Source organism: Kribbella sp. VKM Ac-2571 (assembly GCF_004362255.1).
Classification (GTDB): domain Bacteria; phylum Actinomycetota; class Actinomycetes; order Propionibacteriales; family Kribbellaceae; genus Kribbella; species Kribbella pratensis.
In genome coordinates this window covers 564058-618850 of sequence record NZ_SNWS01000002.1, presented here as the reverse complement: position 1 = coordinate 618850, position 54793 = coordinate 564058, and the positions used below count along the sequence as shown (strand labels likewise).

General features: G+C 68.0%; 62 protein-coding genes (2 of these 62 running past the window's edge). 35 read left to right on the top strand and 27 right to left on the bottom strand.

Annotation, left to right across the window (positions count from 1 at the left end; genetic code table 11):
- From EV651_RS07120 to EV651_RS07100, 5 genes are all read right to left on the bottom strand, one after another.
- A protein-coding gene (locus EV651_RS07120) for an ABC transporter ATP-binding protein (protein WP_133783218.1) crosses the window boundary here: on the bottom strand, positions 1 to 195 show its 5' portion. 849 nt of this gene lie to the left of the window's left edge; the window shows 195 of its 1044 coding nt (coding positions 1-195); it begins with the start codon at positions 193 to 195; the stop codon falls past the left edge of the window.
- Positions 196 to 211: 16 nt separating this feature from the next.
- Positions 212 to 1282: an ABC transporter ATP-binding protein gene (locus tag EV651_RS07115; protein WP_133783216.1), complete on the bottom strand. Its 1071-nt coding sequence runs from the start codon at positions 1280 to 1282 to the stop codon at positions 212 to 214.
- A gap of 14 nt (positions 1283 to 1296) precedes the next feature.
- Positions 1297 to 2301, bottom strand: a complete 1005-nt coding sequence (locus EV651_RS07110) for an ABC transporter permease (RefSeq protein ID WP_133783214.1) — start codon at positions 2299 to 2301, stop codon at positions 1297 to 1299.
- A gap of 5 nt (positions 2302 to 2306) precedes the next feature.
- Positions 2307 to 3353 carry an ABC transporter permease gene (locus EV651_RS07105; RefSeq protein WP_133783212.1) on the bottom strand — a complete coding sequence of 349 codons (1047 nt, stop codon included), beginning with the start codon at positions 3351 to 3353 and terminating at the stop codon, positions 2307 to 2309.
- 145 nt (positions 3354 to 3498) lie between these two features.
- The gene (locus tag EV651_RS07100) at positions 3499 to 3888 is read right to left on the bottom strand and encodes an NUDIX domain-containing protein (RefSeq protein WP_305000114.1); all 390 of its coding nucleotides are present in this window, start codon (positions 3886 to 3888) and stop codon (positions 3499 to 3501) included.
- Between the two features lie 66 nt (positions 3889 to 3954).
- Here EV651_RS07100 and EV651_RS07095 point away from each other — a divergent pair, with 66 nt between their 5' ends.
- The 10 genes from EV651_RS07095 (at position 3955) to EV651_RS07050 (ending at position 16291) form a co-directional block, all read left to right on the top strand.
- Positions 3955 to 4593, top strand: coding sequence for a hypothetical protein (locus EV651_RS07095; RefSeq protein WP_133783209.1), 639 nt, complete (start codon positions 3955 to 3957; stop codon positions 4591 to 4593).
- 96 nt (positions 4594 to 4689) lie between these two features.
- Positions 4690 to 4974 carry a hypothetical protein gene (locus tag EV651_RS07090; protein WP_133783207.1) on the top strand — a complete coding sequence of 95 codons (285 nt, stop codon included), beginning with the start codon at positions 4690 to 4692 and terminating at the stop codon, positions 4972 to 4974.
- Between the two features lie 79 nt (positions 4975 to 5053).
- A complete protein-coding gene (locus tag EV651_RS07085; RefSeq protein WP_133783205.1) occupies positions 5054 to 5854 on the top strand; it encodes a hypothetical protein in 801 nt (266 codons plus the stop codon).
- Positions 5855 to 5861: 7 nt separating this feature from the next.
- Positions 5862 to 7739, top strand: coding sequence for a fumarate reductase/succinate dehydrogenase flavoprotein subunit (locus tag EV651_RS07080; protein WP_133783203.1), 1878 nt, complete (start codon positions 5862 to 5864; stop codon positions 7737 to 7739).
- Between the two features lie 76 nt (positions 7740 to 7815).
- Positions 7816 to 8568 (top strand): succinate dehydrogenase/fumarate reductase iron-sulfur subunit, encoded by a 753-nt coding sequence (locus EV651_RS07075; RefSeq protein WP_133783201.1) that lies wholly within the window; start codon positions 7816 to 7818, stop codon positions 8566 to 8568.
- Positions 8569 to 8843: 275 nt separating this feature from the next.
- Positions 8844 to 10820, top strand: coding sequence for an AarF/ABC1/UbiB kinase family protein (locus EV651_RS07070; protein ID WP_133783199.1), 1977 nt, complete (start codon positions 8844 to 8846; stop codon positions 10818 to 10820).
- 34 nt (positions 10821 to 10854) lie between these two features.
- Entirely contained in the window at positions 10855 to 12261 is a 1407-nt protein-coding gene (locus EV651_RS07065; protein ID WP_133783197.1) for an MFS transporter, read from the top strand.
- Between the two features lie 113 nt (positions 12262 to 12374).
- Positions 12375 to 14855, top strand: a complete 2481-nt coding sequence (locus EV651_RS07060; protein WP_133783195.1) for a DUF4091 domain-containing protein — start codon at positions 12375 to 12377, stop codon at positions 14853 to 14855.
- Positions 14856 to 14859: 4 nt separating this feature from the next.
- On the top strand, positions 14860 to 15147 hold the full coding sequence (locus EV651_RS07055) for a 4a-hydroxytetrahydrobiopterin dehydratase (protein ID WP_133783193.1): 288 nt from the start codon (positions 14860 to 14862) through the stop codon (positions 15145 to 15147).
- Between the two features lie 76 nt (positions 15148 to 15223).
- Positions 15224 to 16291, top strand: coding sequence for an exo-alpha-sialidase (locus tag EV651_RS07050; protein WP_133783191.1), 1068 nt, complete (start codon positions 15224 to 15226; stop codon positions 16289 to 16291).
- A gap of 22 nt (positions 16292 to 16313) precedes the next feature.
- Here the strand turns inward: EV651_RS07050 and EV651_RS07045 are convergent, their stop codons facing one another.
- Positions 16314 to 16706 (bottom strand): DUF6401 family natural product biosynthesis protein, encoded by a 393-nt coding sequence (locus EV651_RS07045; RefSeq protein WP_133783189.1) that lies wholly within the window; start codon positions 16704 to 16706, stop codon positions 16314 to 16316.
- 101 nt (positions 16707 to 16807) lie between these two features.
- Between EV651_RS07045 and EV651_RS07040 the strand changes: the two genes are divergently transcribed.
- Complete coding sequence (locus EV651_RS07040; protein ID WP_133783187.1) at positions 16808 to 17632, top strand: acyltransferase domain-containing protein; 825 nt, start codon at positions 16808 to 16810, stop codon at positions 17630 to 17632.
- Here EV651_RS07040 and EV651_RS07035 read toward each other — a convergent pair.
- The 4 genes from EV651_RS07035 to EV651_RS07020 form a co-directional block, all read right to left on the bottom strand.
- Positions 17627 to 18799, bottom strand: a complete 1173-nt coding sequence (locus EV651_RS07035) for a hypothetical protein (RefSeq protein ID WP_133783185.1) — start codon at positions 18797 to 18799, stop codon at positions 17627 to 17629. The two genes, EV651_RS07040 and EV651_RS07035, sit on opposite strands and share 6 nt — an antisense overlap.
- Before the next feature lie 99 nt (positions 18800 to 18898).
- Positions 18899 to 19528, bottom strand: a complete 630-nt coding sequence (locus tag EV651_RS07030) for a DedA family protein (RefSeq protein WP_133783183.1) — start codon at positions 19526 to 19528, stop codon at positions 18899 to 18901.
- 96 nt (positions 19529 to 19624) lie between these two features.
- Positions 19625 to 20806, bottom strand: a complete 1182-nt coding sequence (locus EV651_RS07025) for a cytochrome P450 (protein WP_133783181.1) — start codon at positions 20804 to 20806, stop codon at positions 19625 to 19627.
- 9 nt (positions 20807 to 20815) lie between these two features.
- Positions 20816 to 23506 (bottom strand): AAA family ATPase, encoded by a 2691-nt coding sequence (locus EV651_RS07020; protein WP_133783179.1) that lies wholly within the window; start codon positions 23504 to 23506, stop codon positions 20816 to 20818.
- Positions 23507 to 23764: 258 nt separating this feature from the next.
- Here EV651_RS07020 and EV651_RS07015 point away from each other — a divergent pair, with 258 nt between their 5' ends.
- The 3 genes from EV651_RS07015 (at position 23765) to EV651_RS07005 (ending at position 25632) form a co-directional block, all read left to right on the top strand.
- Positions 23765 to 24823 carry a trans-aconitate 2-methyltransferase gene (locus EV651_RS07015; RefSeq protein ID WP_133783177.1) on the top strand — a complete coding sequence of 353 codons (1059 nt, stop codon included), beginning with the start codon at positions 23765 to 23767 and terminating at the stop codon, positions 24821 to 24823.
- A 33-nt stretch (positions 24824 to 24856) separates the two neighbouring features.
- Positions 24857 to 25174, top strand: coding sequence for a helix-turn-helix transcriptional regulator (locus EV651_RS07010; protein WP_133783175.1), 318 nt, complete (start codon positions 24857 to 24859; stop codon positions 25172 to 25174).
- A gap of 65 nt (positions 25175 to 25239) precedes the next feature.
- Positions 25240 to 25632, top strand: coding sequence for an SRPBCC domain-containing protein (locus tag EV651_RS07005; protein WP_238156709.1), 393 nt, complete (start codon positions 25240 to 25242; stop codon positions 25630 to 25632).
- An 85-nt stretch (positions 25633 to 25717) separates the two neighbouring features.
- Here EV651_RS07005 and EV651_RS41235 read toward each other — a convergent pair whose 3' ends face one another.
- On the bottom strand, positions 25718 to 25894 hold the full coding sequence (locus tag EV651_RS41235) for a DUF5302 domain-containing protein (RefSeq protein ID WP_157996243.1): 177 nt from the start codon (positions 25892 to 25894) through the stop codon (positions 25718 to 25720).
- A 144-nt stretch (positions 25895 to 26038) separates the two neighbouring features.
- Here EV651_RS41235 and EV651_RS07000 point away from each other — a divergent pair, with 144 nt between their 5' ends.
- The 3 genes from EV651_RS07000 (at position 26039) to EV651_RS06990 (ending at position 27919) form a co-directional block, all read left to right on the top strand.
- Positions 26039 to 26689 (top strand): LysE family translocator, encoded by a 651-nt coding sequence (locus tag EV651_RS07000; RefSeq protein ID WP_202870193.1) that lies wholly within the window; start codon positions 26039 to 26041, stop codon positions 26687 to 26689.
- Positions 26690 to 26723: 34 nt separating this feature from the next.
- Positions 26724 to 26906 carry a hypothetical protein gene (locus EV651_RS06995; RefSeq protein ID WP_133783173.1) on the top strand — a complete coding sequence of 61 codons (183 nt, stop codon included), beginning with the start codon at positions 26724 to 26726 and terminating at the stop codon, positions 26904 to 26906.
- Positions 26907 to 27031: 125 nt separating this feature from the next.
- Positions 27032 to 27919: an aminoglycoside phosphotransferase family protein gene (locus tag EV651_RS06990; RefSeq protein WP_133783378.1), complete on the top strand. Its 888-nt coding sequence runs from the start codon at positions 27032 to 27034 to the stop codon at positions 27917 to 27919.
- Here the strand turns inward: EV651_RS06990 and EV651_RS06985 are convergent.
- From EV651_RS06985 to EV651_RS06970, 4 genes are all read right to left on the bottom strand, one after another.
- Positions 27906 to 28631, bottom strand: coding sequence for a class I SAM-dependent methyltransferase (locus EV651_RS06985; protein WP_133783171.1), 726 nt, complete (start codon positions 28629 to 28631; stop codon positions 27906 to 27908). The two genes, EV651_RS06990 and EV651_RS06985, sit on opposite strands and share 14 nt — an antisense overlap.
- A gap of 148 nt (positions 28632 to 28779) precedes the next feature.
- The gene (locus tag EV651_RS06980) at positions 28780 to 29565 is read right to left on the bottom strand and encodes an ABC transporter permease (protein WP_238156708.1); all 786 of its coding nucleotides are present in this window, start codon (positions 29563 to 29565) and stop codon (positions 28780 to 28782) included.
- Positions 29562 to 30317: an ABC-2 family transporter protein gene (locus EV651_RS06975; protein WP_133783169.1), complete on the bottom strand. Its 756-nt coding sequence runs from the start codon at positions 30315 to 30317 to the stop codon at positions 29562 to 29564. Before EV651_RS06975 ends, EV651_RS06980 begins: the two co-directional genes overlap by 4 nt.
- Positions 30314 to 31282, bottom strand: a complete 969-nt coding sequence (locus tag EV651_RS06970; protein WP_238156707.1) for an ATP-binding cassette domain-containing protein — start codon at positions 31280 to 31282, stop codon at positions 30314 to 30316. Before EV651_RS06970 ends, EV651_RS06975 begins: the two co-directional genes overlap by 4 nt.
- Positions 31283 to 31344: 62 nt before the next feature.
- Between EV651_RS06970 and EV651_RS06965 the strand changes: the two genes are divergently transcribed.
- Positions 31345 to 32346, top strand: a complete 1002-nt coding sequence (locus tag EV651_RS06965) for a YafY family protein (protein WP_133783167.1) — start codon at positions 31345 to 31347, stop codon at positions 32344 to 32346.
- Here the strand turns inward: EV651_RS06965 and map are convergent.
- Positions 32324 to 33100, bottom strand: a complete 777-nt coding sequence (map, locus tag EV651_RS06960; RefSeq protein ID WP_133783165.1) for a type I methionyl aminopeptidase — start codon at positions 33098 to 33100, stop codon at positions 32324 to 32326. The genes EV651_RS06965 and map overlap by 23 nt on opposite strands.
- Positions 33101 to 33145: 45 nt before the next feature.
- Here map and EV651_RS06955 point away from each other — a divergent pair, with 45 nt between their 5' ends.
- A complete protein-coding gene (locus tag EV651_RS06955) occupies positions 33146 to 33412 on the top strand; it encodes a helix-turn-helix domain-containing protein (protein ID WP_133783163.1) in 267 nt (88 codons plus the stop codon).
- 35 nt (positions 33413 to 33447) lie between these two features.
- On the opposite strand, the gene EV651_RS06950 is transcribed toward EV651_RS06955, so the two are convergent.
- The 5 genes from EV651_RS06950 to EV651_RS06930 form a co-directional block, all read right to left on the bottom strand.
- Positions 33448 to 34686, bottom strand: coding sequence for a type II toxin-antitoxin system HipA family toxin (locus EV651_RS06950; RefSeq protein ID WP_133783161.1), 1239 nt, complete (start codon positions 34684 to 34686; stop codon positions 33448 to 33450).
- Positions 34683 to 34985: a helix-turn-helix domain-containing protein gene (locus EV651_RS06945; RefSeq protein WP_133783159.1), complete on the bottom strand. Its 303-nt coding sequence runs from the start codon at positions 34983 to 34985 to the stop codon at positions 34683 to 34685. The genes EV651_RS06950 and EV651_RS06945 overlap by 4 nt, the downstream gene beginning before the upstream one ends.
- A gap of 460 nt (positions 34986 to 35445) precedes the next feature.
- Positions 35446 to 36399, bottom strand: coding sequence for a DUF4209 domain-containing protein (locus tag EV651_RS06940; RefSeq protein ID WP_133783151.1), 954 nt, complete (start codon positions 36397 to 36399; stop codon positions 35446 to 35448).
- Positions 36400 to 36425: 26 nt separating this feature from the next.
- Positions 36426 to 37502: a redox-regulated ATPase YchF gene (ychF, locus tag EV651_RS06935; RefSeq protein WP_133783149.1), complete on the bottom strand. Its 1077-nt coding sequence runs from the start codon at positions 37500 to 37502 to the stop codon at positions 36426 to 36428.
- Between the two features lie 42 nt (positions 37503 to 37544).
- On the bottom strand, positions 37545 to 38066 hold the full coding sequence (locus EV651_RS06930; protein WP_133783147.1) for a GNAT family N-acetyltransferase: 522 nt from the start codon (positions 38064 to 38066) through the stop codon (positions 37545 to 37547).
- Positions 38067 to 38133: 67 nt separating this feature from the next.
- On the opposite strand from EV651_RS06930, the gene EV651_RS06925 reads away from it, so the two are divergent.
- From EV651_RS06925 to EV651_RS06890, 8 genes are all read left to right on the top strand, one after another.
- Positions 38134 to 39000, top strand: coding sequence for a DUF817 domain-containing protein (locus EV651_RS06925; RefSeq protein WP_238156706.1), 867 nt, complete (start codon positions 38134 to 38136; stop codon positions 38998 to 39000).
- A gap of 72 nt (positions 39001 to 39072) precedes the next feature.
- Positions 39073 to 39849 carry a polysaccharide deacetylase family protein gene (locus EV651_RS06920; RefSeq protein ID WP_133783145.1) on the top strand — a complete coding sequence of 259 codons (777 nt, stop codon included), beginning with the start codon at positions 39073 to 39075 and terminating at the stop codon, positions 39847 to 39849.
- Between the two features lie 23 nt (positions 39850 to 39872).
- Positions 39873 to 40844: a methyltransferase gene (locus EV651_RS06915; RefSeq protein WP_133783143.1), complete on the top strand. Its 972-nt coding sequence runs from the start codon at positions 39873 to 39875 to the stop codon at positions 40842 to 40844.
- Between the two features lie 101 nt (positions 40845 to 40945).
- Positions 40946 to 42115 (top strand): DNA recombination protein RmuC, encoded by a 1170-nt coding sequence (locus tag EV651_RS06910; RefSeq protein ID WP_133783141.1) that lies wholly within the window; start codon positions 40946 to 40948, stop codon positions 42113 to 42115.
- Positions 42116 to 42160: 45 nt separating this feature from the next.
- Positions 42161 to 42703, top strand: a complete 543-nt coding sequence (locus EV651_RS06905) for a DinB family protein (protein ID WP_133783139.1) — start codon at positions 42161 to 42163, stop codon at positions 42701 to 42703.
- Positions 42704 to 42798: 95 nt separating this feature from the next.
- Positions 42799 to 43992, top strand: coding sequence for a glycoside hydrolase family 64 protein (locus tag EV651_RS06900; protein ID WP_133783137.1), 1194 nt, complete (start codon positions 42799 to 42801; stop codon positions 43990 to 43992).
- 39 nt (positions 43993 to 44031) lie between these two features.
- Complete coding sequence (locus EV651_RS06895; RefSeq protein WP_202870191.1) at positions 44032 to 44382, top strand: helix-turn-helix transcriptional regulator; 351 nt, start codon at positions 44032 to 44034, stop codon at positions 44380 to 44382.
- Positions 44379 to 44828: an SRPBCC domain-containing protein gene (locus tag EV651_RS06890; protein ID WP_133783133.1), complete on the top strand. Its 450-nt coding sequence runs from the start codon at positions 44379 to 44381 to the stop codon at positions 44826 to 44828. Before EV651_RS06895 ends, EV651_RS06890 begins: the two co-directional genes overlap by 4 nt.
- An 84-nt stretch (positions 44829 to 44912) precedes the next feature.
- Here EV651_RS06890 and EV651_RS06885 read toward each other — a convergent pair whose 3' ends face one another.
- Positions 44913 to 45521, bottom strand: a complete 609-nt coding sequence (locus tag EV651_RS06885) for an NAD(P)-dependent oxidoreductase (RefSeq protein WP_133783131.1) — start codon at positions 45519 to 45521, stop codon at positions 44913 to 44915.
- Between the two features lie 77 nt (positions 45522 to 45598).
- Here EV651_RS06885 and EV651_RS06880 point away from each other — a divergent pair, with 77 nt between their 5' ends.
- From EV651_RS06880 to EV651_RS06870, 3 genes are all read left to right on the top strand, one after another.
- On the top strand, positions 45599 to 45961 hold the full coding sequence (locus tag EV651_RS06880) for a helix-turn-helix domain-containing protein (RefSeq protein WP_133783129.1): 363 nt from the start codon (positions 45599 to 45601) through the stop codon (positions 45959 to 45961).
- A gap of 81 nt (positions 45962 to 46042) precedes the next feature.
- A complete protein-coding gene (locus EV651_RS06875) occupies positions 46043 to 46561 on the top strand; it encodes a SigE family RNA polymerase sigma factor (RefSeq protein WP_131334628.1) in 519 nt (172 codons plus the stop codon).
- A 3-nt stretch (positions 46562 to 46564) separates the two neighbouring features.
- On the top strand, positions 46565 to 47386 hold the full coding sequence (locus EV651_RS06870; protein WP_133783127.1) for a hypothetical protein: 822 nt from the start codon (positions 46565 to 46567) through the stop codon (positions 47384 to 47386).
- Here EV651_RS06870 and EV651_RS06865 read toward each other — a convergent pair.
- Both EV651_RS06865 and EV651_RS06860 read right to left on the bottom strand, forming a co-directional pair.
- Positions 47379 to 48419: a 4-hydroxy-3-methylbut-2-enyl diphosphate reductase gene (locus tag EV651_RS06865; protein ID WP_133783370.1), complete on the bottom strand. Its 1041-nt coding sequence runs from the start codon at positions 48417 to 48419 to the stop codon at positions 47379 to 47381. The genes EV651_RS06870 and EV651_RS06865 overlap by 8 nt on opposite strands.
- Before the next feature lie 120 nt (positions 48420 to 48539).
- The gene (locus tag EV651_RS06860; protein ID WP_133783125.1) at positions 48540 to 48845 is read right to left on the bottom strand and encodes a hypothetical protein; all 306 of its coding nucleotides are present in this window, start codon (positions 48843 to 48845) and stop codon (positions 48540 to 48542) included.
- A 46-nt stretch (positions 48846 to 48891) separates the two neighbouring features.
- On the opposite strand from EV651_RS06860, the gene xseA reads away from it, so the two are divergent.
- The 3 genes from xseA to EV651_RS06845 are packed head-to-tail and all read left to right on the top strand — an operon-like array spanning position 48892 to position 50899.
- The gene (gene xseA / locus EV651_RS06855; protein WP_133783123.1) at positions 48892 to 50106 is read left to right on the top strand and encodes an exodeoxyribonuclease VII large subunit; all 1215 of its coding nucleotides are present in this window, start codon (positions 48892 to 48894) and stop codon (positions 50104 to 50106) included.
- A gap of 17 nt (positions 50107 to 50123) precedes the next feature.
- On the top strand, positions 50124 to 50318 hold the full coding sequence (locus EV651_RS06850) for an exodeoxyribonuclease VII small subunit (RefSeq protein WP_133783368.1): 195 nt from the start codon (positions 50124 to 50126) through the stop codon (positions 50316 to 50318).
- Positions 50319 to 50332: 14 nt separating this feature from the next.
- Positions 50333 to 50899 (top strand): GNAT family N-acetyltransferase, encoded by a 567-nt coding sequence (locus tag EV651_RS06845; RefSeq protein ID WP_133783121.1) that lies wholly within the window; start codon positions 50333 to 50335, stop codon positions 50897 to 50899.
- Positions 50900 to 51059: 160 nt separating this feature from the next.
- Here EV651_RS06845 and EV651_RS06840 read toward each other — a convergent pair whose 3' ends face one another.
- On the bottom strand, positions 51060 to 51686 hold the full coding sequence (locus EV651_RS06840; RefSeq protein ID WP_133783119.1) for a TetR/AcrR family transcriptional regulator: 627 nt from the start codon (positions 51684 to 51686) through the stop codon (positions 51060 to 51062).
- A gap of 43 nt (positions 51687 to 51729) precedes the next feature.
- Here EV651_RS06840 and EV651_RS06835 point away from each other — a divergent pair, with 43 nt between their 5' ends.
- Together EV651_RS06835 and EV651_RS06830 are read left to right on the top strand one after the other, a co-directional pair.
- Positions 51730 to 52323, top strand: a complete 594-nt coding sequence (locus tag EV651_RS06835) for a flavodoxin family protein (protein WP_133783117.1) — start codon at positions 51730 to 51732, stop codon at positions 52321 to 52323.
- On the top strand, positions 52323 to 52643 hold the full coding sequence (locus EV651_RS06830; protein ID WP_133783115.1) for a multidrug efflux SMR transporter: 321 nt from the start codon (positions 52323 to 52325) through the stop codon (positions 52641 to 52643). Before EV651_RS06835 ends, EV651_RS06830 begins: the two co-directional genes overlap by 1 nt.
- Here the strand turns inward: EV651_RS06830 and EV651_RS06825 are convergent.
- Together EV651_RS06825 and EV651_RS06820 are read right to left on the bottom strand one after the other, a co-directional pair.
- A complete protein-coding gene (locus EV651_RS06825; protein WP_133783113.1) occupies positions 52603 to 53793 on the bottom strand; it encodes a hypothetical protein in 1191 nt (396 codons plus the stop codon). The two genes, EV651_RS06830 and EV651_RS06825, sit on opposite strands and share 41 nt — an antisense overlap.
- Positions 53794 to 53857: 64 nt before the next feature.
- Positions 53858 to 54793, bottom strand: partial view of an alpha/beta hydrolase gene (locus EV651_RS06820; RefSeq protein ID WP_133783111.1) — the 3' portion only. 333 nt of this gene lie beyond the right edge of the window; the window shows 936 of its 1269 coding nt (coding positions 334-1269); its start codon lies beyond the right edge, outside the window; the stop codon is at positions 53858 to 53860.

Sequence of the window (54793 nt, the reverse complement as noted above, 5' to 3'; positions counted from 1 at the left end):
GACCACGCCGAGCGTCTCGCCGGCGTGGATGGTGAGGTCGACGCCGTCGACCGCCTTCACCGCACCGGTCTGCCGCTGGAGGATGATCCCCTGCGTCACCGGGAAATAGCGTTGCAGCCCGCGCGTCTCGAGCAGCAGTTCGCCGCGCTCGGGCTGCTTGCCGGCCGTCTGCTCGGCAGATGTCGTCGTACTCACCAGCACTCCCCCGCCATCAGAGGCTCGGCTTGATCTGCTCGGTGAACAGCTGCTTGCGCTGCTCCGACCTGATGTGGCACCGCACCCGATGCTGTTCCTGGTCGATCTGCAGCAGTTCCGGGAGCTCGGTGGAGCAGTTCGCTCCCTCGACATGGTCCTGGTAGTCGCAGCGCGGCTGGAACGGGCAGCCCTTGGGCAGGTTGATCAGCGACGGCGGAGTACCCCGGATCGACTTGAGCCGCCCGTCGCCGCTGCGGTTCACGCGCGGGATCGAGCCCAGCAAACCCCAGGTGTACGGCATCTCGGGCCGGTAGAAGATGTCCCGGACGCTGCCGGACTCGACCACGCGGCCGCCGTACATCACCACGACGTTCTCGGTCATCTTGGCAACCACACCGAGGTCGTGGGTGATCAGGATGATCGCGGAGTTGAACTCCTTCTGCAGATCCTTCATCAGGTCCAGGATCTGGGCCTGGACGGTGACGTCGAGTGCGGTGGTCGGCTCGTCGGCGATCAGCAGCGCGGGATCGCACATCAGCGCCATCGCGATCATCGCGCGCTGCCGCATACCGCCGGAGAACTGATGCGGGTAGTCGTAGAACCGCTTGTCCGGCGACGGAATGCCGACCCGGTCGAGCAGGTCGATGGCGCGCTTCTTCGCCACCGACTTCGGCGTGTCGTTGTGCACGAGGAAGGCCTCGGTGAGCTGGTCACCGACCCGGAAGAACGGGTGCATCGCCGACAACGGGTCCTGGAAGATCATCGCGACCTGCTGGCCGCGCAGCGCCCGCATCTCGGGCACCGACATCCCCACCAGTTCGGCGCCGTCCAGCCAGATCTCGCCGCTCACCCTGGCCTTGCTGCCCTTGTGCAGGCCCATGATGGCCAGGCTGGACACGCTCTTGCCGGAGCCGGACTCGCCGACGATGCCGAGCGTCTTGCCCCGCTCGAGGGTGAAGTTCAGGCCGTTGACGGCCTTCACCAGCCCGTCGTCGGTCGGGAAGTGCACCTGCAGGTCCTTGACCTCCAGGAACGGCTTTCCGGCGCGGGTTCCCGCCGGCGACGCACTGGTCACGGATTCGGTCATCTCACCTCACCTGATCAGGACAGCCGCACGCGCGGGTCGATGACGGCGTACAGGACGTCGACGACGATGTTCGCGAGCACCACGAAGATCGCCGCGAACAGCACCACGCCCATGATCGCGGGCAGGTCGTTGCTGAGCACGGAGTCGATGGAGAACTTGCCGAGGCCGGTGATGCTGAAGATCTGTTCGGTGATCACCGCGCCGCCGAGCAGGCCGCCGACGTCCAGGCCGAAGATGGTCACGATCGGGGTCAGCGCGGACCGCAGCCCGTGCTTGAAGACCACGGTCCGCTCGGTCAGGCCCTTGGCCCGGGCCGTCCGGATGTAGTCCTCGTTCATGGTGTCGATCATGTTGGCCCTGGTGATCCGGGTGTAGAGCGCCGCGAACACCAGCGCGAGCGTGATCCAGGGCAGGATGTAGAACTGCAGCCACTTCACCGGACCGACCGTGAACAAGGCGGCGTTCGCCGTGTCCGGGAACGGGACCCACTTCAGTTTGACGATGAACAGGAACAGCAGCAGGTAGCCGAACACGATCGTCGGGAAGGACACCCCGAACAAGGCCAGGCCGACGCTGAACTTGTCGATGAACTTGCCCTTGCGCAGCGCCGCTATCAGGCCGAGCATCACGCCCGACAACAGCCAGAGGACGGCGGCTCCGAGGGCCAGCCACAGTGTCGACGGGAACGCGTCCTTGATCGAGTTCCAGACCGGGATGCCGTTCTGGTACGACTCACCGAAGCAAGGCCACGGGCAGTTGCGCTCGTTGCCCTCGGATCCGATCGTCCGGCCGCCCGGGCTCACCAGGCCCTGCATGTACTGGCCGTACTGCACGACCAGCGGCTTGTCGAAGCCGTACGTCGCGTTGACCTGTGCGACTGTCTCCGCGTTGCAGTTCTTGCCGCAGATGAGCAACGCGGGGTTCGCCGGCGTGGCCCAGAACAGGAAGAACGTGATCGCGCTGATCACGATCAGGACGAACACCGCCTGGATCAGACGGCGGATGAGATAACGGCCCACCGGGGTCAGCTCCTTCCGGCGCGCGGATCGAGGGCGTCCCGGACCGAGTCGCCGAGCAGGTTGAACGCCAGCACGGTGATGAACAGCGCCATCCCCGGGAAGAACAGGTACAGCGGGTTGCCCTCGATCCAGTTCGACGCGTCGGAGATCATCCGGCCCCACGAGGAGGTCGGCTCCTTGATGCCGACACCCAGGAAGGACAGCGCCGCCTCGGCGGTGATGTTGGTCGGGAGCAGCAGGGTCGTGTACACCAGCAGCGTCGGCACCATGTTCGGCAGGATCTGCCGGAAGAGCACGTAGTTCGGGCCGGCGCCCAGTGATCTGGCGGCCTCCACGAACTCGCGCTCACGGAGCGAAAGTGTCTGACCACGGACGATGCGCGCCAGGTACGCCCAGCCGAAGAAGCCGAGGACGAACATCAGCACGCCCATGCGCAGCGTGTTGTTGTCAGGGATGCCGAACAGATCCTGGGCGCGCGAGGCGACCACCGGAGTCAGCGCCATCACGAACAGCAGCGACGGGAAGCTCAGCATGATGTCCATCAGCCGGCTGAGCAGCGTGTCGACCCAGCCGCCGAAGTACCCGGACACCATCCCGATCACCGTGCCGAGCACGACCGCGATGATGGTGCCGCCGAGCGCGACGAGCAGCGAGACCCGGGTGCCGTAGACCAGCCGGGAGAAGATGTCGCGGCCGTTCTGCGGCTCGATGCCGAGCCAGTGCTCGGAGCTCGTGCCGCTGCCCCACAACCCGCCGATCGGGATGCCGCCGTCGCGCGTGTTCAGCAACGGGTTCCCGTGCGCGTCGACCTTGTTGAACTGATCGGGCGGGAACCCGTTCAGCTTCACGATCAGCGGCGCGAACAGCGCCACCAGGATGATCAACAGGATCACGATCGCGCTGATGATCGCGATCTTGTCACGCCGCAGCCGTGTCCAGGCGATCTCGCCGGGCGAGCGGCCTTCGATCTCCTTCGCCTCGGCAGTCTCGACCAGAGCATCTGTCGGCAGCCCCTCATCGGGAGACTGCGTCTCCGATACCCCCAGCGTCATCGCCGTCACCCGTCCTTCATGGTGATGCACCCCGCACCTTTGACCCGAGCTCGCCGGGTTGCCGGGAACCCTACGTATCTCGCAGTGTGGACGCCATGGGAAGCCGACGCTAGTCACCGAATCGTGACCGGTGTGACTTCCGCCACTACCGGCGGGTTCGGAGCGCCCGGACGAAGGGACGATCGGCTACCAACCAGTCACTCTCGTCGAGGTCCTCCGGCGCGAACCACCGCAGCTCCGAGTGCTCACGCAGTACCGGGTCGCCCGCGACGATCACCGCCCGGTAGACGTGCAGCCGGTACGCAGCCGAGATGTCCACGCCGGGTCCCAGCGACTCGCCGACCTTGATCTCCAGCTCGAGCTCCTCGCGGATCTCCCGGACCGCGGCCTGCTCGTCGGTCTCCCCCGGCTCGACCTTGCCGCCCGGGAACTCCCAGCCGCCGTCCGGCCCCGGCCGGTACGCCGCCAGCACCAGGCCGTCCCGTACCACCGCGACACCCACCACGATCTGCTGCACTGCGTTGATTCCTCCCACCACCCCTCCGCCCCGGCCAGGGCGACTCTGCCAGAAACTGTCCGTCCCGTCAGACATCATCCCGGTATGCCGTTGCAGAACAGGGTTCTGCCCACCCAGGAGATCGTCGCCGACCCCGGCCGCGGCCTGCTGATGGGCAATCGCGGCAGCCTGCACGGCCCCGACCGCCGCCTCGGCACGACCCGCTGGCGGTCGAAGGCGTGGATCTGCTGTGTCCTCGACTGGAAAGGGATCCGCCGCGATCCGATGCCGCCCGGCCGCTGGACCGCACTGTTCTTCTTCGACGAAGCGGTCGCGCTCGCCGCCGGCCATCGGCCCTGTCATTACTGCCGCCGCAGGGATTTCCTGCTGTACGCCGGTGCGTGGGCGAGCGGCCGCGGCCTGTCCGAACGCCCACGGGCCGCCGAGCTGGACGCCGTACTGCACCATGAGCGCGTCGAGTCACGCACCAGGCGGCAGCGAACGACCGTCCAGGACTTCTCCGGACTGCCCGACGGCGCCATGGTGCGGTTCGACGGCAGACCCGCGCTGGTGCTCGATCAGCAGGTGCTGCCGTGGTCGTGGGAGGGGTACGGCGAGGCGCTGCGGCCGCCCGGTCTGCGCGAGGTCGAGGTCCTCACGCCGCCCGCGAATCTCGTTGTCCTACAGGCCGGATTCGCCCCATTACTCCACCCGTCGGCGCACTCGCAACTGAGGCAAGCCTAACTGGAAACACGCCGTACCGAGGGGTCTTCCGTTGGGCGCTCGGCAGGGGCAAAGTGTGCCCATACTGACAGCTACATAACCATCACTGGAGTCGGCATGGACAACACCGTGGCAGCCGTGCAGCGCGCTCTCGAGGTGTTGCACGCAGGAGTCGGCAAACTCAGCCAGGAGTACGGTGACACCCTCGGCATCCGCCGCCTGGTGTCCGATGTGGCCCGGCTGAGCGACGATCTCGCAGAGCTCGGCCCGCCCGACCCCAGGCACAGGCCCGGACCCGTTCCGGAGGAACTCGAGGAGATTCCCGACGTGGAATATGACGCGTCCATGTGGACCGACGCGGAACACGAAGGCTTCGGCGCGCCGGACAGGCACGCCCCGTGAACGAGCGAAGCGAGCGAACCATCAAATACAGCGCCCTGTGGACAGCAGAACCGCCCGCAGCGAAGCGAGGACGGTTCTGATGGCCACGGGAGTTAGTGCGCCGGGCCGCGCTCAAGTAGGCCTCAAGACTGCAAGAACGGATCGATGGTGGCTCGCGCCGTTGCGTATCGGCGTGATCCTGCTCTTCTTCGTCGTCTACGCGACGATCCGGATCTTCATGAACAAGTGGTACTGGGTCGACGCGTACCACTACCTCACGCCGCTGTACTCGCCCTGTCTGACCAGCAGCTGTGTCGAGGGTTCCAGCCATCTCGGCACCTGGTTCGGGAACTTCCCGCGCTTCCTGCCGTTCAGCCTGATCACGTTCGTGGTCCTGGCCGGCTTCCGCGGCACCTGCTACTACTACCGCAAGGCGGGGTACCGGTCGCTGTTCTTCGCGCCGGCCGCCTGCGCGGTCCCCGAGCCGCACAAGAACTACACCGGTGAGCGGAAGTTCCCGCTGATCGCGCTGAACCTGCACCGATACTTCTTCTACGGCGCCCTGGTCTTCGGTGTGCTGAACATCTACGACGGCGTCCAGGCCTTCCACGGTGACGGCGGCGGCTTCGGGATCGGTCTCGGCACGGTGATCATCTGGATCAACCTGGTGATGCTGTGGCTGTACACGCTGTCCTGCCACGCCTGCCGGCACATCGTCGGCGGCCGCCTGAAGAACTTCTCCAAGCACCCGATGCGCTACCGGTACTGGACCTTCGTGTCCAAGCTGAACCCGAAGCACGGCACCTTCGCGATGACGTCGCTGTTCACCGTGATCCTGACCGACTTCTACATCATGGCGGTCTCCGCCGGGTGGTTCTCCGACCTGCGCATCATCAATTGAGGATTTCATGACTGAGCTGGAACGACACTCCTACGACGTCGTCGTGATCGGGGCCGGCGGCGCCGGCCTGCGCGCGGCGATCGAGGCCCGTGAGCAGGGCAAGAAGACCGCGATCATCTGCAAGTCGCTGTTCGGCAAGGCGCACACGGTGATGGCCGAGGGCGGCTGCGCGGCCGCGATGGGCAACGCGAACTCCAACGACAACTGGCAGGTCCACTACCGCGACACGATGCGCGGCGGGAAGTTCCTGAACAACTGGCGGATGGCCGAACTGCACGCGCAGGAGGCCCCCGACCGGGTGTGGGAGCTGGAGACGTACGGCGCGCTCTTCGACCGAACGCCCGACGGCCGGATCAGCCAGCGCAACTTCGGCGGTCACACCTACCCGCGGCTCGCGCACGTCGGCGACCGCACCGGCCTGGAGCTGATCCGCACCCTGCAGCAGAAGATCGTCTCGCTGCAGCAGGAGGACTTCGAGGCCACCGGCGACTACGAGGCGAACCTCAAGGTGTACGCCGAGTGCACGATCACCGAGTTGATGAAGGACGGGGACGCGATCTCCGGCGCCTTCGGGTACTGGCGTGAGTCCGGGCGGTTCATCCTGTTCGACGCGCCGGCCGTCGTACTGGCGACCGGTGGCGTCGGCAAGTCCTTCAAGGTTACCTCGAACTCCTGGGAGTACACCGGTGACGGGCACGCGCTGGCGATGCGGGCCGGCGCGACGCTGATCAACATGGAGTTCATCCAGTTCCACCCGACCGGCATGGTCTGGCCGCCGTCGGTGAAGGGCATCCTGGTCACGGAGTCGGTCCGCGGCGACGGCGGCGTACTGAAGAACTCCGAGGGCAAGCGGTTCATGTTCGAGTACGTGCCGGACGTGTTCCGGGCGCAGTACGCCGAGACCGAGGACGAGGCGGACCGCTGGTACAAGGACCCGGACAACAACCGGCGCCCACCGGAGCTGCTGCCCCGCGACGAGGTCGCCCGCGCGATCAACTCCGAGGTGAAGGCCGGCCGCGGTACGCCGCACGGCGGCGTCTTCCTGGACGTGTCCTCTCGGCTCCCGGCCGAGGAGATCACCCGGCGGCTGCCGTCGATGCACCACCAGTTCAAGGAGCTGGCCGACGTCGACATCACCGCGGAGCCGATGGAGGTCGGTCCGACCTGCCATTACGTGATGGGCGGCGTCGAGGTCGACCCGGACACCGCGTCGTCCGTCGTACCGGGCCTGTTCGCCGCGGGTGAGGTTGCCGGCGGCATGCACGGCTCGAACCGGCTCGGCGGCAACTCGCTGTCCGACCTGCTGGTCTTCGGGCGGCGGGCCGGGATGGGGGCCGCGATGTACGTCGACGGGCTGCAGGAGCGCCCGAAGATCGACGAGGCCGACGTCGACGCGGCGGCCGCGGACGCGCTGGCGCCGTTCGAGCTCGAGGGCGGCGAGAACCCGTACACGATCCACCAGGAACTGCAGCAGTCGATGAACGACCTGGTCGGCATCATCCGCAAGGAAGAAGAGATGGAGCAGGCGCTCGGCCGCCTGTCCGAGTTCCGCAGCCGGATCGCGAAGATGACGGTGGAGGGTCACCGGCAGTTCAACCCGGGCTGGCACCTCGCGCTCGACCTGCGCAACATGCTGACCGTGTCGGAGTGCGTGGCCGGGGCGGCGCTGATGCGGCAGGAGTCGCGTGGCGGGCACACGCGCGACGACTTCCCAGGGATGAACCCCGAGTGGCGCAAGAAGCTGCTGGTGTGCGCGCTGGACGCCGACGGCGTCGTCAACGTCACCGAGAAGGAGCAGATCCCGATGCGCGAGGACCTGCTGGAGCTGTTCGAGCTCGACGAGCTGAAGAAGTACCTGACAGACGAGGAGCTGCCGGCCACATGACCGAGCGAAGCGAGGGCATCAAACAGCACAGCGTGTTTCGTGCCTCATCGGCGCCCGGAGCGAAGCGAGGACGTCGATGAGTTACAAGGGCAAATTCCGCGTCTGGCGCGGGGACTCCGAGGGCGGGGAGCTCAAGGACTACGAGGTCGAGGTGAACGAGGGCGAGGTCGTCCTCGACGTCATCCACCGGCTGCAGGCCACCCAGACCCCCGACATGGCGGTCCGGTGGAACTGCAAGGCCGGCAAGTGCGGCTCGTGCAGCGCCGAGATCAACGGCATGCCGAAGCTGATGTGCATGTGCCGGATGAACACGTTCGCCGAGGACGAGGTCGTCACGGTCACGCCGATGCGCACCTTCCCGGTGATCCGGGACCTGGTCACGGACGTCTCGTTCAACTACCAGAAGGCGCGCGAGGTGCCGGCCTTCAAGCCGCCGGCGGACCTGAAGCCGGGCGAGTACCGGATGCAGCAGCAGGACGTGGAGCGCTCGCAGGAGTTCCGCAAGTGCATCGAGTGCTTCCTGTGCCAGGACACCTGCCACGTGATCCGTGACCACGAGGAGAACAAGGAGTCGTTCTCCGGTCCGCGGTTCCTGATGCGGATCGCCGAGCTGGACATGCACCCGCTCGACGCCGCCGACCGGCAGCACGCCGCGCAGGAGCAGCACGGTCTGGGCTTCTGCAACATCACCAAGTGCTGCACCGAGGTGTGCCCCGAGCACATCAAGATCACCGACAACGCGCTGATCCCGATGAAGGAACGCGTCGTCGACCGCAAGTACGACCCGCTGGTCTGGCTCGGCAACAAGATCCGCCGCCGCCCCGCCTGACCGCGGTACGACGAGCCCGCGGACCGCAGTACGACAGGCCCGCACTCGCAGCATCCCGAGCCCCCTGGCCCCACCCGGTGCCAGGGGGCTCGCGCATGTCACCCCGCCCCGCCTTTTCGGGGTTGACCCACCAGATGCTGGGTTGGCACCTCGTATTGCGGGCGCGAACCCAGCCTCTCGTGGGTGGACCCACCAAAAATGGGGAGGCGGTTTCGGGGGTGGGTCACTCGCGTGGGTGAGTCGGGTGGGGGTGTTGGGCGCTTAGGGTGCCGGACATGGACGTTGTGGTGCTGCGGCTGGTGAATCTGGTCCTTTTCATGATGGTTTTCGTGCCGATCTCGCAGCGGTTGCTCGGGGTGCGGTTCGGGCTCGGGCGCCTCGCGGTCGGGGCGTTGATCACGCTGAGCATCTCCGGGCCGCTGGCGATCGCGATGATCGGTACGCCGCCGTGGACCGGATCGAACGGCGCCGCGATCGCGTTCATGGCGCTGATCGCGCTCTGCTCGATGCTCGCCGGCCTGGTGTTCCTGGTCCTGGCCGAGGCGCTGGTGCCTACCGGGTCGTTGCCGCGGGCCCGTGATCTGCGGCGGGACCTGAGCGGGCGGATCGCGCGCACCCGGCGGTACCTGCAGATCCTGCGGATCGCGATCAAGCACGGGCTCGGCCCGTACCTGCGCGGCCGCCGCCGTCCCGGCCGGGAGAACGTCGCGGGCCAGGCCGAGCTGGCCAGGTCCCTGCGGCTCGCCCTCGACGAGGCCGGTGTCACGTTCGTCAAGCTCGGCCAGGTGCTGTCCACGCGCAGCGACGTCATCCCCCAGTCGGTCGCCACCGAGCTCAGCCGTCTCCAGGATCAGGTCACGCCGGCGCCCTGGCCACAGATCGAGGAGATCCTCACCGAAGAACTCGGCGCCCCGCCGTCCGAGCTGTACGCCGCCTTCGACACCGAACCGCTCGCCGCGGCCTCGGTCGCCCAGGTCTACACCGCCCGCCTCACCAACGGCACGGACGTGGTGGTGAAGGTTCAGCGGCCTGGGATCGCCGGGCTTGTCGACCGGGACCTCGACATCGTCCGGAGGCTCGCCAGGCTGCTGGACCGCAACACCGACTGGGGGCGCTCGATGGGAGTGCGGGCGCTCGCCGACGGGTTCGCGGACGCGATGCGCGAGGAGCTCGATTTCACCGTCGAGGCGGGGAACATGACCACGGTGGCCGCCGGCAAGTCCGTTGCTGCCAGCAATGACCTCGTCGTACCGCGGCTGTATCCGGAGCGCTGCACCCGCCGCGTCCTCACCATGGAACGGCTCGACGGCATCGGCCTCGGCAATGCCGTCGAGGCGATCGCCGACCGCGGCCTCGACCCGGTCCGCCTCGGCCGCGCGCTGTTCGAGTGCCTGCTCGGCCAGGTGGCGATCGACGGCGTCTTCCACGCCGACCCGCACCCGGGCAACTTCCTGCTGCTGACCGACGGCCGGATCGGCATGCTCGACCTCGGCTCGGTCGGCCGCCTCGACCCCGCGACCCGCGAGGCCCTGCAACGCTTCCTGCTCGCCGTCGACCACGGCGACCCGGTGTCGGCCACCGATGCCCTGCTGGAGATCGTCTACCGCCCGGACGTCATCGACGAACGCGCACTGGAGCGCTCCGTCGGCCAGTTCATGACCAGACACCTCGCGGCCGGCGTGACGCTCGGCCCGGCGATGTTCAACGACCTGTTCAAGATCATCACGTCGCACGAGCTCGGCGTACCGCCCGAGGTCGCCGCCGTGTTCCGCGCGCTCGCCACGATCGAAGGCACCATCTCCCGGATCTCCCCCAGCTTCGACCTGGTCGCGGCGTCCCGCCAGTTCGCCGGCGCGCACGTGACCGACCGGCTCGCGCCCGAGGCACTCCGCCGTACGGCGACCGAGGAACTCGCCACGCTGCTCCCGATGTTGCGCCGCCTGCCGCGCCGGATCGACCGGATCGCGGCCGCGGCGGAGAGCGGTCGGCTCGGCGTGAACGTCCGCCTGTTCGCCGACGAACGCGACCGCCGGCACTTCACCGGACTGCTCCACCAGGCGCTGCTAGCAGTGCTAGGTGCGACCGCGGGCATCATGGCGGTCCTGCTGCTCGGTACGCCGGGCGGCCCGAAGGTCACCGACTCGATGACGTTGTTCCAGCTGTTCGGCTACAACCTGCTGGTGATCTGCGCAGTGCTCGTGCTCCGCGTCCTGGTCCTGATCTTCCGACTACCGGGAACCCGCTCGCCTTGACTTCAACTTAACTTGAACTTCGACGATAGCGGGCATGACCATCACTGAGGCCCGCCCCAAGCTGTTCACCGGACAGCATCTGCCACTGGTGCTCGGCGTGATCGGCCTCGTCACGCTCGGCGCGTTCGAGAATCGCGCGGTCGGTACGGCGTTGCCCACGATGGTGCGTGAGTTCGACGCGCTCGGCAGCTTCGGGCTCGCGAACGCGGCGCCGACCGCGAGCTACCTGATCTCGCTCGCGATCGCCGGCCTCTGGTCGGACCGCCGCGGGCCGATCCCCACCCTGCGTGCGGGCGCGATCTCGTTCACCCTCGCCCAGCTCCTGGTCGGTACGGCCACCGCGATGCCGATGGTGATCGCGGGACGGCTGCTGAGCGGTCTGGCCGAAGGCCTGCTCGACGTCTCGTTGATGGTGCTCGTCGCCCGCGCGCTGCCTGCCGTACTGCGGCCGCGGATGTTCTCGTTGTTCGCCGCGATGTGGATCCTGCCTTCGGTTCTCGGACCGGTGCTGACCGGCGTAGTGACGGAGCAGTTCGGGTGGCGCTGGGTCTTCCTCGGCGCGCTGGTCCTGCTGATCCCGAGCTGGCTGCTACTCCGCCCGGCGATGCGCCAATCGGCCGATGCCCCTGCGCCGGAGCGCACTGCCGAGGACGCGACCGAGCTGGCGGCATCGCGTGCCGCACTCCCCTGGGCCCTAGCGGCATCCGTCGCGTTGTTCTCGATGACTGTGGCCGGTGACCACCTCGAGGCGCATCCGGTGCTCGGCGGTACGACGGTCCTCGTCGCGCTCGTGGTGCTCGGGCTGGCCGCCGTCCGGGTGATGCCGGCGGGCACGTTCACCGCGCGGCGCGGCTTCCCCGCGGTGGTCGCCGTCCGCGCGCTGGGTGGGGCCGCGTTCGGCGGGGTCAGCGCCTACCTTCCGCTGCTGCTGACGCTGCAGCACGACTTCAGTCCGTCGCGCGCGGGGGTGACGTTGTCGATCACCGGGGTGTGCTGGGCGTTCGGATCGTGGTTGCAGGGCCGTGAGCACAGGATCGAGCGGGTCACCGTACTGCGGACCGGGCTGGCCCTGATGACCGTCGGCATCCTGGTGACCTCGCTGCTCGCGTGGACCGGGGCGACGACCTGGATCGGCTTCGCCGGCTGGGGAGTCGCGGGCATCGGCATGGGACTCAGCTCGTCCAGCCTGTCGGTGCTGACCCTCGACCTGTCCGACCAGAGCAACACCGGCCGCAACAGCAGTGCTGGTCAGATGGCAGCGACGATCAGCATCGCGACCGCACTGGCCGTCAGCGGCACACTGCTCGCCTTCAACGCCGACGACCCCCGGCCCTGGGTCTTCGGCACGATTGTCACCGCCGGCGCCGCCCTCGCCCTCCTCGGCTTCCTCGGCGCCGGCCGCGTCCGTCGCTCCCGGTCATCACCGTCAGCTCCGCGATGATCGAAGCTGCGTACAGCTGCAGCCAATCGGTCATTTTCCAGCACTCGACACCTTGACGCGCTCATCCTCCAGCTTTACGGTGAGGACCGTAATTCCGGCGAGAGGGGCAGCTCGTGAGGAAGACCGGTTCGTTGCTCGTAGCAATCACTGTGCTTGCGAGTCTGATTCAGGCGGGCACGGCCCAGGCCGCCGCGCCCGCCGGCGTGTTCCAGGACTTCGAGTCCGACACCGACCTGCAAGGCGCGACCGTCACCCTGCCGCAGATCGACAGGATCGAGCGCACCGCCGACCCGACGCACGGCAGCTCCGGCCTGAAGTTCACCGTTGGGCCGTCCAACACTCCGGGAGCCAGTGCGTCGTCCGGCATCAACCTGTACGCCGGAACGCCGAGCCTCCCGGTGCCGGACTGGTCCGGCCACATCGTGCTGGGCTTCGACTTCTTCACCGAGCAGGACTACACGACCGTCGGCCGGATCACCGTCCGGGACCAGTCGAACAAGGCGTGGGGCATGGACTATCCCATCCGGGCCCGTGACTGGACGCCGATCACGCTGCGGATGAGCACGATCGCGGCCGCCGGTGTCGACATCACCCGGATCGCCTACATCGGCTTCTCGATACCGCGATCCACGACGCCCGTCATCGGTCACTACGACGCCTTCCGGCTCGTCGACAGCTACCCGTACGACCAAACGCCGTACGGCGACATGGCGGCCGCCCAGCTACTGCGGCTGGTCGACTTCAACGGCGTACTGACGAGGCTTGCGGATCAGATCAAGGAACTCGACCGGTCGTTAGGGCATGAGGCAGCGGACGAGCGACTCAAGGCTCAGGTGCGGGTTGCGGAGGCGCAGTGCGCGGACCTGCGCGCGAAGCTCGCCGGGGGTCCGATGACGTATGCGCAGTACCAGCCGTTCAACGCGGGCGTCACCGCCTTGCAGCGGACCGTGCCGCGATTGTCGAACACCATCCAGGCACGGGCGCACGACCGCGGCGCCGACTTCGGTGTGGAGTCCGCCGACTCGATGGCGCTGGTGTACCCGAAGGACCTGCCGTTCACCTCGACCGGTACGGCGCCGACGGTGTCGCTGACCCGTGGTGAGTACGAGAACGTTCAGGCCGTCGTACTGCCGTTCGCCGAGCCGCTGACCGGCGTACAGGCCCGAGTGACGTCCGTATCCGGCAAGGGCGCAGTGCAGGCCGCTGTCGCTCCGGTCGGTTCGCTGAACGTGACGCCGACGAACGTGTACCACCGACCCACGTACGCCGGTTGGACGCCCGACCCGATCCGTGACGATCTGACGTCGGTCGCCGTACCCGCGGACACGTTCCAGCCGTACTGGATCCGCCTGAAAGCAGCAGCAACAGCCGCACCTGGCACGTACCACGTGACAGTCGCGTTCTCCGCGGCCGGCAAGCGGACCCGCACCATGACCGTGGCCGCCAAGGTCTGGCCCGTGACGGTGCCCGACGCACCGAAGCTCAACACCACGTTCCAGTTCACGCCCGCGATCGTGAACGACCTCTACGGGATCACCGACCCGGCGGCGCAGGAGGCTGCCAAGCACCAGTACTGGTCCTTCCTGCACGACTACAAGATCGAGCCGGACCAGCTCTACACCTGTGCGTGCATCCCCTCGAACGCGAACCCGGTGATCGTTCCGACCCCGGTCGAGGACGTGCTCTACATCCGGGACCACTACGGACTGCGTGACTTCAACGCGTTCTACCTGTGGGCCGGTCTGCTCAACCCGTCCAAGCCGGAGACCTGGCAGGCACAGATCGACACGTGGATCGCCCAGTTGCGGACCGCGATGGACAGCTACCGCGCGGCCGGTGTCGACAAATATGCATATGTGTACGGCTTCGACGAGGCGAACGGCCCGCTGCTGCAGGCGGCGAAGCAGACCTTCGCCGCGGTGAAGCAGGCGTTCCCGGACCTGCCGATCCTCACGACGTTGCGAGACAACTCGATGGGCGTCGACACCGGACTGGCCGGCCTCGTCGACATCTGGGCGCCGCAGCAGGACCTGTACGACCAGGCGGTCGCCGAGCGAACCCGTGCCCGCGGCGACCAGGCCTGGTGGTACCCGGACATCGCCACCGGCTCGCCGTTGCCGAACTGGTTCAACGGCTACCCGCCGATCGACGCCCGGACGTTGGTCGGACCAATGTCCTACAAGGCCGGCGTGGAAGGCGTTCTGTACTACGCGACCAACCGCTGGCTCCGCTCCGACCACACCAACCAGCTGCTGGTGAACGACGGCATCCTGTCCGCGTGGAAGGCAGCGACGTTCAACGGTACGGCGGGTGACGGGTCGATGTTCTACCCGGGACCGAACGGGCCGATGGCGTCGATCCGGCTGGAGAACTTCCGCGACGGAATGGAGGACTACAACCTCCTGTGGCAGTTGCAACACGACGTACAGAGCAAACCGGACCTCCCTGCCCAGCTGAAGGCCCACGCCGCCGAACTGCTCACAGCGGACGCCGTGGTGACCAACCAGCGCACGTTCACCGAGGACCCGGCGCGCTACCGCGCCTGGCGCACCGACGTCATCGCCACCCTGACCACCATCGGGGGTCTAGAGTGAGCGCATGGCTGAGCTCTTGACGGACGACCAGATCGATCTCGCGTTGCGCGACCACCTCCCGGAGTGGAAGGTCGTGGACAACGAACTGGTCCGAAGCGTCAAGAGGGACGCGTTCCTGGACGGCATCCGCCTGGTGGCGACCGTCGCGCAGCTGGCGGAGTCGATGAACCACCACCCGGACATCGACATCCGCTACACCACGATCACGTTCCGGGTCAGCAGCCACGACGCCGGCGGGATCACCGACGACGACCTCGTCCTCGCGCGGCACATCGACACCGCTGCAGGCTGACCGCTTTCCGTCATGGCGCTTGTCGGCCACGGCAAGCGCTGGTGGCCGTGCGGTCAAAGCCCTTAAACCTAAGGGCATGACCCCACGCCGCTTCGCCCTCGCGACCGCGACCGTCGCCCTGCTCAGCGTTCTCCCCACACCTGCCGTCGCAACCCCGGACCCGTCCTGGAACCGCCCACACTGCGGCAAGGTGTACGGCGACGGATCGGTGACGTTCACCGAGACCGACGGCCAGGTTCTCGCGGGTACGACGGGCACACTGCGCGCCGTCACCTACGCGAAGGTCGCCGCGCTGCAGGAACCGAACACCCTCATCGGCATCGGCCAGCAGACGATCCAGCGCTCGAATGACGCCGGCTGCAGCTGGCAGCTGCTCGACAAGACACCGGACGACCTGAGCACGTACGACATACAGCCGGGTCCGGGCGACTCGGCGTATGTCTACAGCGTCAACGACCAGCCCATCCATCGCGTGCACGGTTCGCAGGTCACCACGGTCCTCGGGCCGGTCGCCGGCGGCGGTCTGGCGGCGTTGGACGCGCGACCTGGACGACTGCGGGCCGTCGCGGGCGACGGGCAGCTCTACGACTCCGTCGACGACGGCACGAGCTGGCAGCGCGTCGGCGTACCGGCGGCTCCTGATCTCTTCCTGTACGACGCCGTGGTGGATCCGCGGAACCCGGATCACGTGGTGGCCGGCGTGATGTCGGACGGCGTGTACGTGACGTTCGACGGCGGGCGGACGTGGACCCGGTCGCGGCCGGTCGAGCGGGTGAACGCGTTCAGCCTGGCGATGTCGCCGGCCGACCCGTCGAAGGTCTGGATGGAGGGGTACGACCGGGACCGGTCGACCCGGTTCATCTGGGAGTCGACCGACGGCGGGCAGAAGTTCGGCGAGGTGCTGGACCAGAGCCGGGCCGACCTGATCAACGGCAACAAGATGTGGGCCTCACCGGTCGACGCGGACCTGCTCTACTTCAGCTACGGCACGTCCTTCATGAACTTCGGCGCCGACCTCTACCGCTTCGTCCCCTCCACCGGCGCCCTCACCAAGAACCACAACACCTTCGACGGCATCCCGTCCCTCGCCTTCAACCCCGCCAACCCGAAGATCCTCTACCTGGGCCTCGCCGAAGAACGGTGACGCAAGCCGTACCAGCCCCGGGTCACAGACGTGATCCGGGGCCCGGGTCGGGCAGGCCGCCGCCGACCCGAACCGGCGTGGCCAGCCCGGCCACCGCGGCGAGTCTCAGCGCGGTCCAGTCGGCGCGCGTCCAGTCGACCTGCTCCGGCAGTGACCACCCGGCGTCGGCCGCTTCGTCCAGGACGCCGTCGGCGTACCCGGCCAGCAGCACCACCCCGGCAACCACGCCGGCCCCGGTGACGCCGAACGCGAGGATGTCGCGAACCGCGGCCGCATGTTGGTCGATCTGCGCCCCGACGGCCGGGATCGCCAGCCCCGCCGTCAGCCCCGCCGTCGCCAAGGTGTCCGCCAACTTCGACAGCTTCTCCCGTGCCGCACTCTCGCTGCGCGGGGACCGCCCCCTGAACCAATGCACGCAGCTACGCTAACCGACGGCCGCCGACGCACATCACCCTGTCCACGAAACCGTCCGGACTCGTAAGTCTCTGGCTCGCGGGGATCGGTTACCGTTGATGAGTGACGAGTGTCGAGGAATATCGCCTGCTGGGGTTCGCCGATGTCGACCGGGAGGCGGCCGAGGCGTTCGTGCCGGACCAGGCAGTGGTGAAGGAGCTCGCGGACCAGATCCGCGGTGCGATCGGCAAGCTCGGCAAGGAGCCGGAGTTCCGGATGCCGGAGGACCCGCGGAACTCGATCCAGGCGTTCCTCGACACGGTCCCGGACATCCGCCGGTTCCACACGGAGCGCGGGATCCCGGACGACATCAGCTGGGCGACGCTCGCCGACCTCGGGCAGCAGATCAAGGTGAACCGGCGTACCCACGGCGACTACGGCCTCGAGACGCACTGGTGGATGACGATCCACTGGACCGGCCAGATCTACGCGCTCGGCCGGTTGCAGTACCTGCTGCACCAGGTCCCGGAGGACAAGCCGGTCCCCGGCACCGAGCCCGGTGAGTGGATCATCGGCGTCCACATCCCGGAGACCGGCCCGTTGACGCCGGAGCTGGTCGACGACAGCCTCCAGCAGGCCCGCGAGTTCTTCCCGCGGTACTTCCCGGAGTACTCCGTGCGGACGGCGAACCTGTGGTCCTGGTTGCTCGATCCTTACCTGCTCGACAACCTGCCGCAGGACTCGAACATGGTGAAGTTCGGCCGCCGATTCACGCCGTACGGGACGCCGAACGACAGCCAGGACAGCGCGATCTTCTTCACGTTCCGCACCCACGGCACCGACCACCTCGACGAGCTCCCGCAGGACACCCGTCTGCAGCGGCTCGTCGTCGGCCGGATCAAGGACGGCGGCACCTGGCAGAGCGCGTACGGCTACCTCGAGCTATGACGGGCGGTTCTGACCGCTAGGTACGCCGTACTTCGCGAGCCAGCTGGCCAACTCCATGTTGGACACGCACCGTACGTCGGGCTGCTTGCACGTCTCCGTCACGAAGGCGGTCAGCGCGTCGGAGTACACGCTGTTGTTCCAGCGGTTGAAGTGGTTGCCGAGGAACAGCGGCGGGTTGCCGCTCGCGCGCGACTTCGCGAGCGCCTGCCGGTAGGTCGCGAGAACCTGGGCCTTCAGCGCGGGCGCTTGGGCGATCGGCGCCTTGCGCGCCTGGGTCTGCGCGAACCACAGGTTGTAGTCCATCGTCAGCGTCTTCTTGGCGGTGCCGGCCAGCGTCACCGATTCGAGCGGGAAGTTCCACAGGCCGTCGGCCTTCTTCGGCCAGGCGATGTACCCGGGCGCGGAGGCGTCGTACAGCATGCCGCGCTGCGCCATCGCGAGCCGGTACGCGGGGCGGTTGCCCTCGAGGCACGGTGTCCGCATGCCCTTCACGGTGGCCGGGTCGAACGGCGGCTCGACGGCTCTGCCCGCCGCCAGTGCCGGGCCGGTCCGCACCATCCGGTCGAACGCGCCCAGTTCGGCGGTCCACTGCGCGGTCGTCCAGCGGCCGATGCCGGTCGGGCCGCAGAAGTGCCCGTTCGCGTGGGTGCCGATCTCGTGACCCTCGGCGATCGCCGCCCGCAGGACCTTCGTCCGGGCGAGGATGTTGGCCGTGTCGCCCCAGCCGATGTCGGAGGCGCCGGGTTTCTTGTACGGCGGTTTGTAGTCGGTACGCCGGTCGCCCGGGTAGAGGTACGGGCCGGAGAGGAAGAACGTCATCCTCGCGTTGACCTGCTTCGCGACGGCACGCCAGTGGGCCCACAGCGCGAGATCGCCCGCGCCGTCGAAGGACACGACGACGAACAGCGGTGGTTTGCCGTTGGGCAGCCGTCCCGGGAAAGACCGCAGTACCGGAGCTGCCGCCGGAAGTTTCCCCGGAGGCGGTGTCGATGGCTTCGTCGGAGGAGGCGTCGAAGGTGTTGGCGGCTTCGGGGTTTGCGCCGGGGTGCTGGGTTCAGGCGTCGGCTTACCGGTCGATTTGGGAGGGGCGGCGGGGCTCGGAGCGCCTTCCAGCGGTACGTCGGCACATCCGGCCAGGACCGCCGCGAAGACCACCGCAACGGCCACGAGGTTCGCCCCAGGCCTCACCACAGGTCTACTGACGCACGAACGCCCGCAAAGGTTGGCGCGAGACACGCGCTCGCGCGGAAACCCGGGCGGGGATCGTTAAGCGGCCGTGACCTTCGCCGTGCGCCGCTTCACGACGATCCGCCGGGACGTCTCGACGACGAGACCGATCACTGCGGCGAGGCTCAGGCTGAACGCGAGGCCTTTCAGTTGGTCGTGCGCGAACGCGTCACCGCCGAGGTACCCGAGCAGAGCGACGTACGTGTAGGCCACCGTCACACCGGCGAAGGTGAAGACGATGAACTTCTTGAACGAGTACCGCGTCGCGCCCGCCGTCAGCGTCGCGACCATCCGGGCGCCCGGGATGTAGCGGACCGTCATCAGGATCAGCCCACCGCGGGAGTGCAGCGCGGCCGAGACCTTCTCGTAGAGCCGCTGACGGCGCTCCTGGCGCTTCATCCACCGGTGCAGTGCCGGGCCGGAGCCGCGGCCCAGGAAGTAGCAGACGGACTCGCCGATGACCGAGCCGGCCATCGCGGCCGTGATGACGAGCAGCAGGTTCTGGTGACCGGCGGCCGCGGCCATGCCGGCGGTGATCACCATGCCCTCGCTGGGCACCACCGGGAACACCGCGTCGATCGCCGCGGCGGCGAACAGGATGAGCAGCAGCCAATGCGAGGCCATCGCAATGCCGAGCAGGTGTCGCGCGACCTCCATCAACTCCGTCACCCCGAAAGGATGTCATCCATTGTCAAGCGAGCCGCAATCCCAGCGATGTCGTTCAGGCGTGTTCACCCGATGTTCAGCCGATGCGACCGGTTGAGGTCAGAGCAGCACGGGCAGTTCGCGGATCGCGTTCATCAGCAGGCTCGGATGCCGCGGCGGATCCTGCTCGGGTACGGCGAGCCGCAGCCGCGGGAACCGCTCGAACAGCAGGCCGAGCGCGATCCGGCCCTCGAGCCGCGCGAGCGGGGCGCCGAGGCAGTGGTGGATGCCGTGCCCGAACGCGAGGTGCGCGGTGTCGGTGCGGGTGATGTCCAGCTCGTCCGCGCGTTCGACCTTCCGTACGTCGCGGTTCGCCGGGAGCAGCGCGAACACGATCACCTCGCCGGCCTCGATCCGGCGCCCGGCGATGTCGATCGGCGCGCGGGCGACGTACGGGATCGCGGCCTGCAGCGGACCGTCGTACCGAAGGATCTCCTCGACGGCGGTGGGCAGCCGCTCCGGCTCGTTCCTCAGCAGCTCGAGCTGGTCGGGGTGCCTGAGCAGAGCGTGTACTCCGTTGGTGATCAAGCTGACCGTCGTCTCGTGGCCGGCCGCGAGCAGCAGGAAGACCATCGAGGTGAGCTCGTCCTCGCTGAGGCGGTCGCTGCCGTCGCGCGTGGCGATCAGGGCGGACAGCAGGTCGTCGGTCGGCGCCTGCTGCTTCTGCAGGATCAGCTCATGGACGAACGCGAGCATCGCGGTCGTTGCCTCGATGTACTCGTCTGCGGTGTACACGGCGGCGTTGACGAATACCGACGACCAGCGGCGGAAGTCGTCCCGCCGTACCGCCGGGATGCCGATCAGCTCGCAGATCACCGTGATCGGGAGCGGGTAGCTGTAGGCGTTCACGAGGTCGACCGGCTCGTCCGCGCTGGCCATCTCGTCGAGCAGGCCCGTGGCGATCTCCCGGATCCGCGGCTCGAGCGCATCGATCCGGCGGCGGGTGAACGCGGCCGCGACGAGTTTGCGCAGCCGGGTGTGGTCCGGCGGGTTCGCACCCAGCATGTGCTGTTCGGTGCGCGCGATCAGGTCGTCCATGACGCTGTCGCGGTGCGGCCCGTCCATCGGCGAGCGGACCACGTCGGGATGGGCGAGCAGCTCGCGCGTCTCGGCGTACCCGGTGACGAGCTGGACGGGTACGCCGGTGAACAGCGTGAGGCGCTGCACCGGGCCCGTGGATGCGAGGTCTTCGAAGCCCCAATGCCGAGCGATTCCGCTGACCTCCGTGAACGGCTGCCTCATGCGGCCAGCCTACGTTCCGAGGTGCTCGGCCAGTTCGGTGCGCGAATGGATGCCGAGCTTCACGTAGACCTTGCGGAGGTGGTACTCGACGGTCTTCGGGCTCAGGAACAGCCGCGCTGCGGCCTCGCGGATGCTGTTCCCGTCCGCGAGCAGTACGGCGATCTGCCGCTCCTGTGGCGTCAGGTCGTCCGCAGTACTCGGCACACGACGCCGTGCGGTCTCACCGGTCGCCTTGAGCTCCGCTGCCGCCTGGTCCGCCCACCCGAGTGCGCCCAGCGTGTCGAAACCCTCCACGGCGAGCCGCAACTGCGTACGCGCATCCACACGCCGCCGTGCCCGTCGCAACCAAGCGCCGTACGCCAGCCGAGTCCGGGCAAGCTCAAACGCGTCCAGCGTCTCCTCGTGCCAGCCAAGCGCCAGAGCGAAGTCCGACTCGCTCTCACCGGCGACACCCCGCGCGCGTGCTGCTCGCGCCAGCGACCACGGCTGGCCTTTCGCCTCTGCCAATGCCGAGTGTTCGCTGACTACGCGCTTCGCATCGCCCGACCGCCCCAACCGCAGGTAGACCTCGACCAGCTCCGGTGCCGGCGACAGGTCCGGATCCTTCAGCCCGTACTCAGCCAGTACGCCGACCAACCGCTCGTACTGCGGTAGCGCTGCCGCCGGATCGCCACGTCCCAGCTCGAGGTCTCCCAGCGCGAACAGCGACCACACCGTGCCGAGGCGGATCTCATGCTCCGCACAGATCCGCAGAGACTCGACAGCAAGCTCCTGGCACTCCGGTCTGCCCTGGTGGGACATCAGCCAGGCCAGTCCGGCAAGGTTCATCGCCAGTTCAGTCGTTTGACCGGTTTCCCGCGACAGCCGGATCCCCTCGTCGTACGACGTCTCCGCATCGGGCCACCGATCGGTTGTCGCGTCGTCGCGGGCCAGCACGAACAAGAGGCCCGGCAGCGTCCCGAGAGCGACCTGCTCGCGTCTCTCGAGCATGGCCTGCTGTAGCAGGGCCCGGCCGGTACCTGTCTCCCTGAGGAACAACGCGGCCAGCACCATCCACACCTGGCGGCGGCGGTCCCGGTCCAGCTCGTCGGAAGGTGCCAGCGCGATCGCTGCACGGATCTGGTCCGTCCCACCGTTCCCGGCGAGCACCTTGGCGACGCCGCTCGCCAGCATGCCGATGATGCGCGGGCCAGGCCGATCGACTGCCGGCAGCAGGCTGTCGAGGTCGTACGCCACCTCCAGCGCGCCCGCGGCGTCGCACAGCCGGAAACAGGCCGCGACCGCATCCGCGAGCAGACCAGTGGCGATGGCCGGGTCCGTGGACTCCGCCGCGGCCGCGACCAGGATGTCGCGGGCGCGCCGCGGCGACCCGCACTTCACCTCGATGTCGCCACGAATCTCCTGCGCGCGGATCCGCACCGGCAACGGCGGCTGCAGGGTCAGCGCATCATCCAGCAAGGCCTCTGCCCGCTCCGCCAGTCCCGCCGACCACGCCGCCTCACCCGCGGCGACCAATCTGACCGCACGGTCCGGCAGACCCTGGCTAAGCCGCCCAGCACGCTCGTACGCCGTTGCTGCGACGGCATGTGCTCCACGAGCAGCCGCATGCTCCGCTGCAAGCACCAATCCGGCTGCCACCTCGTCGTCAGCGCCCAGGACTGCCTCTGACAGGTGCCACGCCCGCCGGTCCCGGTCCGGTGTGGCCAGAGCCACCGCGCGATGCGCCGTACGACGTGCTGCCGGGTCAGCACTCGTGTAGATCGCTGAGCGGACCAGCGGATGTCGCCACTGGACCTCATTGTCACGAATGGCGATCAGACCGGCTGCCTCGCCCTCCTCCAGCGCAGCGACGTCCACGCCGAGCTCAGCGCACACTCGAGACACCGCTCCGAGGTCACCGTCTAAGGCCGCTACAAGCAGTGCGGTGCGTGCGTCGGAGCTCAGCCGGTTTGCCCTGCTGGCAAAGGCTTCTGCGAGCATCGCGGGGACTGGGAACGGTACGCCTGGTGGCATCCGGTGCAAGCGGGCTGGATCATCAGCGAGCTCCAGCAGCGCCAGCGGGTTACCTGCCACGGTCTGGTGCAGCTGCTCGACCAGATCGTTCGGCAGATGCTGCACGACCTGCCGTGCGGCCTCCAGCGTGATGCCCTCCAGTTGCAGTCGGGGCAGGTCGGCCTCGAACGGATGCGGTTCGTCGACACGCGCCGCAATCAGCATGACGATCGGGTCGGCCACCAGGCGCCGGGCCGCGAACAACAGCGCCTCTGCGGACGGACGGTCCAGCAGGTGCGCGTCGTCGATGATCACTGCGAGCGGCGTGTTCTCGGCGTACCGGCAGATCAGGCTGAGTGTTGCGGCGCCGACCGCGAAGCGGTCCGCCGGGCCGGCAACCTCGGGTCCCGATCCGAGCGCGAGGGCCGATGCGAGCGCTGTCCGTTGCGGTCCGGGGATACGGTCGAGGCCGGCGAGGACAGGTCGCAGCAGTTGGAGCAGGGCCGCGAACGGCAGCTCCCGTTCGGCGTCGGTACCGCGTGCTCTCAGAACCTGGAGTCCGCCGGCCAGGGCAGCGGCCTCGTCCAGCAGCGTCGTCTTGCCGATGCCAGGCTCGCCGGTGATGAGCAGCACGCCTGCGGCTCCGACCCGCGCCCCCGCGATCAGTTGCTCGATCACCTGGCGCTCCGCCTCCCGCCCGATGAGCATGTCTCGCAGTGTGCACGGGTCCTGTCTGGTAATCCAGCGCCGTAGCGAGGAGGTGCTCGGTGCGGTGCATCGGCGTGCGGGGGCGAAGGTCTCGATGCGGAGCATCGTGGCCTTTGCACCCGTGCGGCGAGGTGCCGTGCCGAGTGCCCCGCAGTAGGCGATGGATTACCAGACAGGACCCTAGGTGGCCCACCTGATGCGATGGTGCGGCTCCTCTTCCTAGGTTCGCCGTACCACATCGCAAGGGGGAGAAAGCGAATGACTGTTGCAATCGACAGCGACAAACTGATGGGCTTCGTCTTCAAGGCGGTCGACGAGGTGGGGGCGACGCTCAATGCGGCACTGGTCGTGATGGGCGACCGGCTCGGCTTCTACCAGGCGCTTGCCGACCACGGCCCGAGCACGCCGGCCGAGCTCGCCGAGCGGACCAGCACCGATCAGCACTACACACGGGAGTGGCTGAACGCGCAGGCCGCGGGCGGATTCGTCGAGTACGACGCGAGTACCGGGCGCTACACGTTGCCGCCCGAGCAGACCGTGGCGATGACCGATCCGAACAGCCCGGCGTACCTGCCCGGCTTCTTCCAGATCGCGCTCGGCACGGTGCAGCACACCACCGAGACGATCGAGGCCGCGCGGAGCGGTGCCGGGGTCGGGTGGCACGAGCACACGTCCGACGTGCACGTCGGGTGCGAGCGGTTCTTCCGGCCGTCGTACAACGCGAACCTGCTGTCCAGCTGGCTGCCCGCGCTGGACGGCGTGGTGGCCAAACTGGAGCGCGGCGCGAAGGTGGCCGACATCGGCTGCGGGCACGGCGCGTCCACGATCCTGATGGCCGAGGCGTTCCCGAAGTCCCGGTTCACCGGCTGGGACTACCACCAGGCATCGATCGAGACCGCCCGGCAGCGGGCCGCGGGCCTCGGCGAGCGGGTGACCTTCGAGGTCGCGGCGGCCAACCAGTTCAGCGGGTCCGGGTACGACCTGGTGACAACCTTCGACGCCCTGCACGACATGGGTGATCCGGTCGGCGCGGCCCGGCACATACGCGAAGCGCTCGCTCCCGACGGCACCTGGCTGCTCGTCGAGCCGATGGCCGGCGACCACGTCGAGGACAACCTCAACCCGGTCGGACGCGCGTACTACGGCTTCTCAACCCTGCTGTGCACGCCGGCCTCGTTGTCCCAGCCGGTGGGTCTCGCTCTTGGTACCCAGGCCGGTCCGGCTCGGATCCAGGACGTCACCACGGCGGCCGGGTTCAGCAGGTTCCGCACGGTCGCGCAGACGCCGTTCAACCTGGTGTTCGAGGTCCGCCCTTGACACAACAGTTCACCAACTGGTGAAGTATCGCGTGTGCTGACAACGGTCTTCGGAGCGCTCGCGGACCCGACTCGGCTGGCTGTTGTGGGCCGGCTGAGTCGGGGCGACGCGACGATGGGCGAGTTGGCCGAGCCGCACCGGATCACGCCACCGGCGATGACCAAGCACGTCACGGTGCTGGTCGACGCCGGTCTCGTGAGCCGGCGGCGGGTCGGCCGCACCGTCGTGTGCTCGCTCCGGCCGGAGGCGTTCTCCGAGGTGGAGCAGTGGCTCGGCGACCTCACGACGTACTGGAACAGCACCGTGGACCGGTTGGAAGAGCTCCTGCGAGGGGACGGCGATGGACACTGAGATCCGGATCGAAAGGGTGCTCCCGGCAACGATCGGTCGCGTGTACGACGCCTGGACTGTGTTGAATGCCGCGACTCCGTCGCGGCGGGGCCGATCTACTGGCCCAGTGGTACTGCCCGAACCCCGAGCTCGAGCTGAAGGTGCAGGCCGACGTGCGCACCGGTGGTTCCTATGTCGTGGAGATGGGGCCGCACGTGGTCCGCGGCACGTACCTGGAAGTCGACCCGCCGCACCGCCTCGTGTTCAGCTGGAAATGGGACGGCACCGAGGACGCGCCGACGCGGGTCGAGGTCGAGCTGACCGAGACGCTCGACGGCACCCGGATGCTGCTCAGCCACACCGGCTTCGCGAACCCCGAGGACGCCGCGAACCACCGGATGGGCTGGGATCCGGTGGTGCTCCGCCTGGTCGAGCTGCTCAACGCACGCCGGCCCGACCCCGCAGCCGACCGAGGCTGACGGCGGCCCCAAACAGTTCGGGCAAAGGTCGAGCCCCGGGCGGTAACCCGGGGCTCATGCGGATGGATGGACAGTTTGGCGGAACTCAGCTGCCGGACTTGCGCCGGAACTGGCGCTTCTGCTTGTCGTTGTGCGCGTCGCCGACGCCCTGCCCCCGCACTCCGGATCCCGGATGCGAGTGCTTCCCGGCGTTCTTCTTCTCGAGCGCTTCCCGAAACTTCTTCTGCAGATCGTCCGCCGGCTCGCTGGACTTGTCGCTCATACCGTCTCCTTCAAACCGTAGGCGTACGCACCCACGCTAACCGAGGGTGAGTGTTACCGGCGAATGGATTCCAGCTCGCGGGAATCCCCGCGGCGGATCAGGCGGCGCTGTTAGGTTCGGAGTACGTCGAGGGAGGGACACGGAATGCTGGTCAGCAACGAGGCACTACTCGGGATTGCTCTGGTCGAACTGGGCCTCGTGATCGTGCCGGGACCGAACATGATCTACCTGATCTCCCGCTCGATCGCCCAGGGCCGCCGTGCGGGCCTGATCTCGCTGGCCGGCGTCGGGCTCGGCTTCCTCACCTACTTGCTCGCGGCAAGCGCCGGCCTCGCGACCCTGTTCGCGCTGGTCCCCGAGATCTACGTCGCACTGAAGCTGGCCGGCGCGGCGTACCTGCTCTGGCTCGCCTGGAACGCGTTCCGACCCGGTGGTACGTCGGTCTTCGCCACCCAGGAGCTCGAGCCGGACCGCCCGCGCAAACTGTTCGGCATGGGCCTGCTCACCTGCCTGCTGAACCCGAAGATCGCGATCCTCTACATCTCGCTGCTCCCCCAGTTCCTGGACCCGTCCCGCGGTCACCTCGGCCTGCAGAGCCTGATCCTCGGTCTGGGCCAACTCACGGTGGGCGTGGCCATGAACGCCGTCTTCGTGATCACCGCCGGCTCGGTCGCCGTGTTCCTCGCCCGCCGCCCGACCTGGATGCGCATCCACCGCTACCTCACCGGCACCGCCCTGGCAGTCTTCGCCATCCGCCTCGCCACCGACCGCGCCCGCCCACTCGCAACCCACTGAGAACTGTCCGACCCGCCGACTAGCGTCGTCCGGGATGAACGACTTCGTTGCCGCGTCCCTCGATCGGCTCGTCACCGCCTGGACCACCGCGCCCGTCGCCACCCTCGTCCGCGACCGCGGCCTGCCCGCGATCACCCGCGAGTACCTGCTCGACACGTTCGACTGGCAACGCGCCGAGGACGCCCCGACGGGCAGGCCGAGTCCGGGACGGTGCTGAAGGGCAAGGTCCGCTTCCGGCTGGGCAAGCCCGACCGCGGGATCGGCTCAGCACGGGTAGCCCCTGCAGTGCTCGTCTAAATCGTGTGCGGGCGCCCTGAACACTCCCGGATACTTCTGGGCGTGATGCATGAGGGGCAACTGGATGTGACGGTCGAGCTGGTCGAAGGGCTCGTCAAGGAGCAGTTCCCGGAGTGGAGCGGGCTCGCTGTCCGCGCCGTACCGTCGCACGGAACTGTCAACGCCCTGTTCCGGATCGGCGATGGACTGGTCGCCCGGTTCCCGATTCTGCCGGGTGATGCGGCGACGGTGCAGCAGGAGCTCGGGGACGAGGCGGATGCCGCACGACGGTTGCACACAATGTCGCCGTACCCGACTCCGCAGCCGATCGCGATCGGTGCGCCGGCCTCGGGTTATCCGCTGCCGTGGGCTGTGCAGACCTGGGTGGACGGGACGATCGCGTACGACGCCGACGTCGCCGGGTCGACCGGCTTCGCCGAGGATCTCGCGCGGTTCGTGCTGGCGCTGCGAGCGCAGCCGACCGAGGGGCGGGTGTTCACGGGCTCGTGGCGCGGCGGGGTGCTGACGTCGCAGGACGAGTACGTCGCGGACGGCCTGGAGCGCAGCCGCGGGATGATCGACGTGGACGAGCTCGCCCGGTTGTGGGCCGACCTGCGGACGACGCCGCGTACCGAACCGGACGCCTGGACGCATCGCGACCTGATGCCGGGCAACCTCCTCGCGAAGGACGGCCGCCTCGCCGGCATCATCGACGTCGGCACCTTCACGGTCTCGGACCCCGCGATGGATCTGCAGCCGGCGTGGAACCTCCTAGACCCCACCGCCCGCGAGGCGTTCCGCACCGCGCTCGGCAGCGACGACGCGGAGTGGCGTCGCGGCATGGGCTGGTCGTTCGCCCAGGCCATCGGCTGCCTGTGGTACTACGTCGAAACCAACCCGGTCATGTCCCGCACCGCGCACCACACCCTGACCGCACTGCTCACGTCGCCCTAGCGACGAATACCCATTCCTTCCCGGGCCGATCCGGAGCTTCCCGTACGTCGTCGACCACGAACCCGGCCGCGACGAGCGACTCCTCGACCTCGTCCCGCTCGCGGAACCGCAGGGTGGACTGCGAGGTGAGTACGGCGCCGTCCGACGAGAACACGTACGTGCCCTGGAAGGAAACGAACGGCAGCTCCACCGAGAGCAGATCGCTCCACGCCTCCACCGTCTCACCGCCCGTAACCTGCCGCACCTGATGGGTGCGCTCGCGGGTCCACTCCTCCCACTGGCGCCGCGCCGGATCCCGCGTCTCGAACACGAACCGGCCTTGTGGTTCCAATGCGGCATGCACCCCACGCAACGTCGCCGACCACTCCTCGTCCGTCAGGAACACCTGCGCCACGTTCCCCGTCATCAGCGCAAGGTCCACCCGCAACGGCGGCAACGTCGTCGCATCCCCGTGGATCCACCGCACCCGATCCGCAAACTCCTTGCCTCGAGCAACCTCCAGGGAAGCCTCCGCCGGATCCACCCCGACGACGTCCACTCCGCCCTTGGCGAGCAGACAGGCCAACTCGCCCGTCCCGCACCCCACATCCAGCACCTTGGTGGCGCCGAACTCCTTCACGATCGCCACGTAGTGCTCCAGATCGCCCCGATCCGGATCCAGCGCGTCATAAACCGCAGCCAACCGAGATTCCCCGAACAAGGCATCAACCATGCCCGCGACCGTAACCCGCTGCCCTCGGTCCAGCCACTGTTTTTGGCGCTAAGAACAGGACGTACATGTCTACGTATAGCGGTCCGCACGCCTGCCCGGACGGTGGATCGCCCTCAAATAAGGAACACCTCCTGTCCTTAGCGCACACTCACGAGGTCGCGCCGGTGTAGCGCCGCAACCCGGCCCGCCAAGCTAGCGCTGCTAGCGTCGCCGCGCCGGCTGCTGCTGTGACGCCGGCGAGTAGTACGCCGAGTTGAGGGCCGCGGAGGAGTGCGGTTGACGGGACGCTGGCGATGAGCGCCATCGGGAAGACGTACGTGAGGAGGATGCGGAGCGGGCGGGCGAAGACATCCGTCGGGTAGCGGCCGAGTTGCCAGGCCGAGTGGTAGAAGACGTCCAACTGCAGCTTCGGCGCCCAGAACGCCAAGCACGCCAGCAGCACACTCAACGCCCACGTCACCACCGTCCCCGCGACAACCAGCACCAACCAACTCAGCACGCCAGCGGCACCGGGCGACCGATCAGCGACCCCGATCCCCCAGGCCAGCACGCCGACCCCGAGGGCAACCTGGATCAGCTGCAGCGGCGACGACAACGACAAGCTGGACAGGAACAAGCTCGGAGCCGGCTGCAACAGGTAGCCGTCCAGCTTCCCCTGGCGGATCCCGGTCTCGGGGAACCACGACAGGTTCGGATCGATGAACGTCGTCCGCAGCCCGGTGATCAGCTGATACGTGCCGATCAGGACCAGGAACTCCGCCTTCGACCAGCCCGCCAATGTGTCGGCCCGGGTGAACACGATCAGCACGGCCGCGATCGCCGTACCCAGACCGGTGAACGCGAGCAGTACGTCGAAGACCAGGTTGACGCGGAAGGCCACGCTCCGGCGCAGAGACATCGAGAAGCCTGCCGCCAACAGACGAAGGAGCTTCACGAGCCCACCGCCGTGTACCGACGGACGCCGGCTCTCCACAGGACCACGACCACGCCGACCAGCACGACAACCCACACCAACTGATAACCGAGCGCTCCACCGCCACGCGTCCCGGCGGCGATCTCGGCCGGCAGACCGCTCATCCCGTAGAACGGCAGCACCTCCGCAACCCGGCGCAACCCGTCGGGCAGCAAGCCGATCGGCGCCGCCGTACCGCCGAACAGAAACACCAGCTGGCTACCGAATCCCACCACCGCATGCACCCGATCCGTCCAGAACGCCGTCAGCGACAACAGAAATGTCCACAGGAAAACGAGCACGGCGGCGAGCACGAGGTACGGCGTGCTCCGCGCCACCGCCCACCAGTCGAACCCGACCTGCAACGCGATCCCGGTGAGCAGCACGATCGGTGCCCCGAGCAACGTCAACCAGGCGCGGATCGCGAGATTCATGCCGATCACGCCGACCACCACCGGCTGCGGGCGGAGCAACTCGTGGCTGAGCGTCCCGTTGTAGATCCGTTCGGAAAACGTGTGCTGCTCGAACGACTCGGTCATCAGCGTCACCAGGATGACCGCGACGTAGTACCGCGCGATCGCCGGATCGTCCGGATAGACCGCGGACCACACGAACAACCCGATCAGCGGCGCGACCACGGCCTGCACCACGAGCGTGAGCAGGAACCACCACGCCCCGGACCATTCCAGCACCTCCTGACGGAGCCGGAATCCGAGCAGTACGGCGGTTCTCATCGCAGCCCCTCGCGGTACGCCTGGTCGATGACCTTCTCCAACGGCGGCTCCTCCACCGCAAGGTCCACGACCTCCAACGCCTGCAGCAAGCGGCCCGTCATACCCGCGACCTCGTCCCGCGGCACCCTCAGCACCCACTGCCCGTCCGGCTTGTCGACCACCTCACCGAACGGCGAAGGATCGCCTTGCGTGGAGATCCGGATCAGTTTGTACGGCGACAACCGTGCGGACAGCTCCGCGAGCGGACCGTCGTACTGGACCTTGCCCTTGTCGATCAGGATCAGGCGCGGACAGAGGGACTCGACGTCGGCCATGTAGTGGCTGGTCAGGAGTACGGTCGCGCCGGTCTGCTCGACGTACTCCCGCACGAACTGGCGGATCTGGCTCGCGGCGGTGACGTCGAGACCGATCGTCGGCTCGTCGAGGAACAGCACCTCGGGGCGGTAGATCAGCGCCATCGCGAGCCCGACCCGCATCCGCTCGCCGAGGCTGAGAGCGCGGAGTTGGCGCTCGAACAGCGGGTCGAGCTCGAGGAGCGCTTCGAGGTCGGCCAGGGTACGGCGGAAGGTGGCGCGGGGGACGTCGTACAGCAGGCGCTGGTACTCGAGGGAGTCCATCACGGTCAGCTCCTGCGAACCGCCGACCGGTTGGCTTCCCCGCACGAACGCGATCCGTTTGAGGAAGGCGGAGCGACGTTGCCACGGGACCGCGTCGAGGACCTGGACCGCGCCGCTGGTGGGGTGCAGGATCCCGGAGAGGATCTTCATCGTCGTGGTCTTGCCGGCGCCGTTCGGGCCGATGAACCCCGCGACCTCGCCCGGGGCGATCGTGAACGACACCTCGTCGAGGGCCTGGACCGTCTTGTACTCCCGGCGTACCAGCGAACCGAACGCCGCCCGCAACCCGCCTTTGCGGACCGGAGCCTTGTAGGACATCGAGAGGTTTTCCACCTCAACTGCACTCATGGTGGCGACCATCCCAGGAAAAGACGCCAGCTTCTGGCTTGTTTTCCTGGGATAGTCGGAGGATGCGCGCCGAACGGCTTCTCCGACTGCTGCTGCACCTGCAGACCCGCGGTCAGTCGACGGTCGCGCAACTGTCCGCTGCGCTGGACGTGTCACCGCGCACGATCCAGCGCGACCTGGATGCACTGAGCCTTGCCGGCGTCCCGGTGTACTCGATCCGCGGGCGGGCCGGCGGGTGGACACTGCTGCCGGACTACCGCAGCCGGCTGACCGGGCTGACGCCGTCGGAGGTCATGTCGGTGTTCGTCGGCGCGACGGCCCACGTACTCGCCGACCTCGGCCTCGACGCCTCCAGCGAACTCGCTGTCACCAAGCTGATCGCATCACTTCCCGAAGGCACTCGACGCGAAGCCGAGTACGCCCGCCAACGCCTCCTGATCGACCACGCCGGCTGGGACGACCGCCGTGAAACCCCACGCTGGCTCGACCTCTGCCGCCAAGCGCTCTGGGAAGAACGCCGCCTCGAAATCACGTACGGCGAGACCACCGAAGGAGATCGCACCGGGCCTGACGGCGACGACGGCCGGCGGCGTGGGCCGTTCGCGATCTCACCTCTGGGACTGGTCGCCAAGGCGCGGACCTGGTACCTGGTCGCCGCCCGCACCGACGGCCGCCTCCGCACCTATCGCCTGTCCCGCCTGACCTCGGCCGAACTCACCAACGACGTCTTCACCAGACCCGCCGACTTCGACCTGGCCGCGTACTGGGCCCAGTCCCAGCGCGAGTTCCAGGCCTCGCGTCCGTCGTACCCGATCGTCCTGAAGGTCCGCGACCACGCCGTCCGCCGCTTCCGCCCAACCGCCCCGATGCTCCCCGCGGACAACGACTGGTGGATCATCCACACCGACCTCGAGAACCGCTACGAAGCCCAAGCCGCCGTCCTCGCCCAAGCCGGCGCCGCCCAGGTCATCGCCCCACCCGAACTGATCACTCTGGTCCACGACGCCGCCCAGGAAGTCGCCGCAGCGCACCAGGCCGATGTCAGAGCGACGAAGGAAGGGTGAGGATTTCGGGGCCGTTCTCGGTGATGGCGATGGTGTGTTCGGTGTGGGCGGTGCGGCAGCCGGTGATGCTGCGGAGGGTCCAGCCGTCGTCGTCGGTGACGAGTTCGGCGGTGTCCTGCATGACCCACGGCTCGAGGGCCAGAAGCAGGCCGGGGCGGAGCTTGTAGCCGCGGCCGGGGCGGCCCGTGTTCGAGACGTGCGGGTCCTGGTGCATCGTCGAACCGATGCCGTGACCGCCGAACTCGGTGTTGATCGGGTACCCGGCCGCGCTGAGCACGGTCCCGATCGCCCGCGAGATGTCGCCGATCCGGGCCCCGGGAACGGCGGCCGCGATCCCTTCGGCCAGTGCGCGTTCGGTCGCGCTGATCATCGCGACGTCCTCGGGCGCCTTGGACTCGCCCACGATGAAGCTGATCGCCGCGTCCGCCGCGATCCCTCCCAGGGAGACTGCGAGATCGAGCGTCAGCAGGTCCCCGTCGGCGAGCTGGTAGTCGGACGGCTTCCCGTGCAGTACGGCGTCGTTGACCGCCGTACAGATGTAGTGACCGAACGGCCCACGCCCGAACGACGCCTCGTAGTCGACGTAACAGGACTGCGCACCGGCCTCGGCGATCAGCGCCTTCGTCCACTGGTCGATGTCCAGCAGATTCGTGCCGACCGCGGTCCGGCTCTTCAGCGTCTGCAGGATCCCGCCCACCAGCGCTCCGGTCTCCTTCGCTTGAGCCAGCTGCCGGGCGTCCAAGATCTCGATCATGCAATAACTATACCGGCCAAACTATCCCGGTACTATCATCGGTACATGGTCAGGCTGCCGCTCACCCCCGCCGAGGTCGAGCGCGGAGAGCGCCTCGGCACCCTCCTCCGCCGCGCCCGCGGCGACCGCTCCATGCTCCAGACCGCGCTCGATGCCGGCGTCTCCCCCGAAACCCTCCGCAAAATCGAGTCCGGCCGCGTAGCCACCCCTGCCTTCCCCACCATCGCCGCCATAGCCGACACCCTCGGCCTCTCCCTCGACACTTTGTGGACCGAGATCAACCAACCCGAACCGAAGAGACTGGTCTCCTAGCGCTCGACAAAGGTCATGCCGCATCCTGCTCGGATTCATCGGACGAGCTCCTTCAGTGGTTTCCGGAGACCTTCAAAGGCATCCTCGAAACGAGACAGTTCGCTCTTCGGTATCCCATTGCTGGTGGCTACGCGTTGCCAGTCGACGGTGGAGTGGAGCACGTCTCGGATGATCTGCCGTGCATCCTTGGGCGTGACACGAAACGATTCGGCGTACGTCATGAGGCCTTCGAGTTCGTCCTCGCGCCGATACGCACCGCCGATGCCTGTGACGCGTTGCACGCCCGCATCGGGATTCGGGTTCACGTCAAAGACGGGTGAGAGGCGCCAACCGGCAGGGCCGTCTCGCAAGAAGCCATGGTTTCGCAGGTGATCGTCCGTGTTGTGGATCGCGATCGAGAAGGCAATCCGGCGCCACAACTGCTGTAGGTCGTCGCTGGTTCGTGAACTGAACTCGCTCAGAGTCTCGGCGACCTCGAGGTACTCACCAGGGCCGCCGTCGCGTCCCTGGACCATGGTCATGGCACTCATATACCCGACCCGATGGCTACCGTTTCGATCGAAGCGATCAAGAAGTAGAACCGTCTTGCCATTAACCGAGGTGGTCTCGCGACGCGGGGCCTCGATTCCTGCGCGTTCGGCCAGATCCAAGGCGGTCTTCTCCCAGGCCATCACATCCCATTCGTCACTGTGGTGAGGAAACTTGGCGATGAGCAGCCGCTCTCCATCCCGGACCGAAGCCTTCGGCCGGGCTCCTCCCAGCGAACCCGAGCCGGCATCGAGAAGATCCTTGATGGCTGACATGTCGTCCGAGTCACGAGCCACGCCATCCGCCGCGCGCAGCAGCCTCGGTAGCTCAATGAGTTTTGGGACGGTCAGGCCAGGATGAAGGAACTGTCCCTCGGGTTGCTGGCGGAAGCGCAGCGCACCTTGCCGGGTCAGATCACTGACACCCAGGAGGTAGTCGACGTCACCGACCGACGGAGCTGTCCGACCGTCACGCAGCGCCTTCGCTCGCACCGTCTTCGAGATCAGATTCTTGCCCCACCTGTCAGGTGAGCAATCAGTGAATGCGCCAGGGAGCCCGGCCAGAGCGTAATTGCCTTTCAGTAGTGGCATGCCGGGATCGATCGCGTAAGCACCGGGCCGAGCCAGATAGTCCTCTGCGTAGCGGAACGACGTCGAGACAACAGCGTTCCGGCGCGTGAAGTAGGCGGTCCCCACCTCGACCGTCTCGCCGCCTATCTCGACGCTCACGAAGACCGGATCGCTCAAGGCCTGACCCTCTTCGGCAGGGAAACGTCGGCGCGGGCGCGGCCGAGGTCCGTCTCGTACGGGTCAAGTGCCTCCACAACGCGATCGAGCGTGCCAAGGACACGCGCGACGTTGAGGAACACAGCGATCCCCACAGTCGTCTCGCCTCTTTCCAGACGGCGCAGGGTATCTCTCGAGACCCCGGCCCGATCTGCGACTTGCTCGGCGGTCAAGCTCTGGAGCTTCCGCCAGGTGGCCAGGTGCGCACCGATACGCTGAGCGCTCAATCGAGTTCTGGCCGGCTCGGGACCCTTGGTCATGGCAACCTCATCACCTTAATGGCTACTCTGCGCGTCATTATAGGACTTAATGAAGACCGCGTCAGCCTTTAACCGAACAAGGAAGAGCGCCCACCGGGTATTACCTTCCGTCACGAGGATGGGGGCGGGTGTCGTAGTGGCGCAGCTAGTCAGGGACGATGCGGACGATCGAGAAGCCGCGGAGATCCTGTCAGGACCTGAGCGAGGCGCATAGGGAAGAATCTATCTCGCACATTTCGCGGGATCGCGCACCCTCGCGGACAGTCGGCCTTGCGCGTCGCGCTGTAAGAGTCGACGAGCACGTCGCCCTCCTCGGTGAGGGCGAGGCCGACCAGCATGGCTTCCGGGTTGTCACCTGCGTCCGCAACAGCATCGAGTTCACCTCGAGCCGCACGCACCTGGGGTCGTGGTGGTGCCAACAGGGCGTCAATCGAAAGGCCGCCCTTAGCTTGAATCCTGCCTACTCGCCTTCATCCAGATCCTCCGTCACTCCCTGTGTGACGCCATCTGTAGTCTCGACGCCCGGTTGGGTGCCCGTTTCGTCGATCGTTGCCGTGGAGTCTGCGCCGGGCTTCGCGGTCTGCGGACGCCCGCGGTCCATGATCTCGATGACCGGCCACGTCACCAACCGCAGGCAGAACCACCACATGTAGAGCGCCGAGTAGCTCCACGCCGTGTCGTCGTTGAGAAGGCCGTGCGCGACGTCGTTGCGGAGGTTCGGTCCACCTTGGACGACCAGCATCGCCTTCATTTCCATGACCATCCCTGCCCCGAAGATGTCCTCGGTCTCGGTCATGTCGAGAAGCGCGTTCAAGCTCTTTTCGCTCTCCACGCCGTGCTCATCGACGAACAACGTGTGCACGTTGTGCCGTCTCAACATGATCCGCACGACCTGCTCCAACTGCGGGACCAGCACAGAGACGGCAGCGCCGTAGTTGCCGCCCAAGCCGAGCGCCAGTCCGTCGCCCCACAACGTGGCGTGCCCCTCGGGCACCGTCGGCGACTCCAAGCACAACGAGACCATATACTGCCTACTGAACCGGTGCTCGGTCGTCAGAACCTCCTGCGCAGGCTGGATAACGCCCTTGCCGAGCAACTGGGAGTGAAAGAACACCGTGCGGACCATCTCGGCCCAGACCGCGTTCTCGTCGGCCTGACCAGAAGACCCCGGACTCGCTGCGATCTTCCGGAAGTCGGAGGAGAACGTCGAGGACCCGAAGATGTGACTGATGGTGCCATCTAGCATCTTCGCGGCGGTGTCGCGCGTACTGGCTTCGTCCATTGGCGGTGCGAGCGTCGCGAACGCAGCGAGCGCGTCGAACTTGTCCGCATGACCCGAGACTTGCGACCGTGCGTAGGACACAGCATCAGTCAGGTCCACCGGGTCCGACTGGATGCGCATCATCTGCTCCATCGACGACTCCGCGGAAACGCACCGATTTAGACGTTGAAGCGGAACTCCACTACGTCGCCGTCTTGCATCACGTAGTCCTTGCCTTCCATGCGGACCTTGCCGGCGGAGCGGGCGGCGTTCATGGAGCCGGCTTCCATCAGGTCGTCGAAGGAGACGATCTCGGCCTTGATGAAGCCGCGCTGGAAGTCGGTGTGGATGACGCCGGCGGCCTCGGGGGCGGTGGCGCCGCGCTTGATCGTCCAGGCGCGGGACTCCTTCGGGCCGGCCGTCAGGTACGTCTGCAACCCGAGCGTGTCGAAGCCGACGCGCGCCAGTACGTCGAGACCGGGCTGGTCGATGCCCATCTCGGCGAGCATCTCGCGAGCCTCGTCCTCGTCGCCGAGCTCGACCAGCTCGGCCTCGAACTTGGCGTCCAGGAAGATCGCCTCGGCCGGCGCGACCAGGTCCCGCATCTTCTGCTTGAGGTCCTCATCGGCGAGTTCGTCGGAGTCGCAGTTGAAGACGTACAGGTACGGCTTGGCGGTCATCAGCATCAGCTCGCGGATCGCGTCCCGGTCCACGCCGGTGGCGATGATCGGCGTACCCGCCTCGAGGTGCTTCTGCGCCTCCCGCACCGCCTCCAGGACGACCGCCGACTCCTTCTTCAGCCGGGCTTCCTTCTCCAGCCGCGGGATCGCCTTCTCGACGGTCTGCAGGTCGGCGAGGATCAGCTCGGTCTGGATGGTGGAGATGTCGTCGGCCGGCGAGACCTTGCCGTCGACGTGCGTCACGTCGTCGTCGCGGAACACCCGGGTGACCTGGCAGATCGCGTCCGACTCACGGATGTGGCTGAGGAACTTGTTGCCCAGGCCCTCACCCTCCGACGCGCCGCGGACGATGCCGGCGATGTCGACGAACTGCACGGTGGCGGGAATCACCTTCTGCGAGCTGAACAGCTCGGCGAGCTTGCCCAGCCGCGGGTCCGGCACGCCGACCACTCCGACGTTCGGCTCGATGGTCGCGAACGGGTAGTTCGCGGCGAGTACGTCGTTCTTGGTCAGCGCGTTGAACAGGGTGGACTTGCCCGCGTTCGGGAGCCCGACGATTCCGATGGTGAGTGCCACGGGCGTCAAGGTTACGCGGCCAACACCGAAGTACCCCAATCGTCAGATCAGGAAGGCCTCGAGTTCGGCGTCGTACCAGCGGGTGGTGCGACCGATCGAGCGCATGCCGAGGCGGTGGCAGACGGCCAGCGACGCGACGTTGTCCGGGCGGACGACCGCGTAGATCTGCCCGATCCCGGCCCTGAACCCGTGCTCGATCGCCGCCCGCGCCGACTCGGTCGCCAGGCCCCGCCCCCACGCGTCCGGGTGGAAATGCCAGCCGACCTCGACCTCACCGCGGCCCGCGGTACCGTCCGTCGGGTCGGGCAGCGGGGTCAGTAATACGGTGCCCGCGATCGTCCCGGTGGCGCGCTCCTCCACGGCCCAGACGCCGTACGGCGCCTCGCGGCTGCGCTCGTTCCACCGCATGATCGCCTTCGACGCGGCACCGCGATCGGGCATCACCCGGGGCTCCGCGCCCAGCCAGCGCGACACCTCCCAGCGCCGGTAGATGTCGAAGACACGGTCGCCGTCGGGGTCCGCCCAGTCGCGCACCACGAGCCGGTCGGTCTCGAAAACCACCATGCTCCCCACCTCCCAAGGCTGTTCCTATTTCCGCGAACCAGGTGATCGCAAGCAACGTCTCCATCCTGTGACCACTTGGACGGATCGGATCGGGATTCCCTCACGCTTCGTGTTCGGATGCCTGCAGTTCCTGCGTTTCGGGTGGCTGGAGGTGGTGTCGTGCCTGTTCCCGGGGTTCCTGTTCGCGGGCCTGGCGATCTCGAAGTACGTCGACCTGCCGATCGCCCGGTACGACGCCCTGCTGATCTACTGCCTCGGTCTGACGCTACTGTTCTGGGTGGTGCGGCTGGAGACCTGGCGTGAGGTCGCGGTGATCTTCGGGTTCCACCTGGTCGGGCTCGGGCTCGAGCTGTTCAAGGTCCGGGTCGGTTCCTGGCAGTACCCGGGCGACGCGGTGACGAAGTTCGCCGGGGTGCCGCTGTTCGCCGGGTTCATGTACGCCGCCGTCGGCAGTTACCTGTGCCAGGCCTGGCGCCGGTTCGACCTCCGCGTCAGCAACTACCGGCCGATCCTGACCACGGTCTTCGCGGTGCTGATCTACGCGAACTTCTTCACCCATCAGTGGATCCCCGACCTGCGGATCCCGATCGCGCTCGGTCTGCTCGTCGTGTTGCGCCGTACCTGGGTCTTCTTCACGGTCGGCGTACGGCGCTACCGGATGCCGCTGGCGTTGTCGTTCGCGTTGATCGGGTTCTTCCTGTGGATCGCGGAGAACTTCGGCACGTTCCTCGACGCGTGGAACTACCCGGACCAGGTGAGTGTCTGGCGCCTCGTGCACCCGGCGAAGTTCGGCGCGTGGTCATTGCTGGTGAGCATGAGTTTCGTGCTGGTCGCAAGCGTGAAGTCGCTGGAGGGCCGGCTGTACCACCGCGGCGGAACCGCAACAGTCGAGATCTCACCGCAACACGGCCACGCCAACCAAGCTGACATGTAAGGCGTCTTCAGAAGTGTGAGGGCGCCTGAGGGGGCGCATTTGGGGAACCGCCTTAGCTGCAAGGGGAAAGTCATGTCCCGAAAGTTTGCCGCTGTCGTCGCGACCGGGGTGGCGCTGGCCGTCGTCGTCGGTTCGTTGCTGGTCCTGGCGCTTGGGCACGAACGGCAACCACGACCGGCCGCCGCCACCACGCAGACGACGTCCAGCACGCAGACGCCGAGCCCGACGCCCACCGAGACACCGACGCTGAACGCACCGCCGTCGACACCGCGCAAGCCGGCCCCAAACCCGACCGCAGCACTTGCCTCCGGCAACAAAAAGGTCCTGTTCTTCAGCTTCGACGACGGGCCGGACCCGTACTGGACGCCGAAGGTCCTGCAGGTCCTGAAGAAGTACGGCGCGCACGCGACGTTCTTCGAGCTGGGAGCGATGCAGACCGCGCACCCCGGGCTGCGCGAGCAGGTGCTTGCCGCCGGCCACACGATCGGCAGCCACTCGATCACGCACCCGCAGCTGACCGCGATCTCACCGGCGAAGCGGCACCACGAGATCTTCGACGGACCCGACTCGACCTGCTTCCGCCCGCCGTACGGCGCCTCGAACCCGAAGGTGCGCGCCGACATCAAGGCGGCCGGCATGGTCCAGGTGCTGTGGGACGTCGACCCGCGCGACTGGGCCCGACCGGGGACGAACGCGATCGTGCACAACGTCCTCACCCACGCGCACAACCACAACATCATCCTGATGCACGACGGCGGCGGCAACCGGGCCCAGACCGTCGCCGCGCTCGACAAGATCCTCCCGCTGCTGAAGGCCCAGGGCTACTCGTTCCCCGCGATGGACTGCTGACGTTCCCGGGAGCACTATGGGCCATGGATGCTTCCCGGGAACTGTTCCGTCTGATCGGCGGGTACCAGGTGTCGCAGGCGATCTCCGCTGCCGCTCGCCTGCGGATCAGCGACGTACTGGCCACCAGCCCGATGTCCTTGGACGAACTCGCCGCGGCGACCGGGACCGATATCCAAGCGCTGGCCCGGCTCATGCGGGCACTCACAACCTTGGGCCTCTACACCGCGGACGGCGGGACCTTCGCGAACACCGAGCTCGGCGCGGCCTTGCGGGCCGACGCGCCGCGCTCGGCCGCCGGCTGGGCGCGCTTCATCGGCACGGGGTCGTACTGGCAGACGTACGCCGCCCTGGAGCAGAGCATCCGCACCGGCGACACGGCGTTCTCGATCCTGCACGGCGAACCGGTGTGGGAGTACCGCGCCAGGCATCCCGATGAACAGGACGCGTTCGACGCGGCCATGACATCGATGGCTGATGCGGTGTCCAGCGCCGTGGTCGCGGCGTACGACTTCAGCCGCTACGGAACCGTGGTGGACGTCGGGGGCGGGCACGGACGGTTGCTGCTCGGGATCCTCGAGCGCTACCCGACGGTCAAGGGCGTGCTCTTCGACCAGGCCGACGTGGTCGCGGGCGCTTCGGCCGATCGGTTTCAGGTGGTCGGAGGCGACTTCTTCGACAGCGTCCCGGGCGGTGACGCGCTGGTGCTGAAGTCGGTGATCCACGACTGGGCGGACGCCGAGTCGATCGCGATCCTCCGGAACTGCCGCCAGGCCCTGCGCCCGGGCGGTCGCGTCCTGCTCGTGGAGCAGTTGCTCGATCTGTCGCCCGATCCGGTGCGGACGGCGTTCTCCGACCTCAACATGCTGATCATGACCGGCGGACGGGAGCGTACGACGGACGAGTACCGCACGCTGCTCGCCGCCGCCGACCTCGAGCTCGTGGACACGGTCGCCACCGCGAGTACGACGTTCGTGATCGAGGCCGCCGCGCGCTGACGGCCGCGATCCGGAACCGAATCGGACTTCCTCTCGCACTTTCCGGGAACTCTCGCGCGATCTGCCGGAAACTGTCGGTGGGGTTCGGCACTATCTGTGACATGACCGGTACGACGGTATTGCTGATCCTGCTCTTCCTCGTGGTGGGGCTGTTGCTGGGCGCTGTGTTCGGCGTGCTGTGGGTCCGTGGACGGGACGGTGCCGCGCTGGCGCGGATCACGGCCGAGCGGGACGCGGCCGAGGACCGGGTGGTCGAGCTGACGCAGGAGCGCACGAGCGTCGGTCAGCAGATGGGCGGGCAAGCCGTCGTCAAGGAAGCGCTGGATCGCCTGCACGCGCAGCTGAATCAGCTCGAGCAGGGCCGCGCGGCGTGGCAGAGCCAGCTGCATCAGCAGGTGAACGAGGTGCGGATGAGCGGCGAGGCGTTGCGTCGCGAGACGGCTTCGCTGTCGACCGCATTGCGCAAGCCGCAGGTGCGCGGCCGGTGGGGCGAGCTGCATCTGCGTCGCACGGTCGAGCTCGCCGGAATGGTGGCCCACTGCGACTTCACCGAGCAGACGACCACGGTCGCCGAGGACGGCGTACTGCGGCCGGACCTCGTGGTGAGGCTTGCCGAGGGCAAGAACATCGTCGTCGACTCGAAGGTGCCGTTGGCCGCGTTCCTCGACGCGAGCGAGTCCGACGACGCGGAGTACCGCGAGGACCGGTTGCGGGCGCACGCGCGCCATCTGCGGACCCATGTGGATCAGTTGGCGGCGAAGGCGTACTGGACGCGGCTGTCCCCCTCGCCGGAGTTCGTCATCCTCTTCGTGCCGGGCGAGTCCTTCCTGTCGGCGGCGCTCGACGTCGAGCCTTCCCTGCTCGAGTACGCCGCTGAACGCCGGGTGATCCTCGCCACGCCGACCACGCTGATCGCCACGTTGCGCGCCGCGGCGTACGCGTGGAACCAGTCGGCGTTGACCGAGTCCGCGCAACAGGTCTTCGAGCTCGGCCGGGAGCTGTACGAGCGGCTCGGCACGATGGGCGATCATCTCGGCCGCGTCGGGCGGTCGCTCACGTCGGCGGTGGAGGCCTACAACGGGACGGTCGGGTCGTTCGAGCGCCGGGTGTTCATCACCGCGCGCAAGCTCCGCGATCTGCATGTCACCGAGTCCGAGCTGACCGCGATGGAGTCGATCGAAGCGTCCGTGCGCCCGCTCACGGCACCCGAGTTCGTCGCGCTGGACGAGTCGCCGACCACGAGACGCTGGCCGCCGTCACAAGCTGGCTGAAGTTCCGGAAGGTGATCGTCCGGAACCCCCGCTACTGTCCTTGCCATGGACAACGCACCGCTCACCGAGCCGCCGATCGCCCGGACCGAGGCCGACACATTGCTGGGGGCGCTCGAGCGCAACCGGCGTACGTTCGCCTGGAAGTGCGGCGGCCTGGACGCGGCCGGCCTGAACAAGCAGCACCCGCCGTCGACCGTGACGCTCGGCGGGCTGCTCAAGCACCTGGCGCTGGTCGAGGACGAGTACTTCATCCGCCGGCTCCTCGGCAAGGAACTCGGCGCTCCCTGGGACGCGGTCGACTGGGACGCGGACCCCGACTGGGAGTGGCACAGCGCGGAGGGCGACTCGCCCGAAGAACTGATGGACCTGTGGCAGGCGGCGGTCGACCGCTCGCGCGCCGCGTGCGCCGAGGTCCTCGCGACCGGCGGCGTCGACCAACTGGCTCAATACAAAGGTCGCAACGGCGACTCCCCCAGCCTGCGCTACATCCTCGTCGACCTGATCGAAGAGTACGCCCGCCACACCGGCCACGCCGACCTGATCCGCGAATCCATCGACGGCCTCACCGGCGAAGGCGCACCGCAGTAGCTGTCGGAAAGCCGACAGTAGTGAGGTGTTGACAGTCAGTGTCCTTCTCACGCAACGATGAGAGCGCTCTCTCAGGCGTACGTGAGGAGAAGATTATGCGCTTCAGAACCAGAGTCCTGGGTGTCGTCGCGGCCGCCGTGGCTGTGGCCGGCGTACTGTCGGCGACCCCGGACCGGCCGGCCGACGCGGCCGTACCGGCGACGATTCCGCTGACGATCACCAACAACTCGGGCCGCGGCGACCCGGTCTACCTCTACAACCTGGGCACGAACCTGGCGACCGGGCAGCAGGGCTGGGCCGACGCCTCGGGCACGTTCCACGCCTGGCCGGCCGGCGGCAATCCGCCGACCCCGGCGCCGGACGCGTCCATCGCCGGACCCGCCAACGGGCAGTCCGTCACGATCCAGATGCCGAAGTTCTCCGGCCGCGTGTACTTCTCCTACGGCCAGAAGCTCGTCTTCAAACTCACCACGGGCGGCCTCGTGCAACCCGCCGTACAGAACCCGAGCGACCCCAACCGGAACATCTTGTTCCACTGGTCGGAGTACACGCTCAACGACGGCGGCCTGTGGATCAACAGCACGCAGGTCGACATGGTTTCCGCGCCGTACGCCGTCAGCGTGAAGGCCGCGGACGGGTCCACGAAGACCACCGGTCACCTCAAGTCCGGCGGCTACAACGCTGTCTACAACGGCCTCCGGAATGCCCCCGGCGGTTGGGGCGGCCTGATCCAGACGGCGCCGGACGGCTCTGTCCTCCGCGCGCTCTCCCCGCTGTTCGGCGTGGAGACCGGGGGGATTCCGGCGAGCGCGATGGACGACTACATCAACCGCGTCTGGTCGAAGTACAGCTCGGAGACCCTGACGGTCACGCCGTTCGGCGACCAGCCCGACACCAAGTACTTCGGTCGCGTGTCCGGCGGCGTCATGAACTTCACGAACAGCTCCGGCGCTGTCGTCACGTCGTTCCAGAAGCCCGACTCGGCCAGCGTGTTCGGCTGCTTCAAGTTGCTCGACGCACCGAACGACCAGGTCCGCGGCCCGATCTCCCGGACCCTGTGCGCCGGGTACAACCGCTCCACGCTGCTGACGAACCCCAACCAGCCGGACCCGAGCGACGCGAACTTCTACCAGGACGCGGTCACCAACCAGTACTCGAAGATCATCCACTCCCAGATGGCCGACGGTCACGCGTACGGGTTCGCCTTCGACGACGTCGGCAACCACGAGGCACTCGTCCACGACGGGAATCCGCAGGCGGCCGGATTGATCCTCGATCCCTTCGACTGAGGCTTGACTCCCGCCTTGGTTAGTGGCAACTTACCGTTCGTGGGAACTTACGGATCACTCGAAGCCGCCGGACCGGTGCTGGACGCGCTCGGCGACCCAACGCGCCGGGTGATCCTCGAGACACTGCGCACCGACGGGCCGTGCTCGGTCGGCGTACTGGCCGAGCGCATGCCCGTCAGCCGGCCCGCGATCTCGCAGCACCTGAAGGTGCTCGGCGCGGTCGGTCTGGTGCAGCACGAGTCGCGCGGGACCCGGAACATCTACCGGGTTCATCAGGCGGGTCTCGGCGAGCTGCGCAGCTGGCTCGACCAGTTCTGGGGCGACGCGCTGGAGGCGTACGCCGACCACGTTCAGCGGACCGTCCAGCGGACCGAGGAGGAGCGGAAATGACTGTGGAACAAGACATCTCGCCGTTGGTGAAGACAGTCGTCGTACCGGTCGGGGTCGACAGGGCGTTCGAGGCGTTCACCGCGGAGACGTCGGCGTGGTGGCCGCTGTTCAGCCACTCGGTCGGCGCGGCGGCGGCGAACGAGGTGCGGCTGGAGGGCGCCGTCGGCGGGCGCATCGTCGAGTACGGCGCAGACGGCGAGATCGCCACCTGGGGCACCCTGTCGGAGTGGGATCCGCCGAGGTCGCTGAGCTTCAGCTGGCACCCCGGCCAGGATCCGTCGGAAGCCGGGCAGGTCACGGTGACATTCGACGCCACCGACGGCGGCACACAGGTCCAGCTCGTGCACTCCGGCTGGGAGCGCAGCGGCGACGGCGCCCGAGCCCGCCTCAGCTACGACACGGGTTGGGACTACGTGCTGGGCAAGTACGTCGAACACGCCCGATAGTTGATGCGGGCCTGAAGCGGGGACACCCGGCGGGGACTGGGCATAGGCATCAGCCTGTTCCCAGTCCCCGAGGCCCATCCCCAGTTAGTAGCCGAGCGTGAAGCGGCGGCGGTTGTGGGCGGGGGTTTCGGCCTCGTTGATCAGGGCTACCGCGTAGTCCTCGGCGGAGATGTGGTCGCCGACCGGCTCGTCCAGGCCGAGGCGGAAGACGCCGGTGCGCTCGCCGGGGGCGATCACGAAGGCCGGGGACAGCATGGTCCAGTTCACGTCGCTCGCGCGCAGGTTCTCGAGCGCCTGCGACACGGTCAGCGACTCGTCCTTGTACTCGGCCGGGAAGTCCGGGCCGTCCACCACCCGGTTGCCGTTGACAACGAGGCTGCCGGCGCCGCCGACCACGAACAGCCGGGTCGCCGTCCCTCGCACGGCGCCGATCAGGTTGTCGACCGCGTCCAGGTAGTCCTGGTGGTCGCCGCCGGTCCGGCTCGGCCCGATCGCCGCGACCAGCACGTCCGAATCCGCCGCCAGCTCCTTGACCGCCGCGGCGTCGTTCGCGCTCCCCCGCACCGGGCGGACGCCGTCCGGCAGCTCGCCGCCGGAGCGGGTCACGCCGACCACCTTGTGCCCGCGGCTGACCGCCTCGGCCGCCACTCGGCTGCCGACCATCCCACTCGCGCCGAACACCGCGATCTTCATCTCTGCTCCAATTCTGTTGACGTGACCTCGACGGTATCCATTGGTAACTGGCTACTTCAACGTGCTATAAGTACCTTGTGGTAACCAAAGGCAACGCGTTCGACCCGAACTGCCCGACCCGCACGATCCTGGACCGGATCGGCGACAAGTGGACGGTGCTCGTCGTCCTGAGCCTGCGCAACGGCCCGCTCCGCTTCACCGAGCTCCGCGACGGCATCGGCCGGGTCGCGCCCAAGGTCCTCACCCAGACCCTGCGCCGGATGGAGCGCGACGGCCTGATCACCCGCGAGGTCTACCCGGAGATCCCGCCACGGGTCGTCTACACCCTGACCCCGATGGGCGCGTCCCTGATCGAGCCCATCAGCGTGATCACCGACTGGGCAGAAACCCACGTACCCGCGATCACCAAGGCCCAAGCGGCGTACGACGAACTCGCCTGAGATCATCCAGCTCACCGCTCAACCTTTCCTTCGGGTCACGCCATCTCAAGGCTGACCGAGTTGAGTGAGATGGGGGTTGGAATGGATCCAGGACGCGACCACGAATTCGCCGAGTTCGTGGACGGGCGATTCACCGCACTGCAGAGGTTCGGCTACCTGCTGACCGGTGAATGGCACCTGGCCGAGGACCTGGTGCAAACCGCACTGACGAAGGTGTGGTTCCACCGGAACTCGTTGCGCAGCAGCAGCGCACTGGAGAGCTACACCCGGACGGTGATGGTGAACACCAGCACGCAGTGGTGGCGCCGCAAGTGGCGCGGGGAAACGCCGACCGAGCAGTTGCCGGAGCCGCAGGCACGCGAGCAGTACGGCTCGGTCGACGACCGTGACCTGTTGCTGCGGGCACTCGCCGGACTCCCCCGCAGGACGCGCGCGACGCTGGTCCTGCGGTACTTCGAGGACCTTCCGGAGGCCGAGATCGCCCAGATCATGGGCTGCTCGGTCGGCACCGTGAAGTCGAACGTCTCCCGCGGACTGGCCAAGCTCCGCGAACACCACCTGGTCGCCGCCGTTTCCGCTCCGGCCCAGAAGGAGGGCTGACCAATGACCGACGATCTCAAGCAGCAGTTCGAGCGACTGGTCGCCGACCCGCCGCCGCCCACCGCGATGCCGAGCGAGTCCGTGTTCGCCCGGGTCCGGACCGCCCGGCGCCGTCGTACGGCCGGCGCACTGACCCTGGCCGCGGCCGCGGTGGTCGCCGTCGCTGTTGCCGCTGGCAACCTCGCGGACGTCAACAGCGGTCCGCCGATCACCAACACCCCGAGCGCACCCGTCACGATCGTCACCGGCCCACCGACCGGCACGCCGTCGACGACCGCACCGACCACGACCGGTTCGACCACGACCGGTACGACGACCGGCTCGACCACGACCGGGAGCACGCATACGACGACGACCGGTACGCCGGGCACACCCACAGGCTCCGAGCGGCCGACCGGTACGACGACCACCGGGTCCGCCACCACCAAGACGCCGCCGCCGGTTCAGCCGCCGGCGCACCCGATCCAGGTCGACGTGGTTCTCAAGCCCACCATCACCGGCCGCACGGTCTCGGTGAAGGTGACGGTCTCGGGCACCGTCATCGTTCCCACGGTCGACGGAAAGAACCTGCCCGCCGACACGTCGTTCCTCAACCTCTCCGGCGGAACGAACTACTACTGGGGCGACGGCGCGCAGGGCGGTTCGGACGGCGGTTCGGCGGGGTGTGGGGGAACGACGCGGAAGACCGGTCGCGAGACGTACTCGATCGAGACGCACACCTACGCGCAGCCGGGCACGTACACACTGCGCTATGAAGTGCGGTACTGCAACGCCAAGAACAGCGCGTTCACGACCACCAAGACCGTGAAGGTGACGGTCAAATAGTCCAGGCGTGGTCGGAGGTGCCGGTGGTGGGGAGGCCGGCTGCCTTCAGATCGGTGCGGAGGTCGCGCGGGAGGGCGAACGTCAGGCTCTCCTCCGCGGTCGTGACCTCCTGGACGTCGCCGTACCCGCGCTCGGCCAGCCAGCGCAGGACGTCGCGGACCAGCACCTCCGGCACACTCGCGCCACTGCTGACACCGACCGACTCGACGCCGTCCAGCCAGGCTTCGTCGATCTCGTCGGCGTAGTCGACCAGGTAGCCGGCCTTCGCGCCGTGCTCGATCGCGACCTCGACCAGGCGCACCGAGTTCGACGAGTTCCGGGAGCCGACCACGAGCATCAGGTCCGCTTCCGGGGCAAGCTTCTTGACCGCGGCCTGGCGGTTCTGGGTGGCGTAGCAGATGTCGTCGCTCGGCGGGTCCTGCAGGTGCGGGAACCGCTCGCGCAGCCGCCGTACCGTCTCCATCGTCTCGTCGACCGACAGCGTGGTCTGGGACAGCCAGACGACCTTTTCGGGGTCGCGGACGGTGACGTTCGGTACGTCGTCCGGACCGTCGACGAGCGTGACGTGCTCCGGGGCTTCGCCGGAGGTGCCGACGACCTCTTCGTGGCCCTCGTGGCCGATCAGGAGGATGTCGTAGTCGGTCGCGGCGAACCGCTTCGCTTCGTGGTGCACCTTGGTGACCAGCGGGCAGGTCGCGTCGATGGTCTTCAGTTGCCGCGCGGCCGCCTCCTCGTGCACCACCGGGGCGACGCCGTGCGCGGAGAAGATGACCGTCTCGCCCTCGGGTACTTCGTCGGTCTCGTCGACGAAGATCGCACCACGCTTCTGCAGCGTCTGTACGACGTACTTGTTGTGCACGATCTCCTTGCGCACGTACACCGGCGGCCCGTACAGGTCGAGCGCCTTCTCGACCGCCACCACGGCCCGGTCGACACCCGCGCAGTACCCACGGGGCGCCGCAAGCAGCACCCGCTTCGTCTTCGTCGCGGTCGTCGCACCGGTGTCGTCAGGCTGAGAGGTCACGGTCCCCATGGTACGGGCCGCCGTGGACACGCCCGGATCCAGCGCCGTGAGCCATGTCACGGCGAACGCACATCGGGGAGCCGCCCGCCCTGTCCGGACGGCTCCTCCGTGGGAGGTGTTACCAGCACGTCAAGAATCGCCCGGAAACGCCTTGTGCGCAAAGGGTTTTCCGGACGCCCACGCCCGCAGCGTCCCGAAATCCGCGGCGGTGAGACCGACCCGCGCGTCGACCGGATGAATCAGCTGATGCGCACCGGGGAACCGGGTCCGCTCGGCCTCCCCCACCTCGTCGTCCACCCATGCGAACGGGCGATCCCCGACCCAGTCCGCGACGTACGGCGCTTTCCAAGAACCCCGCCGTACCGGCGCGCGATCCGGCCAAAGGATCGTCGGCAGCTCAGACAGCCCGAGCAGCGGCAGCAGGAGCACTTGCATTACTCAACGTTAGGGAATGTCGGTGTGGGGTCGTAGGGTCTGGGGCGTGGCTTTGGAGACCTCGCCGGAAGCGCCTGCGGCCGTGCGGACGATCGCGAACGGGATCGCGAGCTGGATCAACCAGCTCGGTGCCGTGTGGGTCGAGGGGCAACTGACGGACGTCTCGATCGGACGCGGTACGACGACGGTCTTCGGGACCCTACGCGACACGGACGCGGACATCTCGTTGCGGTTCACGTGCAATCGGCGGGTGTTCGAGGCGGTCGAGGTCCGCGACGGCTCGCGGGTGCTGGTGCACGCCAAGCCGAACTTCTTCGCCCGCCGCGGCACGCTCGCGCTCGCGGTCAACGAGATCCGCCACGTCGGGATCGGCGAGCTGCTGGCCCGGATCGAGCGGCTGAAGCAGCTGCTCGCGGCCGAGGGCCTCTTCGAGCCGTACCGGAAGAAGAAGTTGCCGTTCCTCCCGCACACGATCGGGCTGATCTGCGGACGCGACTCCGCGGCCGAGCGCGACGTACTCGAGAACGCGAAGCGGCGCTGGCCGGCGGTCGCGTTCCGGATCGAGTACGCGTCGGTGCAGGGCCCGTCGGCGGCCGGTGAGGTGATGACCGCGCTGCGGAAGCTGGACGCCGACGACACGGTCGAGGTGATCGTGATCGCGCGCGGCGGCGGGTCGCTGGAGGATCTGCTGCCGTTCTCCGACGAGGGCCTGATCCGGGCGGTGTCGAAGACGGGTACGCCGGTGGTGAGCGCGATCGGGCACGAGCCGGACTCGCCGCTGCTCGACCTGGTCGCGGACCTCCGGGCGTCGACACCGACCGACGCGGCGAAGCGGATCGTGCCGGACGTTCGCGAAGAGCTGGACGGCGTGCGGCAGTTGCGCGAGCGCGGCCTGCGGGCGATCCGGTCCTGGCTGGATCGCGAGGCGCACGCGCTGGCGGCGATCCGTTCGCGGCCGGCCTTGGCGGCGCCGGTGTCGGACCTGCAGCGGCGGTCCGACGAGATCACGGCGCTGGTCGAGCGCAGCCGGCGGACGCTCACGCATCGGCTCGACCGGGCGAGCGACGACCTCGCGCACCGGTTGGCGAGCGTACGGGCGTTGTCCCCGAAGGCGACGCTCGAGCGCGGGTACTCCGTACTCCAGTTGGCCGACGGCACCGCCGTACGGGAAGTGGCGCAGGTGGCGCCGGGTAACCTGCTGCAGGCGCGGGTCAGTGACGGCCGCTTCGCGGTCGAAGTCAAGTCCGAGGAGGACAAGTGAGCGGCGACCGACCCGAGATGACCTACGAGCAGGCCCGCGAGGAGCTCGTCGACGTGGTCCGCAAACTCGAGGCCGGCGGCACCAGCCTCGAGGAATCCCTCGCCCTGTGGGAACGCGGCGAAGAACTCGCCGGCACCTGCCAACGCTGGCTCGACGGCGCCCGCGAACGCCTCGCCAAGGCCCAGGCCGCCCACGAGGAAAAGCCCAACTGACCACCGCGGAACCGATGCCCCCGCCGCCCGTCCAGCCCGGGCCGCCTGGGACGTCCGGGCCGCTCGCCCCGCCCGGCGGCCTCGCGATTCGAGCGGCGCGGCCGGAGGATCTGCTCGGGGCCGCCGAAGCCCGGGTCGCCAGCTGGCGAGCTGCGTTCACCGGCCTCGTCCCGCAGGACTTCCTGGACTCCATGGACCCGGCCTCGATCGCCACCTCCTGGGCGGACAGCATCGCAGCCGGACGGTCCCGTCTGTACGTCGCAATCGCGGGTGAGCACGTGATCGGGTACGCCGGGGTAGGCCCGGAGCGTGACGCCGAAGCACCACCGAACGCGGGCGAGCTGTACGCGCTCTTCGTCCACCCCGCCCACTGGGGAACCGGCGCCGGCCGCGCCCTGACCGACGCCGCCTGCACCGACCTCCGCGACGCCGGCTGCACCACAGTCCGCCTTTGGGTGCTCGAGGCAAACATCCGCGCGCGCGGCTTCTACACGCGCTACGGCTTCACCGAAACGCCCGACCGCACCCACTCCTCGCTCGGCAACCTCCCCGAAATCAGGCTGACCGCACCCCTGGCGTGAGGGTCCCGCAAAGCCGACACCCTGACCGGACAGCGCCGCAGGTGTACGTAAGAACAGGAGGTAGTGGCGCCTGCCCTAGTGCACCTGAGCGTGGAGAGCTCCGCGCGTACGGCGTCTCGCCGGTGCACTACCCGTTCTTCTGCACAACCCGTGCATCGGGTTACGCGGTCAGGAGGCTTGTGGCTACTGCTCGGAGGCCGGATTTCATGCGGTTGAGGTCGTAGCCCTGTTCGCGGAGGGCGTTGTGCAGGTCGGCTGCCAGCGGCGCTAGTAGCACGTGGGCCGTGTAATCCGCGTCCAGATCGGGGCGCGCGGCTTCGATCAGGTGGGACAGGTGGCGGTGCCAGAGGTGATACGAGCCGATGCGGTAGCGCGCGCCGTCCGAGGCGTTCTCGCTGTCCATGAACAGCGCGACGTGCCGATCGAGTAGGTCGAGGTACGCGTCAAGGAACGCCAGCACCCGTACGTCGGGCGGCGCGCCCGGCCCGAGCGGCGGCGGCCCGCCGATGATCTTCGCCTGCAGTTCCTGCTCACGCTCGTCGAGCAGCGCGACCGCCAGGCCGGCCCGATCGCCGAACCGCCGGAACACGGTCCCCTTCCCCACACCCGCCTCCGCGGCGATCGCATCCAGCGACACGTTCTTCACGCCGCGCTCGGTGAACAGCCGCTCGGCAGCTTCCAGCACCCGGAGCCGATTGCGTCGCGCATCCGCCCGCTCCGGCCGCGGCTCCCCCACGACCGGAAGATTCCGTTGTAAAGCGGACCGCGGTCCGGTACTGTCGTTCATAAGACGGACTGTAGTCCGCTAAAGACTCTGGAGGAAGAAAGACATGAGCAACGCTCGGATCGCGATCGCCTACCACTCGGGCTACGGGCACACCGCGAAGCAAGCCGAGGCCGTGGCCGCGGGCGCCGCGTCGGTACCGGAGACGACGACCGATCTGGTGCCGCTGGACGAGCTGACCGAGGACGTGTGGGAGCGGCTGACCGCCGCCGACGCGATCATCTTCGGCGCACCGACGTACATGGGGAGCCCGAGTTGGGTGTTCAAGAAGTTCGCTGAGGAGAGCGTGCGGATCTGGGCGGCCGACCTCGGCTGGCGGGACAAGATCGCCGCCGGGTTCACCAACTCGAAGGCGATGTCCGGCGACAAGCTGAACAGCCTGGTCGACCTGGCCGTGTTCGCCGCGCAGCACGGGATGATCTGGGTCGGCCTGGACATCTACCCGGGCTGGGCGGACAGTACGGCGAGCATCGAGGACCTCAACCGGCTCGGCAGCTGGCTCGGCGCGATGGCGCAGTCCGACGCTGACCTGTCCGCGGAGAAGGCGCCGCCGGCCACCGACCTGCGGACCGCCGCCGCGCTCGGCGCGCGGGTCGCGACCGTCACGCACCGGCACCTGAGAGGAGCACTGGCGGCCTGATGGCATGGCTCATCCTGCTCGCCGCGGCGGCGTTCGAGATCGCGTTCGCGCTCAGCCTGAAACCGAGCGAAGGCTTCAGCCGGCTGTGGCCGACGCTCGGCGTACTGGTGTTCGGGGTGATCTCGGTCGCCCTGCTCGCAAAGACACTCGATCGCCTCCCGGTCGGTACGGCGTACGCAATCTGGACCGGCATCGGCTCGGTGGGCGTGGTCATCCTCGGAATCATCCTGTTCGACGAGCCGATCACCCCGATCCGCCTCGCCTGCATCGCTTTGATTGTCACAGGCGTAGTGGGGCTCCGCCTGGCCGGCGCGGACTGACGACGGGCCGGACGCGGCCGGAGTCCGCGCGCCGACGCAGATGGTAGGCGAGCACGGCGGCGCCCAGCAGCGGACCCCAGATCGGAAAGGGAAAGATCAGGACAGTCAGCGCGACGCCCGCGACGCCGTGGCCGGCCCCGTTGCTCTCGATGCCGGACAGCAACAGACCGGGGCCGGCCATCGTGGCTGCGGCGGCGACCAGGCCTCCCGGGACCACGGCCAGGGCGGGCGGCACGGCCCTCCCGCCGAGGAACGGCAGCCACCGTGGGAAGACCTCACCCCATCGGCTGATCAGTCCTAACGTCAGAGTGCAGCCGACCAGAGCGGCGACGCCCAGGAAGGCGCCCTGCATCCTGACCTCCGGGCGGTCCATGTCGGCGCGCAGATCGACAGGCCACGGCGTCAGCCACAGCAGCCGCAGACCGGCGTACGGCAGGGGACAGAGGGCGGCGGCAAAGGTGACAGCCCGGCCCCATCGGCGAATCTTGGCCGGGCTGGTGAAGACCTGCGACTGCGACCAGCGACTCCAGCCGACCAGCCGCGCGGTGGCCCATCCCCAGGTCACAGCCATGCCGGCCATCAGCACACTCCAGCCCAGACGGGTGCCGAACGACTCGAAGCTGTGCGACACGTTGGACCAGAAGGTCGTCACCACCTCGGGCTCGATGAGACCGGTCGTCACGCCGATGATGCCGACGGCAACGGCTGTGCCGGCGATCAGGTAGCCGGCGACATTACGGCGGAGGCAGGCGGCGATCACGGCCGTGACCACGATGGCCGGTCCGGCGAAGGCGACGGCGTATCCGAGCAGACTCATGACGGAGGCGTCGGTCATGACGAGCCCGAAGAACAACGTCTGTACCAGCGCGGCGACGAGGGCCAATCGGTCGGCGAGCGGCGTCCTCCGGATCGATGCACCGGCGAGGGCGAGTGCTCCGAGCATCGCGGAGACGACGAGCAGGGTACCGGCCGTCGAGTGTTCGATGCGGTGGGTCACGGAGACCGTGACGCGGTCCTGGGAGCCGAAGGGATACAGGTCGGGACGGCTCAGCCACAGCGTCCCGATGGCAGCCGCGCAGACAGTGGCCAGGAGAGCAGCGGGTCGCCAGGCCGGCCTACTGCCGACCGATGCGGAGATGGGATTCCTCATGATGTACATCAGCCAACCAGCGGCCGCCGGGGGGCGGGTATCTGCCGAAGGGGGGAGCTTCGCTTCAGCGCACACCGCGGTACGACGTGGGCGGGTCGGCGGCCCCCACGACCGGGAACGGGAGCGGCCGATGGTTCAGGAACGCGGCGACGAGTTCGGCGTACGCGTCGGGCTTCTCGATGTAGGCCTGGTGCCCGGTGTCCGGGAGGACGACCACCTGCGCCCGCGGGGCAAGACCGGCGTTCTCGGTGACGGCGCTCCACGGCAGGTAGTCGCAGGCAGGCTTGATGATGAGGGTCGGTGCCGATATTCGCGCCGGGACGGTCCCATCGGCCAGTGGCGACGTGTCCGCGGCGAGCGCCTGGTGGGCGTAGTACCCGACGCCTGTCACCCCGAGACGGTCCGCGAGGTGCGGGTCACAGAAAAGTCCAGGCGTCGTGCGCTGGTAGATGTCCGAGAAGCGGGCATCCATCTCCCGGTCACCGGCGGTGTCGTGCGCCACCCGCAGGTCGATGCTGCTGAGTGCGTACGTGAAGAGGTTCCGCGGTCGCATCAGGTAACCGTAGAGACGCAGGCGTTGCGCGGTGTCGAGGCGCCGGCCGGGATCACCGATCTTCTGCGGGCCCGGACTCGTGCCCGCCGGGAACCCTGGAGCGCTGAGAATCACCGCGGACAGCCGGTCCGGGTGCGCGACGGCGTACTTCGTGACGATCCGGGCGCCCCAGGAATGACCGAGCAGTGTCACCTTCGGCGCCCGGGTCTCCGCGACAACCCGCTCGAGGTCGTCGAGCGCGCGACGGTCGGTGTAGCCGAGGGGATCGTCGAGCCGGCTGGAGCTTCCGCTGCCAAGCTGGTCGTAGACGTACACGTCGCGATCGGTCGCGAGGCCGGCCAGCGCCGCGACGTCGTGACTGAGATCGGAGACACCGGGACCACCGTGCACGACGACCAGAGGGGGCTTCGTCGCCGACGGCGCCCGGGTCACGTGCAGAGTCAGCCG

Excerpts from the sequence above, each read along its gene's own strand:
- EV651_RS06850 (WP_133783368.1), top strand. The coding sequence starts at position 50,124 with ATGACCTACGAGCAGGCCCGCGAGGAGCTCGTCGACGTGGTCCGCAAA.
- EV651_RS06865 (WP_133783370.1), bottom strand. The coding sequence starts at position 48,419 with ATGGGGACCGTGACCTCTCAGCCTGACGACACCGGTGCGACGACCGCG.
- EV651_RS06905 (WP_133783139.1), top strand. The coding sequence starts at position 42,161 with ATGGACAACGCACCGCTCACCGAGCCGCCGATCGCCCGGACCGAGGCC.
- EV651_RS07105 (WP_133783212.1), bottom strand. The coding sequence starts at position 3,353 with ATGACGCTGGGGGTATCGGAGACGCAGTCTCCCGATGAGGGGCTGCCG.
- EV651_RS06910 (WP_133783141.1), top strand. The coding sequence starts at position 40,946 with ATGACCGGTACGACGGTATTGCTGATCCTGCTCTTCCTCGTGGTGGGG.
- EV651_RS06870 (WP_133783127.1), top strand. The coding sequence starts at position 46,565 with ATGACCGACGATCTCAAGCAGCAGTTCGAGCGACTGGTCGCCGACCCG.
- EV651_RS06885 (WP_133783131.1), bottom strand. The coding sequence starts at position 45,521 with ATGAAGATCGCGGTGTTCGGCGCGAGTGGGATGGTCGGCAGCCGAGTG.
- EV651_RS07000 (WP_202870193.1), top strand. The coding sequence starts at position 26,039 with ATGCTGGTCAGCAACGAGGCACTACTCGGGATTGCTCTGGTCGAACTG.
- EV651_RS07050 (WP_133783191.1), top strand. The coding sequence starts at position 15,224 with ATGACCCCACGCCGCTTCGCCCTCGCGACCGCGACCGTCGCCCTGCTC.
- EV651_RS07090 (WP_133783207.1), top strand. The coding sequence starts at position 4,690 with ATGGACAACACCGTGGCAGCCGTGCAGCGCGCTCTCGAGGTGTTGCAC.
- map (WP_133783165.1), bottom strand. The coding sequence starts at position 33,100 with ATGATCGAGATCTTGGACGCCCGGCAGCTGGCTCAAGCGAAGGAGACC.
- EV651_RS06990 (WP_133783378.1), top strand. The coding sequence starts at position 27,032 with ATGCATGAGGGGCAACTGGATGTGACGGTCGAGCTGGTCGAAGGGCTC.
- EV651_RS06955 (WP_133783163.1), top strand. The coding sequence starts at position 33,146 with ATGGTCAGGCTGCCGCTCACCCCCGCCGAGGTCGAGCGCGGAGAGCGC.
- EV651_RS06825 (WP_133783113.1), bottom strand. The coding sequence starts at position 53,793 with ATGAGGAATCCCATCTCCGCATCGGTCGGCAGTAGGCCGGCCTGGCGA.
- EV651_RS07055 (WP_133783193.1), top strand. The coding sequence starts at position 14,860 with ATGGCTGAGCTCTTGACGGACGACCAGATCGATCTCGCGTTGCGCGAC.
- EV651_RS06975 (WP_133783169.1), bottom strand. The coding sequence starts at position 30,317 with ATGAGAACCGCCGTACTGCTCGGATTCCGGCTCCGTCAGGAGGTGCTG.
- EV651_RS07015 (WP_133783177.1), top strand. The coding sequence starts at position 23,765 with ATGACTGTTGCAATCGACAGCGACAAACTGATGGGCTTCGTCTTCAAG.
- EV651_RS06965 (WP_133783167.1), top strand. The coding sequence starts at position 31,345 with ATGCGCGCCGAACGGCTTCTCCGACTGCTGCTGCACCTGCAGACCCGC.
- EV651_RS07075 (WP_133783201.1), top strand. The coding sequence starts at position 7,816 with ATGAGTTACAAGGGCAAATTCCGCGTCTGGCGCGGGGACTCCGAGGGC.
- EV651_RS06995 (WP_133783173.1), top strand. The coding sequence starts at position 26,724 with ATGAACGACTTCGTTGCCGCGTCCCTCGATCGGCTCGTCACCGCCTGG.
- EV651_RS06830 (WP_133783115.1), top strand. The coding sequence starts at position 52,323 with ATGGCATGGCTCATCCTGCTCGCCGCGGCGGCGTTCGAGATCGCGTTC.
- EV651_RS07085 (WP_133783205.1), top strand. The coding sequence starts at position 5,054 with ATGGCCACGGGAGTTAGTGCGCCGGGCCGCGCTCAAGTAGGCCTCAAG.
- EV651_RS06940 (WP_133783151.1), bottom strand. The coding sequence starts at position 36,399 with ATGGAGCAGATGATGCGCATCCAGTCGGACCCGGTGGACCTGACTGAT.
- EV651_RS06985 (WP_133783171.1), bottom strand. The coding sequence starts at position 28,631 with ATGGTTGATGCCTTGTTCGGGGAATCTCGGTTGGCTGCGGTTTATGAC.
- EV651_RS07005 (WP_238156709.1), top strand. The coding sequence starts at position 25,240 with ATGCCGCGACTCCGTCGCGGCGGGGCCGATCTACTGGCCCAGTGGTAC.
- EV651_RS06945 (WP_133783159.1), bottom strand. The coding sequence starts at position 34,985 with ATGACCAAGGGTCCCGAGCCGGCCAGAACTCGATTGAGCGCTCAGCGT.
- EV651_RS06915 (WP_133783143.1), top strand. The coding sequence starts at position 39,873 with ATGGATGCTTCCCGGGAACTGTTCCGTCTGATCGGCGGGTACCAGGTG.
- EV651_RS06835 (WP_133783117.1), top strand. The coding sequence starts at position 51,730 with ATGAGCAACGCTCGGATCGCGATCGCCTACCACTCGGGCTACGGGCAC.
- EV651_RS06900 (WP_133783137.1), top strand. The coding sequence starts at position 42,799 with ATGCGCTTCAGAACCAGAGTCCTGGGTGTCGTCGCGGCCGCCGTGGCT.
- EV651_RS06875 (WP_131334628.1), top strand. The coding sequence starts at position 46,043 with ATGGATCCAGGACGCGACCACGAATTCGCCGAGTTCGTGGACGGGCGA.
- EV651_RS07025 (WP_133783181.1), bottom strand. The coding sequence starts at position 20,806 with ATGAGGCAGCCGTTCACGGAGGTCAGCGGAATCGCTCGGCATTGGGGC.
- EV651_RS07020 (WP_133783179.1), bottom strand. The coding sequence starts at position 23,506 with ATGCTCATCGGGCGGGAGGCGGAGCGCCAGGTGATCGAGCAACTGATC.
- EV651_RS06920 (WP_133783145.1), top strand. The coding sequence starts at position 39,073 with ATGTCCCGAAAGTTTGCCGCTGTCGTCGCGACCGGGGTGGCGCTGGCC.
- EV651_RS06970 (WP_238156707.1), bottom strand. The coding sequence starts at position 31,282 with ATGAGTGCAGTTGAGGTGGAAAACCTCTCGATGTCCTACAAGGCTCCG.
- EV651_RS07070 (WP_133783199.1), top strand. The coding sequence starts at position 8,844 with ATGGACGTTGTGGTGCTGCGGCTGGTGAATCTGGTCCTTTTCATGATG.
- EV651_RS07080 (WP_133783203.1), top strand. The coding sequence starts at position 5,862 with ATGACTGAGCTGGAACGACACTCCTACGACGTCGTCGTGATCGGGGCC.
- EV651_RS41235 (WP_157996243.1), bottom strand. The coding sequence starts at position 25,894 with ATGAGCGACAAGTCCAGCGAGCCGGCGGACGATCTGCAGAAGAAGTTT.
- EV651_RS06890 (WP_133783133.1), top strand. The coding sequence starts at position 44,379 with ATGACTGTGGAACAAGACATCTCGCCGTTGGTGAAGACAGTCGTCGTA.
- EV651_RS07095 (WP_133783209.1), top strand. The coding sequence starts at position 3,955 with ATGCCGTTGCAGAACAGGGTTCTGCCCACCCAGGAGATCGTCGCCGAC.
- EV651_RS07115 (WP_133783216.1), bottom strand. The coding sequence starts at position 1,282 with ATGACCGAATCCGTGACCAGTGCGTCGCCGGCGGGAACCCGCGCCGGA.
- EV651_RS06860 (WP_133783125.1), bottom strand. The coding sequence starts at position 48,845 with ATGCAAGTGCTCCTGCTGCCGCTGCTCGGGCTGTCTGAGCTGCCGACG.
- EV651_RS06840 (WP_133783119.1), bottom strand. The coding sequence starts at position 51,686 with ATGAACGACAGTACCGGACCGCGGTCCGCTTTACAACGGAATCTTCCG.
- EV651_RS06845 (WP_133783121.1), top strand. The coding sequence starts at position 50,333 with ATGCCCCCGCCGCCCGTCCAGCCCGGGCCGCCTGGGACGTCCGGGCCG.
- EV651_RS07065 (WP_133783197.1), top strand. The coding sequence starts at position 10,855 with ATGACCATCACTGAGGCCCGCCCCAAGCTGTTCACCGGACAGCATCTG.
- EV651_RS06930 (WP_133783147.1), bottom strand. The coding sequence starts at position 38,066 with ATGGTGGTTTTCGAGACCGACCGGCTCGTGGTGCGCGACTGGGCGGAC.